Origin of the sequence: Pseudomonas sp. Sample_9 (assembly GCF_004307535.1) — a bacterium.
Classification (GTDB): domain Bacteria; phylum Pseudomonadota; class Gammaproteobacteria; order Pseudomonadales; family Pseudomonadaceae; genus Aquipseudomonas; species Aquipseudomonas mercuritolerans.
Genome location: NZ_RAZO01000164.1, coordinates 3,752 through 47,471, shown reverse-complemented (window position 1 = coordinate 47,471; position 43,720 = coordinate 3,752). Strand labels below are relative to the sequence as shown.

At 59.5% G+C, this 43,720-nt stretch carries 41 protein-coding genes; 18 read left to right on the top strand and 23 right to left on the bottom strand.

What is annotated here, in order from left to right; all coding sequences use genetic code 11:
• Window positions 1-52: 52 nt before the first annotated feature.
• From D6877_RS09050 to D6877_RS09005, 10 genes are all read right to left on the bottom strand, one after another.
• Complete coding sequence (locus D6877_RS09050; RefSeq protein WP_130910543.1) at window positions 53-2,269, bottom strand: hypothetical protein; 2,217 nt, start codon at window positions 2,267-2,269, stop codon at window positions 53-55.
• A 230-nt stretch (window positions 2,270-2,499) separates the two neighbouring features.
• Window positions 2,500-3,816 (bottom strand): hypothetical protein, encoded by a 1,317-nt coding sequence (locus tag D6877_RS09045; RefSeq protein WP_130910542.1) that lies wholly within the window; start codon window positions 3,814-3,816, stop codon window positions 2,500-2,502.
• A gap of 45 nt (window positions 3,817-3,861) precedes the next feature.
• Window positions 3,862-4,608, bottom strand: coding sequence for a hypothetical protein (locus D6877_RS09040; protein WP_130910541.1), 747 nt, complete (start codon window positions 4,606-4,608; stop codon window positions 3,862-3,864).
• 43 nt (window positions 4,609-4,651) lie between these two features.
• Complete coding sequence (locus tag D6877_RS09035; protein WP_130910540.1) at window positions 4,652-5,332, bottom strand: C39 family peptidase; 681 nt, start codon at window positions 5,330-5,332, stop codon at window positions 4,652-4,654.
• Between the two features lie 66 nt (window positions 5,333-5,398).
• The gene (locus tag D6877_RS09030; RefSeq protein ID WP_130910539.1) at window positions 5,399-6,400 is read right to left on the bottom strand and encodes a heme utilization protein; all 1,002 of its coding nucleotides are present in this window, start codon (window positions 6,398-6,400) and stop codon (window positions 5,399-5,401) included.
• 68 nt (window positions 6,401-6,468) lie between these two features.
• On the bottom strand, window positions 6,469-7,041 hold the full coding sequence (locus tag D6877_RS09025; RefSeq protein ID WP_130910538.1) for an adhesin: 573 nt from the start codon (window positions 7,039-7,041) through the stop codon (window positions 6,469-6,471).
• A gap of 1 nt (window position 7,042) precedes the next feature.
• Window positions 7,043-7,492, bottom strand: a complete 450-nt coding sequence (locus D6877_RS09020) for a hypothetical protein (RefSeq protein WP_024012918.1) — start codon at window positions 7,490-7,492, stop codon at window positions 7,043-7,045.
• Between the two features lie 332 nt (window positions 7,493-7,824).
• The gene (locus D6877_RS09015; protein ID WP_130910537.1) at window positions 7,825-8,349 is read right to left on the bottom strand and encodes an AAA family ATPase; all 525 of its coding nucleotides are present in this window, start codon (window positions 8,347-8,349) and stop codon (window positions 7,825-7,827) included.
• Entirely contained in the window at window positions 8,346-8,909 is a 564-nt protein-coding gene (gene pnuC, locus D6877_RS09010; RefSeq protein ID WP_130910536.1) for a nicotinamide riboside transporter PnuC, read from the bottom strand. Before pnuC ends, D6877_RS09015 begins: the two co-directional genes overlap by 4 nt.
• A 259-nt stretch (window positions 8,910-9,168) precedes the next feature.
• The gene (locus tag D6877_RS09005) at window positions 9,169-10,803 is read right to left on the bottom strand and encodes a methyl-accepting chemotaxis protein (RefSeq protein ID WP_130910535.1); all 1,635 of its coding nucleotides are present in this window, start codon (window positions 10,801-10,803) and stop codon (window positions 9,169-9,171) included.
• 306 nt (window positions 10,804-11,109) lie between these two features.
• On the opposite strand from D6877_RS09005, the gene D6877_RS09000 reads away from it, so the two are divergent.
• Both D6877_RS09000 and D6877_RS08995 read left to right on the top strand, forming a co-directional pair.
• A complete protein-coding gene (locus D6877_RS09000) occupies window positions 11,110-11,940 on the top strand; it encodes an undecaprenyl-diphosphate phosphatase (RefSeq protein WP_130910534.1) in 831 nt (276 codons plus the stop codon).
• A complete protein-coding gene (locus D6877_RS08995) occupies window positions 11,937-12,365 on the top strand; it encodes a DUF1294 domain-containing protein (RefSeq protein WP_130910533.1) in 429 nt (142 codons plus the stop codon). Before D6877_RS09000 ends, D6877_RS08995 begins: the two co-directional genes overlap by 4 nt.
• A 138-nt stretch (window positions 12,366-12,503) precedes the next feature.
• Here D6877_RS08995 and D6877_RS08990 read toward each other — a convergent pair whose 3' ends face one another.
• Together D6877_RS08990 and D6877_RS08985 are read right to left on the bottom strand one after the other, a co-directional pair.
• Complete coding sequence (locus D6877_RS08990; protein ID WP_130910532.1) at window positions 12,504-12,863, bottom strand: MmcQ/YjbR family DNA-binding protein; 360 nt, start codon at window positions 12,861-12,863, stop codon at window positions 12,504-12,506.
• Complete coding sequence (locus D6877_RS08985; RefSeq protein ID WP_130910531.1) at window positions 12,860-13,768, bottom strand: LysR substrate-binding domain-containing protein; 909 nt, start codon at window positions 13,766-13,768, stop codon at window positions 12,860-12,862. The genes D6877_RS08990 and D6877_RS08985 overlap by 4 nt, the downstream gene beginning before the upstream one ends.
• A gap of 126 nt (window positions 13,769-13,894) precedes the next feature.
• On the opposite strand from D6877_RS08985, the gene D6877_RS08980 reads away from it, so the two are divergent.
• On the top strand, window positions 13,895-14,506 hold the full coding sequence (locus D6877_RS08980; RefSeq protein WP_130910530.1) for an FMN-dependent NADH-azoreductase: 612 nt from the start codon (window positions 13,895-13,897) through the stop codon (window positions 14,504-14,506).
• Window positions 14,507-14,673: 167 nt separating this feature from the next.
• Entirely contained in the window at window positions 14,674-15,711 is a 1,038-nt protein-coding gene (locus tag D6877_RS08975) for a dienelactone hydrolase (RefSeq protein ID WP_130910529.1), read from the top strand.
• A gap of 123 nt (window positions 15,712-15,834) precedes the next feature.
• Here the strand turns inward: D6877_RS08975 and D6877_RS08970 are convergent, their stop codons facing one another.
• Window positions 15,835-17,022 (bottom strand): MFS transporter, encoded by a 1,188-nt coding sequence (locus D6877_RS08970; RefSeq protein WP_130910528.1) that lies wholly within the window; start codon window positions 17,020-17,022, stop codon window positions 15,835-15,837.
• 283 nt (window positions 17,023-17,305) lie between these two features.
• Complete coding sequence (locus D6877_RS08965; protein ID WP_016774693.1) at window positions 17,306-18,892, bottom strand: ABC-F family ATPase; 1,587 nt, start codon at window positions 18,890-18,892, stop codon at window positions 17,306-17,308.
• Window positions 18,893-19,268: 376 nt separating this feature from the next.
• Here D6877_RS08965 and D6877_RS08960 point away from each other — a divergent pair, with 376 nt between their 5' ends.
• The 4 genes from D6877_RS08960 to D6877_RS08945 all read left to right on the top strand — a co-directional run bounded on the left by D6877_RS08960 (window position 19,269) and on the right by D6877_RS08945 (window position 23,876).
• Window positions 19,269-20,495 carry a zinc-dependent alcohol dehydrogenase gene (locus D6877_RS08960; RefSeq protein WP_130910527.1) on the top strand — a complete coding sequence of 409 codons (1,227 nt, stop codon included), beginning with the start codon at window positions 19,269-19,271 and terminating at the stop codon, window positions 20,493-20,495.
• Between the two features lie 15 nt (window positions 20,496-20,510).
• Window positions 20,511-21,440, top strand: coding sequence for a ZIP family metal transporter (locus tag D6877_RS08955; protein ID WP_122698304.1), 930 nt, complete (start codon window positions 20,511-20,513; stop codon window positions 21,438-21,440).
• 109 nt (window positions 21,441-21,549) lie between these two features.
• Entirely contained in the window at window positions 21,550-22,917 is a 1,368-nt protein-coding gene (locus D6877_RS08950) for an iron-containing redox enzyme family protein (protein WP_130910526.1), read from the top strand.
• 14 nt (window positions 22,918-22,931) lie between these two features.
• Window positions 22,932-23,876 carry a class I SAM-dependent methyltransferase gene (locus D6877_RS08945; RefSeq protein ID WP_130910525.1) on the top strand — a complete coding sequence of 315 codons (945 nt, stop codon included), beginning with the start codon at window positions 22,932-22,934 and terminating at the stop codon, window positions 23,874-23,876.
• A 33-nt stretch (window positions 23,877-23,909) separates the two neighbouring features.
• Here D6877_RS08945 and D6877_RS08940 read toward each other — a convergent pair whose 3' ends face one another.
• A complete protein-coding gene (locus D6877_RS08940) occupies window positions 23,910-24,437 on the bottom strand; it encodes a short chain dehydrogenase (protein ID WP_347233405.1) in 528 nt (175 codons plus the stop codon).
• Window positions 24,438-24,655: 218 nt separating this feature from the next.
• Between D6877_RS08940 and lpxO the strand changes: the two genes are divergently transcribed.
• Entirely contained in the window at window positions 24,656-25,555 is a 900-nt protein-coding gene (lpxO, locus tag D6877_RS08935) for a lipid A hydroxylase LpxO (RefSeq protein ID WP_130910523.1), read from the top strand.
• A gap of 132 nt (window positions 25,556-25,687) precedes the next feature.
• Here lpxO and D6877_RS08930 read toward each other — a convergent pair whose 3' ends face one another.
• The gene (locus tag D6877_RS08930) at window positions 25,688-26,554 is read right to left on the bottom strand and encodes a Ku protein (RefSeq protein ID WP_039762960.1); all 867 of its coding nucleotides are present in this window, start codon (window positions 26,552-26,554) and stop codon (window positions 25,688-25,690) included.
• 189 nt (window positions 26,555-26,743) lie between these two features.
• Between D6877_RS08930 and D6877_RS08925 the strand changes: the two genes are divergently transcribed.
• The 4 genes from D6877_RS08925 to nudC all read left to right on the top strand — a co-directional run bounded on the left by D6877_RS08925 (window position 26,744) and on the right by nudC (window position 30,208).
• A complete protein-coding gene (locus D6877_RS08925) occupies window positions 26,744-27,064 on the top strand; it encodes a hypothetical protein (RefSeq protein ID WP_041480395.1) in 321 nt (106 codons plus the stop codon).
• 52 nt (window positions 27,065-27,116) lie between these two features.
• Complete coding sequence (locus tag D6877_RS08920) at window positions 27,117-28,262, top strand: PQQ-dependent sugar dehydrogenase (protein WP_130910522.1); 1,146 nt, start codon at window positions 27,117-27,119, stop codon at window positions 28,260-28,262.
• Window positions 28,263-28,558: 296 nt separating this feature from the next.
• Complete coding sequence (locus D6877_RS08915) at window positions 28,559-29,371, top strand: crotonase/enoyl-CoA hydratase family protein (protein WP_130910521.1); 813 nt, start codon at window positions 28,559-28,561, stop codon at window positions 29,369-29,371.
• A 6-nt stretch (window positions 29,372-29,377) separates the two neighbouring features.
• Window positions 29,378-30,208 carry an NAD(+) diphosphatase gene (nudC, locus tag D6877_RS08910; RefSeq protein ID WP_130910520.1) on the top strand — a complete coding sequence of 277 codons (831 nt, stop codon included), beginning with the start codon at window positions 29,378-29,380 and terminating at the stop codon, window positions 30,206-30,208.
• Here nudC and D6877_RS08905 read toward each other — a convergent pair.
• From D6877_RS08905 to D6877_RS08895, 3 genes are all read right to left on the bottom strand, one after another.
• On the bottom strand, window positions 30,176-30,955 hold the full coding sequence (locus D6877_RS08905; protein ID WP_016774706.1) for a TSUP family transporter: 780 nt from the start codon (window positions 30,953-30,955) through the stop codon (window positions 30,176-30,178). The two genes, nudC and D6877_RS08905, sit on opposite strands and share 33 nt — an antisense overlap.
• A gap of 246 nt (window positions 30,956-31,201) precedes the next feature.
• The gene (locus tag D6877_RS08900; RefSeq protein ID WP_130910519.1) at window positions 31,202-31,681 is read right to left on the bottom strand and encodes a nuclear transport factor 2 family protein; all 480 of its coding nucleotides are present in this window, start codon (window positions 31,679-31,681) and stop codon (window positions 31,202-31,204) included.
• 54 nt (window positions 31,682-31,735) lie between these two features.
• A complete protein-coding gene (locus D6877_RS08895) occupies window positions 31,736-32,299 on the bottom strand; it encodes a TetR family transcriptional regulator (protein WP_130910518.1) in 564 nt (187 codons plus the stop codon).
• 215 nt (window positions 32,300-32,514) lie between these two features.
• Between D6877_RS08895 and pssA the strand changes: the two genes are divergently transcribed.
• A complete protein-coding gene (gene pssA / locus D6877_RS08885; protein ID WP_130910516.1) occupies window positions 32,515-33,858 on the top strand; it encodes a CDP-diacylglycerol--serine O-phosphatidyltransferase in 1,344 nt (447 codons plus the stop codon).
• 105 nt (window positions 33,859-33,963) lie between these two features.
• On the opposite strand, the gene efeO (D6877_RS08875) is transcribed toward pssA, so the two are convergent.
• Genes efeO (D6877_RS08875) through efeU form a run of 4 tightly spaced genes read right to left on the bottom strand, consistent with a single transcriptional unit; the run spans window position 33,964 to window position 38,163 of the window.
• A complete protein-coding gene (efeO, locus tag D6877_RS08875; RefSeq protein ID WP_130910514.1) occupies window positions 33,964-34,788 on the bottom strand; it encodes an iron uptake system protein EfeO in 825 nt (274 codons plus the stop codon).
• Window positions 34,789-34,814: 26 nt separating this feature from the next.
• Window positions 34,815-36,113, bottom strand: coding sequence for an iron uptake transporter deferrochelatase/peroxidase subunit (gene efeB, locus D6877_RS08870; RefSeq protein ID WP_130910513.1), 1,299 nt, complete (start codon window positions 36,111-36,113; stop codon window positions 34,815-34,817).
• Window positions 36,114-36,130: 17 nt separating this feature from the next.
• A complete protein-coding gene (gene efeO / locus D6877_RS08865) occupies window positions 36,131-37,315 on the bottom strand; it encodes an iron uptake system protein EfeO (RefSeq protein WP_130910512.1) in 1,185 nt (394 codons plus the stop codon).
• 8 nt (window positions 37,316-37,323) lie between these two features.
• Window positions 37,324-38,163: an iron uptake transporter permease EfeU gene (efeU, locus tag D6877_RS08860; RefSeq protein ID WP_130910511.1), complete on the bottom strand. Its 840-nt coding sequence runs from the start codon at window positions 38,161-38,163 to the stop codon at window positions 37,324-37,326.
• Between the two features lie 272 nt (window positions 38,164-38,435).
• On the opposite strand from efeU, the gene D6877_RS08855 reads away from it, so the two are divergent.
• The 4 genes from D6877_RS08855 to D6877_RS08840 all read left to right on the top strand — a co-directional run bounded on the left by D6877_RS08855 (window position 38,436) and on the right by D6877_RS08840 (window position 43,401).
• Window positions 38,436-39,452 carry an AraC family transcriptional regulator gene (locus D6877_RS08855; protein WP_130910546.1) on the top strand — a complete coding sequence of 339 codons (1,017 nt, stop codon included), beginning with the start codon at window positions 38,436-38,438 and terminating at the stop codon, window positions 39,450-39,452.
• Window positions 39,453-39,750: 298 nt separating this feature from the next.
• On the top strand, window positions 39,751-41,415 hold the full coding sequence (locus tag D6877_RS08850) for an AMP-binding protein (protein WP_130910510.1): 1,665 nt from the start codon (window positions 39,751-39,753) through the stop codon (window positions 41,413-41,415).
• Window positions 41,416-41,433: 18 nt separating this feature from the next.
• Window positions 41,434-42,195, top strand: coding sequence for an SDR family NAD(P)-dependent oxidoreductase (locus D6877_RS08845; protein WP_122507340.1), 762 nt, complete (start codon window positions 41,434-41,436; stop codon window positions 42,193-42,195).
• 12 nt (window positions 42,196-42,207) lie between these two features.
• Window positions 42,208-43,401: an acetyl-CoA C-acyltransferase gene (locus D6877_RS08840; protein WP_130910509.1), complete on the top strand. Its 1,194-nt coding sequence runs from the start codon at window positions 42,208-42,210 to the stop codon at window positions 43,399-43,401.
• The last annotated feature ends 319 nt before the right edge of the window (window positions 43,402-43,720 follow it).

The following is a 43,720-nucleotide window of genomic DNA, read 5'->3' as shown; positions in this document are numbered from 1 at the left end:
GAGGTGTTTGGGAGAAAGCAATACTAGTCTTGGTCCTGACACCATGTTTATATTATTTATGTTTAATTCTTAGATTTTTCATATTTATAGTGTGGGGGGAGGTCGCGTGAAAAACTAACATTAGGGAGTTAGGTGTCGGGGACTCGCTTGCATAAAATGCTACGATTTTTTTTTGCCACAATCCACCCGAAGGTACATTGTCTTCTAATACAATTTCATTATTCTGCACGAGCATTAATCCGATACTGCTTGAGGAACGACAATCACAACTAAACTCAAGCGGGGTGCCCGTCTCAATGCCTTGAAAAGATTTGGAGATCCACACGTGGTAAATACTCGAACCTGTATTAGATAGCGATTCTAAAAAAAACTCATCTGAAGAATTAGAAATCTTAGATTGATAATCCCCAGAAGCGCTAATTGCCCAGTGATTCCAGTCATAGTTATCAAACGTAGTCAAATCATCCAACCCAGCCTTAACCACGTAACTCCTCACCCGACACCCAACTGCCTCACTCTCAACCGTCCCCGAATACAACCCCACCTTCAACACAACAACCAACTTCGAATCCGCCTTACACCCCCGCAACCACTCCACCTCAGCCAAATAACTCAGCCCCACTTCCTGATCATGCGCCGCCCCCACAAACTGCTCCTTAACCCGCTCCCCACCACCCGCAAACGTCTCCACATACTTCAACCAAATCGGACATCCTTTCGCGCACTGCAACGGCCAAGCCTCACACAACACCTTCGTATCATCCTTGATCAACCCAACATCCAGCACATCCCCATCAAACCCCTCAAGTTTCGGCATCGGCATGCTCGACTGCAGCAACTCGCCAATCTTCAATTCCACACTCTGAACCGGTGTTCCCTGTCCGCTGCTGATAACCGAGTATTTCAAAACCACTGGAAGTTGCAGGTTCGCTCCGGTAATCGAGTAAGGGATCTTGAATTCAGTTTTTGTTTGCCCAGCCACTATGACCTTCTTCTGGGGCGGCACCGAACCATCTCCAGGTCGCCCGACCACCTCCAGTTCAATTTCGTCATTGGCATTCAACTTCAAGTTATCGAACACCACTGTGAAGCCGTTTTGATGCACATTCGGATCAAGCACCAGATTCGGCGCTTCGGTGACAGTCGGTGGCTCCAACTGGCTGACTTCACCGGTCACCTTGATGTCGACTTCACGGGATTGACGGGCAGGCAAGTCGCCTCGGATCAAGTCATAGCTGACCTTGGCCGAACCATTGCGGATGAGCAGGATCGCAGCGTTCGGGATCGTAAGATCGAGGATATTGGGCAGGCTAAGAAGCTTCTTTTTCGCCGGTCCCACAATTACGGGCTGCCCCTGCGGCGGAATACCCGTCCAGGTCAGGCTCAGCTCGTCATTGATCTGGAAATGCTGGTCTGTGAAGAATGCGCGGGCAACGGCATCGTGCCTGCCCAATTGCTTTAGATCGATCGCCGAGACGATTTGTTCATCGACCATAACTAATGGCGCTGGCAAACGGTCGGTAAGGTCCACCGACACATTAGTGATTTTCGACCAAGGCGCCTCTGGATCCGGAAAATTGCCAACGCGGTCGACCACTTGAAAGGACACTTCGACAAGGGGTTTGCTGCCTTCTTTTTTGATGACTTCTTCAGTGAAGGTGACGATGATCGGATTGTTTGCCGGATCAGCGACTTGTGCTTCAGTCACCGGGTAGTACGAAACCAGTTCGTCACCCCAGCGACAAAACATCCGATCATGAGTGGCGATATTCTTGTAAGGCTTCACCAGCATTTTGATCCCACCCCTGGCCATATCGGCATCCACACCCTTCGAAGGGTCGGGATCAAGGGTGTAGAGAAGGCCGGAATGTCCCGGTTCGCTGTCGGTGTCAACGTCGCCAGGGCGGGTGAGTTTGACCCATAACAGCAAGCTATCCGACTCGACCGGACCCTGATTCAATCGGGTAACTATGTAGAAGGCGTTGGCGCTGCCATTGGTGATCTGGCCTGCCGGGATATCGAACGTGAGCTGTTTATTAATGTTGTTTTCATCGATCTCTATGGTACGAACCGGGAAAACCGGGTTATCAAAGTAAAAAGCACACTTGTCCTTCAGAGCCATGTTGAGCCAAGGATCAACGACCCCGGTCAGGTAGCCACTTTTCACTGCTTCCAACGATATGCCACCATGATATTCCTCCGGCGTTTCCAGCTCGGTAGCCAAGGGAATTCGAGGACGAAACAAGTCTGCGGCGCTAAGTACAGTCACGGCTAAATGCTCCTGAACATGCTGATCACGGCGACCAGACACTGCAAGTATCAGAAGTTAATTACGTGAAAAGCACACCTGTCATACCTGACAGGTGCGGGCATGTTTCCGATGAATGGTCGATGAGCAAAAAACCTGAGAATCAAAAGATCGCAGCCTTCGGCGGTTCCTACGTTTGGATTGCGTAATCCCTGTAGGAGCTGCCGGAGGCTGCGATCTTTTGCTTTTGCTTAGAAGTAATACGGGAATTTCAGGCTGAACGAAAAGTCCGGCGCGTCATCGGTCATGCCGATCGACAAGTTCGGCACGATCGTCAGGTTGTCGGTTGCCGCAATCGTCATGCCGACGTTGAAGTAACCGGCGTTGGCATCACTGGAAACCACCGATTCCCAATCGCCGCCGTCCTGTTTCAGCTTGCTCTTGCGTTGCACCAGGTCGGAGACCGAGAACGACATACTCATCTTCTCGTTCAGCGCGAAGGCGATACCGGCGCCGATCTGGAAGCTGTCGCCAATCTTCACCTTGCCCGGGGTTTTCTGGTTGACCGTGGAACTGATGTCGTCGAATGACTCCTCGAGGTTGTGGGTGTAGGAGAGGCTGCCGAACAGCACCGCCGGGTCGAACGTCTTGACCAGCGAGATACCCGGCGTGATCGACCAGACGCCGTTGCCGGTGGGCAGGGTGTCGGGGACGAACAGGTTGGAGTTGGCGTCGGTCTGGCGCAGTTTGATGCCGAACGGGTCTTTGCCGGTCGGCGCCTTGACGCGCAGGGTGACCACGGCGTCCGGGGTGTTGACCGACTCGTCGAGGAACTTGTAGGCGATCCCGAAGTTGACATCGCCAATGGTTGGATCCTTGGTCACGGTTTCTTCAGTCGTCACACCGGCCGCGCCCTGATTGCCGCCGCCGGACTGATATGTCGACTCGCGATACACCACCGGCACGTTCAGGTCGAACTGCCAGCGGTTGTCGAAGTTGTAGCGGCCGGTGAGGTCGAGGGTCCAGGTGTCGGCCTTGATCCGGTCGAGGTTGATGTTGCCGAGAAAGATCGAATCCAGCGCAAGGAAGCCGTTGAGGATCAACTGGCGGGTGTCGTAGCGCGAATAGGTCAGGCCGGTTTCGACGCTGAACTTGCCGCCGCCAAAGAAACCGCTGGCTTCGTCATACAGATTGGAAACGCTCTGTGCCGGTTGCGAATCATCGGCCAGTGATTGACCGTAGGAAGCGCCACTGCCCCCGGCGGCGCCTCCCGATGCAGCGGCCGCACCGGTGCCCGTGGCGGCTCCGGTAGCGACGCGATTGCCTTTCATGTCGGACGGCGATTTGGCCAGCCGTTTTGGCGCTGGGGCGGCGGGTGTTTCTTCTACCTGGCGGACCCGTTGTTCAAGTACCGCCAGCGCTTGTTGTTGTTGTTCGTATCGTTGTTTCAGTTCCAGAAGTTCCCGTTTCAGGGCTTCTACATCGGCGTCGGGTGCTGCTTGCAGCATTGCCGCCGGGAGAAGGGTACTCAAACACACTGCGGCGCGCAGTGATACTGATCGATACATGAATAAGCCGTCCCTTTAAGCCCAATGATCGAGACTCAGCGTAGTTCAATATCCGATATTGCGTAGGGCCCCGAGTTGGGTCAGGTTGCAATCCAGTGCACCGGCGCTTCTGCCGTTATTGTTAAGTACGACGTTGAGCTGTGTAAGGTTGTTGACCACGTTGGCACTGCCCAGCAAACGGGTGTTCTGCAGCAGCCCGCCCTGGGCGACCTGTTGCAGCGCGGTGCCCTGATTGCCGCTGGCCTGAATCGCCATTTGCACGCCACCACCATTGGCCGAAACCGCGACGCTGCCGGCGCCGTTGCTGCCGGTGATGGTCTGCCCGGCGACAAGGGCCTGGCCTTGCGAAGGCACCAGAGCCGGGGCCTGACTGGCCTCGCTGACGTTGATCGCGACGTTGTTGTTGGCGGTGTTGCCATCGCCGGCGGCGCGCACGCTTTGCGTCACGCCCTGGCTGCTGTTGAGGCCGGCGCCACCGATGACAGTGCCGGTACCCAATGTGGGAGCACTGCCATTGCCCGACTCCTTGATGGTCGAGACATAGAATTCCGGTTTGACCGTTGCGGCCTGGACCTGCATCGAGGTCGCAGCCCCGATCAAATCGCCGCTGGCGTTGCGCCAGGTGCTGCTCATGACAATGCCGAAGCTGATGATCCGCCCCGGCATGACGTAACGACCGCGCAGCTCGGCGAGCTCCTGGTCCTTGATTTCGATGGGTTTGAATCCGGCATGGGCTAAACCTGACGCACTCGCTGCCAGGCAGGCGGCGGCCAGCCAGTATGAGCTTTTCATCTGCTGCTCCCGGGACATCCAGTCCCATTTTCTAACTCGGCGATTAAAAGAAGTCGCTCTGAATGAACCCGAAATCCATCAGTTCCGCATCTTTGACCGGGTTGAAACTGTCCAGCGAGTTCTTCGCCGTCAGCGGCACGGGAGGGCTGCGCAAGGCGTTGGCCTTGTCGTAACCGGGGCCGACGATGGCAAAGACAATGCCGTTCCAACCTTTGACAAAGTCGTCGTGCTTGTAGCGCTTGTGGCCGAGAACCGGGTCACCGATGTAGACCCAATTCTTGTCCGAGCGCTGCAGGACGACGAAATGCTTGTAGCCACGAATGTCCATCAGGACCACCACCGGAATGGTCACCGCTTCGAGTTTCTCGGGCGGGATCCGGTAGCCACGGGCGCGCATGCCGATGCTTTCTACGTAGCGCTTCATGTCGAGCATGGAGAAACCCTGGGTTCGCACCAGGTCCTGGTCAGCGTTGACCAGCATGCCTTTGATGATGTGCTCCTCATCGACGTCGAGCCAATAGGCCTGGCGCAGGACCGTTGCCAGTGCGGCAGCGCCGCAGCTGAAATCGGTTTTCTGTTCGACGATGTCGGCAAACTTGCGCTCACGAATGCTTTGCACGTCCTTGTAGACCAGCACGCCACCCGGCAGGGCAGCCACGGGCATCTGCGCTGCCTGGGTCAGGCCGCACAGGCAAAGCAGAGCGAGGAGGGCAGGAGTCCGCATGATCGAATACGCCTTGTGGAACCTGGGAAAAAAGCCCCGTTGCCGGGGCTTTCGTTTCGATCGCGATTACATGCAGGCTTTGCAACCTGCGGCGATGGACAGCGAGTTGCTTTGTTGGTTGCCCACACCCGCCGAGACGTTGGCTCCGCCGTTGCCGGAGAAGTTGTTCATCGAGTTGGTCATGTTGGCGTTGTTGACGACTGGGGTTTTCCAGCCATCTTTGGTCAACACTTGTTGGGTGGTGACGCCAGCGAGGCCAAAAGTACCCACGGCTTCGAACTTGGCTTTCTGATCATCGTTGCCGCCATGGCCGCCGCCACGGTTGCCCCAACCGCCGTGGTTGTCGTCTTCGATGGTTGCGGTGCCTTTGGCTTTGAATGTGCCGGCAGCTGCATAAGTACCGGTGAGGGTGTCGGTTTTGTAAGCCTGCACGCCTTTGTTTTCCACGACCAGGCCAGTCGAGGACTGGTTGGCAGAGGCAGCAGCCTGCGCTACACGACCACCGGAAACGGCGATGGCGAGGTTGTTTTTCTGTTGGTTGAAGTTGCCCGAGCTCACGTTGATGCCGATGTTGCCGGAACCATTGTTGCCTGCATTGTTGAGCGTGGCGTTGTTGAAAGTGGACGAGTTTTTCACGTAGTTGTTGTTGTTCACCTGAGTCGCGCTCGAGGCTGCAACAGCGTTGCCGAAGATGAAGCTTTCGTCAGCGGTGGCCAGCGCAGCTGCGTTGTCCTGCTGGTTGCCGTCGCCGGCGGCAACGTTGGCGCCCATGTTGCCGTTGGAGCCGTTGAGCGAGTCGCTGGCATTGGCGTTGTTCAGGGTGCCCTGGTTTTTCACCACGTTGCCGTCGCTGTTTTGCGCGTCGAGTACAGCGGCGCCGGCGCCTGCGGTGATCTGCAACAGTTGTTCAAGATTTGGACCTTGTGGCTGGCCGTGACCGTTGCCGTGTCCATTGCCATGCCCGTTACCATGACCGTTGTTGTCATCACGGCCGCCTGCCTGTGCTGCGATTGCCATCACTGCTGCGAGTGCGAAAACCAGTGGTTTGAGAGCCATTGTAGGTTTCATGGTGTTTCTCCGTCGTGCTTATTAGTTGGGTTAAGTGTTGTTACTTTTCCAATTGCACTTTGTATGGGTCAGTCTGCGACCCGGATGCTCAGGGTGTTAGCCATTCGGTTCCCCACCCCGGCACTCTGGTTCACCTGGATTACCCCGCGGCTGCCGGTGAAGGCCTGATCACTTGTCGTGACCTGGCGACTGCCGATTGAGGTACCAGTTGCTCCTGAGCTCGGTAAAAACGCCACGTTCTGTTGCGAAAGGGCGCTGTCGTCAACGCTCTGCGGGCCGGCACTGATGCTGACGCGCGTCACGTTGGCCATTTGATTGTTGGCACCGGCGCCCTGGTTCACACCGAGGATGCCGTTGCCATTGCTGAAGGAGTTGCCGCCGATGTTGGCGCTCGCGTCGATGGCGCGGCTGGCGGGCGTGTCGATGGTCTGCCTGACGCTGGTGGTGGCATGGGCTTCGGTGCCGATGGCAATCGCCTTGGTGTTGGCTTGTTGCATCTGGTCACCGGCGGCCTGGTTGACGTTGAAGTTGCCGCGATACTGAGCGCCTGAATCCTGAATATCTGCCTTGTTGACTGAAGAAGAATCGGCCATGGCGCTGGTGCAGCCGAGCAGGGCGAGAAGCAGCAGGGTGCGATTCATGTCATTGGCCTCCGGCCATGCGAGTCAGCGGCGCCAGGCCGGTGCTCATCGCCCGGTTGACGGTGTTTGAGATGGAGGCGCCAGAACCCCCGCCGCTGCCAGTGCGCATACCGGGCAGGCCATTCTGGTTGGTCAGGGTGTTCATGCCGGGCAGGTTGGAGCTGGGCGTGGTCATGTTGCCGCGAATCGACGAGCCGCTGGCGACACTGGCGAAATCACCGTCAGTCAGTTCGGTACTGCTGAGGGTCTGGTTGATCCGCGCCGAAGGGTTGGCGTTGACCGTGGTCGGATACGGGTCTTTGCCGCCATTGCGGCCGATCGGGATGGGCTGAACGTCGCGGTTGAGGACGATCACCCCGTTGCCTTCGGCCTGGGCGCTGACGCTGATCAATGCGCTGGCAGCTGATCCGATCAGCAGGAGGCAGGTCAGGCTTTTATTGAAATTCCCCACGGCTGCAATTCCTTCTTCAGTGGGCTGGGATATTCAGCGTTGTGAAGGAGAGAGCGAAAGCTGTGCCGGTTTTGGATTGTCTTGTTATTTCAATGGTTTGGCGGATATGAGCGGACGGCTCTGGTCGTTACTGTTTCACCGTTGATACACGCGGGGAGCCGGTTGAGTGCCAACTGACGTTACAAAGCTCTGGAACAAGGGTTTGCGCCAATGTGTTTCATCGGCGTAACAGGTCGCGTGACGGAGAGATGAACAGCGTTTGGACGGGGGCTTTGCGCGGTCAGGAGTGTTTCAAAAACGGACAGTTTTGCCCGAAATGCCGCCGTCGCGGCTCAAGTGGACAGCAAACGCTCGACCGCCGCAAAGGCTTGCGTCTGGCGTTCGGCCCAATTGCCTTCGATGATTTGCACAGGCTGTTGATGCTGGATCAACCAGTCGCGGGTGGCTCCGTAGAAGGCCATGCGATCCGCGAGATCCGGTTGGCAGCGCTGGCCGTCTTCCGCCCAGTCGACCTGTTGCGGCGACAGCAGCAGGTGCAGGTCGTAATGGCGCGCAAGCAATTCCTTTTCCAGCCAGGCTGGGCAGTCGCCGAACAGGGTTTGGCTCCAGAGGATATTGCTCAGCAGATGGGTGTCGAGGATCAGCAGCGCGGGCTGTTTCGCCCGTGCCTGATCTTCCCATTGCAACTGGCCCCGGGCGATATCGGGAATATCCGCGAGGCAAGTGTCGCGTGGGTTTTCTTCGATGAAGCGGCGAACATATTCATCAACGCGCACGCCGCCGAAACGCTGCTCCAAGCCTGCCGCCAGCCAGCTTTTGCCGGTGGATTCCGGGCCGGTGAGGACAACGACTTTCATGTGCGCAACGCCGGATCGGCGCGCCATTCCCGCCAGCCTTGCATGGCGATCAGGGTAAACAGCGCGTAAAGGGCGGCGGTCAGGTACAGGCCTTTATAGATGAACAGGCCGACAAAAATCACATCGAGGACAGACCACAGCGCCCAGCATTGCAGGCGTTTCTGCGCCATCCACAGTTGCGCGACCAGACTGAAACCGGTGAGCGCCGCATCGAGCCACGGCTGTGCGGCATCGGTCCAGTGCGCCATCGCGGCGCCCAGCAAGATGCTGCCGATTGCGCCGATACCGAGGCCGAGCAGAATCGAGCGTGTATCGAGGCGGGTGACTTCGCGACCGTCATGCATGGTTCCGGCGCGAGTCCACTGCCACCAGCCGTAGATCTGCAGCGCGGCGTAGATCACTTGCAGCAACATGTCCGAATACAGCTTCACCTCAAAGAAGATCCAGCTGTAGAGCAACACCATGACCAGCCCGATCGGCCAGCACCATGGATTCTGCTTGACCGTCAGCCACACGGCGATGACCCCGAGGGCAGCGGCAAACAGTTCAAGCCCGGACATGAGGGATCCTTGGGGGAGTGAAAGAAGGGGGCGGATTGTACTGCATTAGTAAGATCAAAAGCCCCTCACCCTAACCCTCTCCCGGAGGGAGAGGGGACTGATTGGGGGACGCTTTGGAGCAGCGTCGGTTTGAACGATTTTCGTTGAATCCATAATCGACTCGATTGCTCAGGTCGATGTATGACGCCAGACCCCTCGGTCGGCTCCCTCTCCTCGGGGAGAGGGCTGGGGTGAGGGGTGGGCTCACCTCGGTGACCGGTCAGACCCGGAACTGGCGCAGCAACCCGTTGAGCTGTTCGCTCAGTTGTCCAAGTCGCAGACTGGCTGCACTGGATTGTTCAGCCGCCAAAGCAGTGCTGTGCGAAAGCCCGGCCGCCTGGGTCACGTTCTGGTTGATGTCCTCGACCACATGCGCCTGTTGCAACGTGGCGCTGGCGATCGACGCATTCAGCCCATTCAGATTACGCAACGCCTGGCCAATCGCATTGAGACTCGCCCCGGCCAATCCCGCCTGTTCAATGGTCAGTTGCGAGGCTTTGCTACTGTCGCCAATCACCTTCACCGCAGCCTCCGAATGATTCTGCAGGCGCTCGATCATCGACTGAATCTCCGCCGTCGATTTCTGCGTACGTTGCGCCAGCAAGCGCACCTCATCGGCTACCACGGCGAACCCACGACCTTGCTCACCCGCACGTGCTGCTTCAATCGCCGCATTGAGCGCCAGCAGATTGGTCTGCTCGGCGATCGAGCGAATCACCTCCAGCACGCTGCCAATCTGCGTGCTCTCCGCCGCCAGGGTGCGGATCACTTCCACCGCCTGATCGATCGTGCCCGAAAGCTTGTCGATCTGCTGCAAGCTGCCGTCGATGTTGATCTGGCCCTGTTGCGCCTGCGCTTCGGCATCACGCATTTCAGCGGCGGCGTGTTCGGCGTTTTTCGCCACGTCCTGCACGCCGTAGGTGACTTCGTTGATTGCCGTGGCCACCAGTTCCATCTGCTGCGATTGCTGCTGACTGCGCTGCTGCGCCTGCGATGCGTCGTTGCCCAGCTCGCTGGACGACTGACCCAAGGCACTGGCCGACACCTGCAACTCACCAATCACCCGACGCAACTTGGCGGTGAAGGCATTGAAGTGATGGGCCAGTTCGGTGACTTCATCCTTGCCATAAGTATCGAGGCTGCGGGTCAGGTCGCTTTCGCCGCTGGCGATGTTGGCCATCGCATTCACGGTTTCCTGCAACGGACGGACGATGCTGCGTGCGATCAGGATCACCAGCAGCGCCATGATCAGCGCAATCGCCAGGCCGATTGCCGACGCCTTGATCATTTGTCCCTGAAATTCCGCCTGCACGTCGTCGACATACACGCCGGAACCGATCACCCAGCCCCACGGCTCGAACAGCTTCACATAGGAAGTCTTCGCCACCGGATCCGTCGCCCCCGGTTTCGGCCAGCGATAATTGACCATGCCAGCGCCCTTGGCCTTGGCAATGGCGACCATTTCGTTGAACACCGCAAAGCCGTCCGGGTCGCGGATCGCCGAGAGGTTCTGGCCTTCGAGTTTGGGGTTGGTCGGGTGCATGACCATCACGGGGGTGAGGTCGTTGATCCAGAAGTAGTCGCTCTGGTCGTAGCGCAGGCCACGGATTGCGGTCAGCGCCTGTTTCTGCGCGGCATCCCTGGTCAAGGTGCCGGCGGTTTCCAGGCCGTGGTAGTAGGTGAGCAGGCCGCTGGCGGTCTGCACCACATGCTGGGTTTTCTGCGCCTTGGCGCTGTAGAGGTCGTCGTGGATCTGCTTGAGCATCAGCACGCCCAAGGTCAGCAACATGACCACCGCCACCACCAGGATGAGCCACAAGCGTCGGCTGATCGACACACTGCGCAAGCTGTTCATAACGCTGTCACTCCGGATTCTTGTTCTTGTAATAAACGATCGCCAGCATCCAGCCACAGCTGAGTGCTCGGGACTGCGCGATTCAAGCCTTTCAACGCGGGAAGCGCTATTAAGGCTTGTCTGTTAAGATTTCGGCCCCGCGCGTGAAAACCTGAATCCGGTTTTGAAATTTCACGGAATTTTTACCGTTTCGTGTGGATCCTGTGCGCGCGGAATCGGTACAGCTTCAACCAGCTACGCTGAACGCAGTGAACACTAGAAAATACTATCGGGGCATGCCGGTGTGCATCGCTCTCTGGGGGATTGATGGATCTTTGGACTGCCTTGCAGGCACTGATACTAGGCGTTGTAGAAGGGCTGACGGAGTTTTTGCCCATTTCGAGTACCGGACACCAGATCATCGTTGCCGACTTGCTGAACTTCGGCGGCGAACGGGCCATGGCGTTCAATATCATCATCCAGCTCGGCGCGATTCTCGCGGTAGTCTGGGAGTTTCGCCGCAAGATCCTCGACGTGGTGATCGGTCTGCCGACCCAGCCGAGTGCACGGCGTTTCACCGCCAACCTGTTGATCGCCTTCCTGCCAGCCGTAGTGCTCGGGGTGATTTTTGCCGATCTGATCCACGAATACCTGTTCAACCCGATTACCGTGGCCGCAGCGCTGGTCATCGGCGGAATCATCATGTTGTGGGCCGAACAGCGCCAGCATGAAGTGCATGCCGAAACCGTCGACGAGATCCGCTGGACTGACGCCTTGAAAATCGGCTTCGCGCAATGCCTGGCGATGATTCCAGGCACCTCGCGTTCCGGCTCGACAATTATTGGCGGCCTGCTGTTCGGCCTGTCACGCAAGACCGCCACCGAGTTCTCGTTCTTCCTCGCCATGCCAACCATGGTCGGTGCGGCGGTATATTCCGGCTACAAATACCGCGACCTGTTCGTGCCGGCGGATTTCCCGGTGTTCGCGGTTGGTTTCGTCACGGCGTTCATCTTCGCCATGATCGCTGTGCGCGGCCTGCTCAAGTTCATCGGCAGCCACAGCTATGCAGCCTTTGCCTGGTACCGGATTGCCTTCGGCCTGTTCATTCTGGCGACGTGGCAGTTCGGCTGGGTGGACTGGTCGGCAGCGAAGGCATGAATGATTCCCGCGCGCGCCGCCCGGAAGGCCGGCCTGAGGGCGGGCGCGTTCAGCATCTGAAGTTGAAACTGCTGGTGCTGTTGATCGTCTGCGCGCTGCCGTTATTCGGCTCGCTGTCGATGTGGCTCAGCGGCATCTCGCCGGTGCCGCTGGCGGCGTACGGGATTGTCAGTGTGCTGGCGTTCTTTGTGTACTGGGCCGACAAACGCAAAGCTCGCGCCGACGCCTGGCGCACCCCGGAAAACATCCTGCACGCGTTAGAACTGGCGGGCGGCTGGCCGGGCGCCTTGGTCGCGCAGCAGGTGTTCCGGCACAAGACCCGCAAGGTGTCGTTTCAGATTCTGTTCTGGGCGATCGTGTTGTTGCATCAGGTGTTCTGGATTGACCAGATGTTTCTCGGATCGAACTTGCTGTCGCTGATCTGAGGAAAACACATTCCTCTGTAGCTGCCGAAGGCTGCGATCTTTTGATTGATCGTTCCCACGCTCTGCGTGGGAATGCAGCCAGGGACGCTCTGCGTCCCAAAAGATCGCAGCCTTCGGCAGCTCCTACACGGGATCGGTTTACAGCTTCAGGCCGATTTGGGTTTTCCTAGGCAACCTGCTCACCACCAGTTGATGCGATCGCTGCAACAAACCCCGCAATTCCTCGGCACCCAGCGGGTAGGGCGGATGCATGATGATCCACTGCGCCCGCGCCAGATACGGCGCCGGATGAATCCCGGGGCGGTCGCAATGGCCGAGAAACAGATCCTTGTCGACCTTGAACGCCAGCGAATCCCCACGCAGCCCCTGCAAGGCAAACATCTTGTTGCCGGCAATCGAAAATACCCGCACGCCGCCCCATTTGTAGTCTTCCCGCGCGCCGGGCAGCGCCAGACAAAATTCGGCAACCTCGGCTTCGCTCATTCTTCCTTGTTTCATAGAAACCTGTCCCCGCAGGCATTGAACGATTCGACCAGGTGATCGATCCATGCGCGCACCGCTGGCATCACCCCGCGCCGGTGCGGATACACCGCTTGCAACCAGCCGCCGGGCAATGACCATTCCGGTAGCACTTGCACCAATGTGCCGTTACGCAATTCGGTTTCGCAGAACATCATCGGCAGCACAGTAAAGCCCTGACCGGCCAGGACGCAGGCCTTGCGCACCACGAAATCATCGATGCCCAGTCGCGCTTCCATGCTCAGATCGACGCTCTTGCCTTGCTGATCAAGCAGACGCACATGCACCATGCGATCGGCTTCCAGCGCGCCGAGCACCGGCAGATTCTTCAGGTCCTGCGGATGATTGATGGTTTTGCCTTGCATGAAGGCTGGGCTGGCGATCACCACTGCTTGGGCCTGACGCAAGCGCCGGGTGACCAGCAACGGATCTTCATCGCCGTGATCACGCACGCGCAAAGCGACATCGATGCCTTCAGTGACCAGATCCACCCGGCGATTGAGCAGTACGACCTCCAGCTGCACCTGAGGAAACTTGCCGAGAAAGTCGCTGATTACCGTCGGCAGCATTTCATGGGCAAGCCCGGTCGGGCACGACACCCGCAAGCGCCCGCGCGGCTCGCTGGACATGCTTGCTACCGCTTCATCGGCCATTTCCGCTTCCAGCAACATCGCCTGACAGTGGCGCAAATAGCGTTCACCGACGGCAGTGAGATTGAGTTGGCGGGTGGTGCGTTGCAGCAGACGTGCGCCGAGGCGCTCTTCCAGTTCGGCGATCCTTCTTGAAAGCCGTGACTTGGGAATGCCGAGCAGGCGCCCGGCGGCGGCAAATCCGCCGGCTTCGACCACCTTGGCGAAATAGTAGAGATCGTTGAGGTCCTGCATGCGCGTTTCCAGTCGTTCTATCAATGGGACGAACTATCGCATCGTCGGCGACTAATCAGCTATTGGTTTGTTGCGTAGGATTGTCTCCATTCCGTCGCCGCCGGCGATTCTTTCAGGAGAACCCATATGAAACTGTTGCACATCGATTCGAGCATTCTCGGCGACAACTCGGCTTCCCGTCAGTTGAGCCGTCAAGTCGTCGACGCCTGGCAAGCCACCGAGCCAAGCGCCGTAGTCACCTACCGCGACCTGGCCGCCGACGCGATCAGCCACTTCTCGTCGACCACACTGGTTGCCGCCGGCACCACCGCCGAACTGCGCGACGCTGCGCAACAGCACGAAGCCGAGCTGAGCGCTTCGACCCTGGCCGAATTCATCGCTGCCGACGCCGTGGTGATTGCCGCGCCGATGTACAACTTCACTGTTCCAACCCAGCTTAAAGCGTGGATCGACCGCGTTGCCGTCGCTGGCCAGACGTTCCGCTACACCGAAGCCGGCCCTGAAGGCCTCTGCGGCGGCAAGAAAGTGGTGATCGTGTCGACTTCCGGTGGCATCCACGCCGGTCAGGCCAGCGGCATCGCTCACGAAGAATATCTGAAGCTGGTACTGGGCTTCCTCGGCATCACCGATATCGAAATCGTCCGCGCTGAAGGTCTGGCCTATGGCGAAGAAGTGCGCAACAACGCCATGAGCGCTGCACAAGCGAAGATCAGCGAGCAACTGTTCGCCGCTGCGTAAGGCTTGCGTAAAGAACAGCCGATGTTCAGGTAATGCCCAAAAAACTCTGTATTCTGGTTACGCAAGGGCCGAATACGGAGTTTTTTGTTTCCGGCTGTTACATAATCTGGCCCGGGTTATGCAGTTTCAGCACATCCGACGATGTGGTCCGACAGGGTGGGGCATTCATGAGGCATCTTTGTGCAATGTTGCTGATTTTCCTGCTGGGCAGCCTGAATTCAGTGCAGGCCGCACCGGGACGCCACCCTGTCTGGAGCGTCGGTTATCACGAGATGACCTTTCTCGACCCGCTCGATCTGCAACCGATGCGCGCCATCGCTTTCTACCCCTCCAGTGACCGCGAGCACATGAGCTTGCTTGAGGGCTATTCCGTGGAGGCTGGTGAGGACACCAAGGTCGCGATCGGCCGCTTTCCCATGTTGATGCTCTCCCACGGCAATACCGGCACGCCGCTGGCCTTGCATGATCTGGCGACGTCGCTCGCGCGCAAGGGCTTTGTCGTGGTGGCGGTGATTCATCCCGGCGACAACTGGCGCGATCACAGCCGACTCGGCACGTTGAGCAATCTTTACGGGCGGCCAATCCAGATTTCCCAAGCGATCACCGCGACGCTCGGTGACAGCATGCTGGCGCCTTTCGTCAATGCTGACCAGGTTGGCGTCATTGGCTATTCGGCCGGTGGCGAGACCGCGTTGATTCTTTCCGGGGCGCAACCGGATCTGGATCGTCTGCGCCGCTATTGTCAGGAACGCCCGGACGATCACGATGCCTGCAACACCCAGGGTGAGTTGATTGTCGATCGCGATGACTTGCAGCCGGTGGCCGATCCACGGGTTCACGCCTTATTGCTCATGGCGCCGCTGAGCCTGAAGTTCGGCCGTCATACCCTCGCCGATGTGCACGTACCGGTGCTGCTCTACAGCGGCGACGGCGACAAACTGGTGGCCTTCGATAAAAACGCTGCGGCCCTGGCGCGCAAACTGCCCACCGCGCCGGACTTCAAACTGCTGGCCGGGGCAGGGCACTTCGTGTTCATGGCGCCGTGCACCGAAGAGCAGATCCGCGCCATGCCGGCGTTGTGCACCGATGCCGACGGTGTGGATCGCGAGGATATTCACCGCAACCTGATCTCCGAGGCCGGACGGTTTTTTGCTCATGCACTGGGCAAATCGAGCAGGGCGGGGATGCAGACGGCGGATCAATAACTTCATCACCCCCACCAATTCCTGTAGGAGCTGACGAGTGCAACGAGGCTGCTTTGATTATTCAAGATCAAGAGATCGCAGCCTCGTTGCACTCGTCAGCTCCTACAGGGGAACCGTGTGGTTTCAGGAGGTTGCGCGGCGCTTGAGAACGAGGGTCAGGCCCAACCCGGTCACCGACAACAATGCCGCGCTGAAGAAGATCCACGAATAGCCCAGATTCAACGCCACCGCGCCCATCAGCGGACCGGCGATCGCCAACGCCAGATCAAAGAACACCGCATAAGCTCCCAGCCCCGATCCGCGACTGGAACTCGGCACTTGTTTGATCGCCTCAACGCCCAGCGCCGGATATACCAGTGACAGCCCGAACCCGGCCAGCCCTGCGCCCATCAACGCATACGCAGTGGAGGGCGCCAGCCACAACATCACCAGGCCGACAGTTTCCACCGACATGCAAACGATGGCCGAGGCAAACCCGCCAAACCGGGCAATTGCCGAGATGAACAACAACCGCGAGAGAATGAAGCACACGCCAAACACGGTCAGGCAATAGGCCGCGCCGGTCCAGCCTCGGTTGAGGTAGTAAAGAGTGATGAAGGTGGTCAGCGTGCCGTAGCCGATCGAGGCGAGGGTCAGGCTGGTGCCGTACGGCGCAATCTTGCCGAACACCGCCCAGAATGACAGGCGCTCGCCACGAATCACCGGCACCGAAGGCTTGTTGCGAATCAACCACAGCGCACCTGCCGCCAACGCCGACAGCGCGAGGCCAAGGCTGACAAAACCATATTCGGCAACCATCACCACGCCCAGAGGCGCACCAATTGCGATCGCGCCGTAAGAGGCGATGCCGTTCCAGCCGATTGATTTTGCCGTGTGCTCGACACCGACCTGACCCATGCACCAACTGATGGTGCCGACGCCGATCAGGCCTTGGGCGATACCGAGCAACAAGCGCCCGGCAATCAGGATCAACAGACTGGTCAGCGGAAAGCTTTGCAGCAAGGTCGACAGCAGTGTCAGCGCGCCACTGAGGACAATCCCCCACAAGCCATAAATGATCGCCCGCTTGGTGCCAAGGGTATCCGACATGCGCCCGGCCATTGGCCGACTGAGCAGTGTGGCGAGGTACTGCGAACCGATCACCAGGCCGGCAATGATCGCGCTGAAACCGAGTTGCTCATGGACGTAACCGGGCAATACCGCAATCGGCAAACCGATACAGAGAAAGGCAATGAAGGTGTAGAAAACGATGGAGACGATCTGCAGGGTGATCGCCAGGGAGCTTTGCGGGGGCAGTGGCTGCGCAGACATGAGCACTCGTTCGCGGGCGGCGGTGGGAGAGTTGCCGACATCATGGCGCGGGGCTGGGATAAAAGAAAGCAGGCTAACTACTTTCCCTTGGGATTGATGGGGCTGCTGACGGCCCCTTCGCGAGCAGGCTCGCTCCCACATTTGAAATGCATTCCCCCTGTGGGAGCGAGCCTGCTCGCGAATATCTGCGCACCCACAATTCCCAACCGCCGAATGCAAAAAGCCCCGTCACACGGACAGGGCTTTTAACTTGCAGCTTGCCGCTGGAAACTCGCAGCTGCCCTTAAAAAACAACGCCCTGGCTACGCAGGTAGTCATCATAAGTGCCGCTGAAGTCGGTCACGCCGTTCGGGCTCAGCTCGATGATGCGCGTGGCCAGGGACGATACGAACTCACGGTCGTGGCTGACGAAAATCAGCGTGCCCGGGTAGTTTTCCAGCGCCAGGTTCAGCGCTTCGATCGATTCCATGTCCAGGTGGTTGGTCGGCTCGTCCATGATCAATACGTTCGGCTTTTGCAGGATCAGCTTGCCGAACAGCATGCGGCCTTGCTCACCACCGGAGATGACCTTGACCGACTTGAGGATCTCGTCGTTGGAGAACAGCATGCGGCCCAAAGTACCGCGAATCATCTGCTCGCCCTGGGTCCACTGACCCATCCAGTCGAACAGGGTGACGTCGTCTTCGAAGTCGTGAGCGTGATCCTGAGCGTAGTAGCCCAGCTCGGCGGCGTCGGTCCATTTCACGCTACCGGCATCCGGGGTCAGTTCGTTGACCAGGGTGCGCAGCAGGGTGGTCTTGCCGATACCGTTCGGGCCGATGATCGCAACGCGCTCGCCGGCTTCAACCTGGAAGCTGAAGTCCTTGAACAGTGGCTTGCCATCGAAACCCTTGGCCATTTTCTCGACCATGACCGCCTGACGATGCAGCTTTTTGTTCTGTTCGAATCGAATGAACGGGCTGACGCGGCTGGAAGGCTTGACCTCGGCCAGCTGGATCTTGTCGATCGCTTTGGCGCGGGAGGTGGCCTGCTTGGCTTTCGAGGCGTTGGCCGAGAAGCGGCTGACGAACGACTGCAGCTCGGAAATCTGCGCTTTCTTCTTGGCGTTGTCCGACAGCAGTTGCTCGCGGGACTGGGTCGCCACGGTCATGTATTCGTCGTAGTTGCCCGGGAACAGACGCAGCTCGCCGTAATCCAGGTCAGCCATGTGCGTGCACACGCTGTTCAGGAAGTGACGGTCGTGGGAGATGATGATCATCAGGCTGTTACGCTGAGTCAGGATGTTTTCCAGCCAGCGAATGGTGTTGATGTCCAGGTGGTTGGTCGGTTCGTCGAGCAACAGCACTTCCGGATCGGAGAACAGTGCCTGCGCCAGCAACACGCGCAGTTTCCAGCCTGGCGAAACTTCGCTCATCGGGCCGAAATGCTGTTCCAGCGGAATGCCCAGACCCAGCAACAGTTCGCCGGCGCGGGATTCGGCGGTGTAGCCGTCCATCTCGGCGAACTCGGTTTCCAGCTCGGCAACGGCCATGCCGTCTTCTTCGGACATTTCCGCCAGCGAGTAGATGCGATCGCGCTCGGCCTTGACCTTCCACAGCTCTTCGTGACCCATGATCACGGTGTCGATCACGGTGAATTCTTCGTAGGCGAACTGATCCTGGCGCAGCTTACCCAGACGCACGTTCGGCTCGAGCATGACCTGACCGCCGGACGGATCGAGATCGCCGCCGAGGATTTTCATGAAGGTCGACTTGCCGCAACCGTTGGCACCGATCAGGCCGTAGCGATTGCCTGCGCCGAATTTGACCGAAACGTTTTCGAACAGCGGCTTGGCGCCAAACTGCATCGTGATGTTAGCTGTGGAGATCAATTACCTTACCTATCAATGGGTTAGAGCTGGTCTGTGGTGCCTGGTACCGGACTTGAGTACCAATCTGGAGCTTTTCCAGCTCCCCCCAGTCTGTGCTTGAGTTGAGCCAACGCGCATAAGCCGTCCGCAACTGGGGCCGTTGAAGGCAAGCTGCTGAGCGACGAGTACGGGGTTCTTGTTGGACATTGGCGCGCATTGTCGCATAACTCAGACGGCAGTTATATGGCAGGCAAACGGACGTACACATCGGCTCGTCCGAGAAGCGATCGACATCCGCTGATCAAAATCTCGAAAACCCGAATGAACTCACTCGACCATTTTCACTTCGGAAAGTGGAGCAGTAGCCATTTTCGTTCAAACGAGTGAGGACCAAGCCATGCGAGCAATGACCTATCACGGCGCCCATGACGTGCGCGTCGAAACCGTACCGGACCCGAAACTTGAAGCCGCCGACGACATCATCCTGCGCGTCACCGCTACCGCCATCTGCGGATCGGACCTGCACCTGTATCGAGGCAAAATACCCACCGTCGAGCACGGCGATATCTTTGGCCATGAGTTCATGGGCATCGTCGAAGAAACCGGCCCAGCCGTCACCGCTGTGCAGCGCGGCGACCGTGTGGTGATTCCGTTCGTGATCGCCTGTGGCGATTGCTTTTTCTGTCAGCAAGAGCTTTACGCCGCCTGCGAGACCACTAATGAAGGCCCCGGCGCGGCGCTGAACAAGAAAATGATTCCGCCGCCAGCAGCGCTGTTTGGCTACAGCCGTCTGTATGGCGGAATTCCCGGTGGCCAGGCGGAGCTGGTGCGCGTACCGAAAGCCAACACCGGGCCGTTCAAGGTGCCGGGCACGCTGTCGGACGAGAAAGTGCTGTTTCTCTCTGACATCCTGCCGACTGCCTGGCAGGCGGTGATCAACGCCGGCGTCAAACAGGGTTCGAGTCTGGCGATTTATGGTGCCGGGCCGGTCGGTCTGCTCACCGCAGCCTGCGCCAGGATGCTCGGCGCTGAGCAGATCTTCATGGTCGACCATCACCAGTACCGCCTCGATTACGCCCAGCGCACCTACGGCGTGATTCCGATCAACTTCGATGAAGACGATGACCCGGCTGACACCATTACCAGCCAGACCCCGGGCCATCGCGGCGTCGATGCGGTGGTCGATGCCGTAGGCCTTGAAGCCAAGGGCAGCACCACCGAAACCGTCATGGCTACACTCAAGCTTGAAGGCAGCAGCGGCAAAGCCTTGCGCCAGTGCATCGCCGCAGTCCGGCGCGGTGGTGTGGTCAGCGTTCCGGGCGTATATGCCGGGTTCATCCATGGTTTTATGTTCGGCGATGCTTTTGACAAGGGCCTGACCTTCAAAATGGGCCAGACTCATGTTCAGCGTTTTCTGCCGGAACTGCTTGGCCACATCGAAACCGGCAAGTTGCAGCCCGAAGCGATCATCACCCACAGGCTGTCGCTGGAGCAGGCCGCCGAGGGCTACAAGATCTTCAATAAAAAACAGGAAGAATGCCGCAAGGTGATTCTTACCCCGGGTGGCAGCGATGTTCCGCTGGCGCAGTTGGATGAAACCACGCCGTTCGCACCGGCCACCTGAAACCGAGGAGTTTTCATGGCGCTACCGTCATCTTCATTCGCAGCTCCCGTACGCGCATGGTTCGTGAACCTTTCGCGTACGGGCTGGGGAGGGCGCATTTTCTGGCTGACCCTGGTCGGTGTAACCGTGTTGCTGTTGATCAGTGGCTACACCGGTTTGGTCAGTACAGGCCGCGACACCTTGCGCCTCGCCACACTTGGCGGACTGTCGGGTTTTGCCGCCACGGCAGTCGGTGCGTTATTGGCCCTGGCGTTGCGGGCGATTACTTCGCGAACCCAGGACACCATGCTCGGTTTCGCGGCGGGGATGATGCTGGCAGCCAGTTCCTTTTCACTGATCCTGCCGGGCATTGCGGCGGCGAAGGAGGCGGTGAGCAGTCCCATGCTCGCCGCTGCCGTCGTTGTGGCCGGCATGGCCTTGGGCGTGGCGTTGATGGTCGGCCTCGACCGTTTCGTTCCTCACGAACATGAAAAAAGCGGCCGGCGCGGCCCGGAAGCCAAGCGCTTCAATCGGGTCTGGCTGTTCGTGCTGGCGATCACCCTGCACAACCTGCCGGAAGGCATGGCGATCGGCGTCAGCTTCGCCACCGGCGACATGAAAATCGGCCTGCCGCTGACCACTGCGATCGCCATTCAGGACATCCCCGAAGGTCTGGCCGTGGCGTTGGCGCTGCGGGTGACCGGAATTTCCGCAGTGCGTGCAGCGTTGATCGCCGCCGCTTCAGGATTGATGGAACCGTTGGGCGCGATCATCGGTTTGGGCATCACCAACAGCTTCGCGCTGGGCTTCCCGGTGGCGATGGGCCTGGCCGCCGGCGCGATGATTTTCGTGGTGTCCCATGAAGTGATTCCGGAAACTCACCGCAACGGCCACGAAACGCCTGCCACGCTTGGGCTGATGCTTGGCTTCGGCGTAATGATGTTTCTCGACACGGCTTTGGGTTAGTCAACCATCCACACCACTGAGCGCATCGCCCCGCACAAAAAAGGAATTTTTTTCAGCGCCAATCACTCTTTCGTTTATAGGCAATGCCAATAACGCAGGGGAATGAGTCATGTCGCTGATCGAAATCCCGACCAGGAAGTCTTCGGGTAAAACATCCACGCCGGCGGATACCGAGCGCCGGCTCTATGACCGATTGTTGGCAGAAGACTCCACGGCTGACCGTGCGGCACTGGACTTTCTCCGTCGGCAACTGAGCAAGGCGGCTGCACTGTTTGACGATTTGCCGGCCAGCGCCGAAGAGCTGCTGCAATGGTCGGAAACCCGGTGCGCCAGAGTTGCTGCCGAATACGCTGAGTACCTCGAACAACGCCAGCAAGGTGCACCACGGCGCTATTTCCGCAACAAGTCACACGCGTTGTATTTCATCTTGCATGTGGCACCGACCAAAGAGGTCGATGGCGCTTGGCTGGCCGGGTTGCTGCCGCAGTGGCAGGACCCGCGTTTCGACGATTTGCTCGATACCTATCTGGAAGAGTTGGGCGAAGGTGTTCCTCGGCAGAATCACGTGGTGATCTACCGCAAATTGCTTGCCGAGCACGATTGCTCTGACCTCAGCGGCCTCGCTGACGAATACTTCCTGCAAGGCGCGGTGCAGTTGGCGCTGGGGCGCTTCGGCGGACAGTTTCTGCCGGAAGTCATTGGCTTCAACCTCGGCTACGAGCAACTGCCGCTGCACTTGTTGATCAGTGCTTATGAGCTGGCTGAACTGGGCATCGATCCGCACTATTTCCGCCTGCACGTGACCATCGACAACGCCAGCACCGGCCACGCGCGCAAGGCTGTGCAATCGATGCTTGAGCTGATGCCGCTGGGCGAAGAGCGCGATGAGTTCTATCGGCGCATGGCCATCGGTTATCGCCTGAATGACATCGGCAAGGGCACAACCGCCGTGATTACAGAGTTCGATCTGGACCACGAAGTCATCGCCATGCTTGAGCGCAAGGCTGTCTTTGGCCGGCACATGCATTCCGATTACTGCCGCATCGAAAACCGCACCATCAATCAATGGCTGGCCACGCCGGGGCAAATGGGCGAATTCCTTGCAGCTCTGGAGCGCAAGAGCTGGATCAAGCGCGGCGAGGCGGTGGAAGAAAGTCGCTTCTGGCGTTTGATCGACGGTAGCGATGCGGCGATGTTCGGGGTGTTCAACGGCTATGAGAAACAGCTGCTGCGCGACTGGATCACTCAGGATTGCCCGGCATCGCGACCTCGGCCTTACGTACGCCGCGAAGCTGCGGTAGAGGAAACCTTTGACGATGATGCCGATCTGCTCAATCTGGAAGCGGCACTGGCCGACAAACCTGCTGCCGAGCAAATGGCGTTGTTGACGCCGTGGCTGCAACCGCAGCGACACTGGCGCCCGGCCGGACTTTTTGCGACGCGTCGCTTCATCCAACTGCGCGCCCGCTTGCGTTGAAACAAGGAGGCTTCATGTCGGCACAAGAAACATCGGACAGAGCGCTGTTCGAGCTGGGCAAGCGCCTGCTCGACAGTGGTTATCACTTCATTACTCCAACGCCATTGACTCACGAACGATTTCTGCAGCGCTTTGCCACGCCGTTGGCCAAGGATCTGCGCGATGTGTTTGGTTGGTCGATGCCGTTTCCTTCAGAGCTATTTTGCGCAGAGGAACTGGCCACGCTGGAGCAGGCCGGCGTAGTCGAACGCGATGGCGCCGTGTGGCGCAGCCATGTGCGCTGGTCGACGCTGAATGACCGGTTGTTCGCCCATTCGGCGTTCCCGACGACGGCGAGTGACGCAGTGTTCTTCGGCCCCGACACTTATCGCTTCGCCCAGGCCATCGAAGCGCAATTGCAGCAACGTTTTTCGCCGATCAGACGCGCGGTGGACATCGGCTGCGGAAGCGGCGCCGGCGCGGTGGTCATGGCCAAGGCACGTCCTGATGCCGACGTGCTGGCGGTCGACATCAATCCGCGGGCGCTGCGCATGAGTGCGGTTAACGCCGAGCTGGCGGGCGCAAACAATGTGTCGGTGTATCACAGCGATCTGCTCGCCAGTGTCGAAGGGCAGTTCGATCTGATCATCGCCAATCCGCCGTACATGAACGACGAACAACAGCGCGCCTATCGCCACGGCGGCGGGGCGCTGGGTGAGGGTTTGTCGGTGCGGATCGTGCGTGAGGCTTTACCGCGTCTGGAAGTCGGCGGCACGTTGCTGGTGTACACCGGCGTGGCGATCGTCGCCGGGCACGATCCGTTCCGCGAGGCCGTGGCGCCTCTGCTCAAGGGCGAGCGTTTCGGCTGGACCTATCGCGAGCTTGATCCGGACGTTTTCAGCGAGGAATTGCTCAAGCCTGAATACGAGCGCGCCGAGCGAATCGCCGTGGTCGCACTGACGGTAACCCGCGAGCAGTGACCGATAGTTGGGCCACTGCTTGCGCGGTGGCCTTCAGCGATTTCTGATGCGCGAGATCGTCAGCAGGCAAACCCCTACCAGCATCGCAGCCCCGGCCACCAGAAGCGGTGAAGGGCGAATTGGCTGCCGCGAGATGCGCTCAATGCGCCCGGCGAGGGAAGCGCGCACTGGCGCAGCAGGTTCCGCCAGATAAGGCGCTTCTTCGATCTCCAGGCGTAAGCCGTCCGGCATTACCAGCGTCAGCCCTTCGATCGTGCCGGCAATTCTGCCCGGATACACCGGCTCACCGGTCGGGTCGAGCTGGTCGTAGAAGAATATTTGCCCTTCAAGCCAGCCGATGGCGGTCTGCAACTCGGGTCCCAGGTAATACTTTCCATCGAGAAAAAAGCCAGAGAATTGCGGCGCGCGTTCGACACTTTCAATGCGATAGCGCTGACCTGGTTTCATACCGGTTTGTGGGGCGATCATGAGGGTTCCTCCCATTGTTGATAAGCGATAGAGGAGTGCGTGCGAAGCGTGGTTCCATCGAAATGAGCAATGGCCGTTGCGCCTGTTTTTCATGTACCGCAGCTATTACACAAAAGATCTGCAAGACAGTTTTTCACACTTGAGAGTTCACTACCGGTTACAAAGTGTGGCTAAAATGCCACCCTTCACCGAGCGCCCGGAAACGGCGCGGGCCAAGGACGCGCCCTGTGCATCAAGACCGCTGCATAAGACGCTGGGCTCAAGGCCGCCACGCGCGCAGTTTGTTCACTTTTGACGTGTGACTCTTTTCCGTGAAACTCATCATTGCCGCTGTTTATGTCATTTCAATTGCCTACGTTCACCTGCGTGGACGCGTGCGCCACAAACTGGGCCGGCAATTGAGTGACCATTCGACGTTTCTCGCCCCGATCAATTGCTTTCTCTATCTGTTTTCGAAGATTCCCAACAAGCCCTATCTGAACCCGGCAGACTTTCCCGACCTGAGCCCATTGCAGGCGCACTGGCAAGAGATTCGCGAGGAAGGCCAGAGTCTGCTGCGTGCCGGCGAGATCAAGCGCTCGAATCAGTATGACGATGTCGGCTTCAACTCTTTCTTCAAGACTGGCTGGAAGCGCTTCTACCTCAAGTGGTACGGCGACAGTCACCCCTCGGCGATGAAGCTGTGCCCGCGCACCACCGAACTGGTGCAAAGCATCGGCTCGATCAAGGCGGCAATGTTTGCCGAGCTGCCACCGGGTTCGAAACTGGTGCGCCATCGCGATCCGTACGCGGGTTCCTACCGTTATCACCTGGGCCTGGATACGCCGAACGATCCTGGCTGCTACATCAACGTCGACGGCGAGAACTATCACTGGCGCGATGGCGAAGCGGTGATGTTCGACGAGACGTTTATTCATTACGCCGAAAACACCACGGATCAGAACCGGATCATTCTGTTCTGTGACATTGAGCGGCCGCTGAAATACCGCTGGGCCGCGGCGTTCAATCGCTGGTTCAGCCGCACGGTGATGTCAGCGGCAGGCGCGCCGAATGATGCGGGGGACAAGACCGGTGGGATCAACCGCTTGTTTACGAAGATCTACAAGATTCGTTTGCGCGGCAAAGATCTGAAGAAGCGCAACCGTACGCGTTACTACTTGGAAAAATGGGCGATTTTTGCCGCGTTGTTGGCGATCTTTATTCTGATCTGAAGATTTCCGGAGTCAGTACCGCCTCTTCGCGAGCAAGCTCGCTCCCACATTTTGGAATGCGTACCCCTGTGGGAGCGAGCCTGCTCGCGAAGGCGGCCTTCAGCTGCAAATCATTTAGATCTGATTCAACACTCACTCCCCGGACGCCTTCCGAGTCTTCTTCGCCGGCGCCGCCTTGCTGGTTGATTTGGCCTTGGGCTTGGCCGGTGCCTTGCCGCCGAGGCTGCGTTTAAGCAGCTCGGTCAAGTCGATAACATCGGCAGTCTTGCGCTCTTCCTCGCCAGTGGCGGTCTCGACGTCCTCGATCTTGCCTTCATGGGCTTTCTTCTCGACCAGCGCCATGATCTTGTCTTCGAACTCGTCCTTGTAGTCTTCCGGCGACCACTCCGAGGTCATGTCTTCAACCAGACGTTTGGCCATGTCCAGCTCACCCTTGGCCAACTGCGGCTTGGTCACTTCACTGCCCAGCGCCAGTTCATCAAGGCTGCGCACTTCCTGTGGCCAGCGCAGCTTCACCAGAACCAGCGCCGACTCCAGCGGCATCAACGCGGCCAGGTATTGGCGGGTATGCAGGACGACACGGGCGAGGGCGACCTTGTTGGTTTTGCTTAGCGTCTCGCGCAGCAACGCGTAAACCTTGCCACCGCGCTTGTCCGGCGCCAGGTAGTAGGGCGTATCGATGTTTTGCAGTGGAATCTGTTCGGCGTCGACGAAAGAAAAAATGTCGATGGTCTGCGTGGAAACGGGGTGCGCCGAGCGGATTTCTTCCTCGCTGAGCACCACGTATCGGCCCTTTTCGTAGGCCACGCCTTTGACGATGTTTTCTTTGGTGACTTCCTTGCCGGTGACCTTATTGATGCGTTTATAGCCCACCGGGTCCATGCTGCGGCTGTCGAGCCAATCGAAGTCCACGCCTTGGGACGACGTCGCTGAAACCAGCGCCACGGGGATGTGTACCAGTCCAAAACTGATTGCGCCTTTCCAGATTGCCCGAGCCATGACTTGTCCTCCGAGTGATGATCAGGTGACCCGTGGCGCGGTGAGAAAGTTTCCAGTGATTGCGCAGCGTCAAGCGGTACGGTCAAGCCGTGTTACATGTTGTTTAAGACGCGAGGGTTAACAAATCCGAACCCACGGCGTAGCGTGGGCTCCAAGGCTCTAGTCCACGCACATCGAGAGGTATTCCTCATGAACCGCTTTCTGATTGGCATCGCCGTCCTCGCCCTCAGTGGCGGTCTGGTGCATGCCGATGTCGTGCTGGCGCAAAGCCCCACCGGCAACAGCAATAACCCTTACAACAGCCCGATCCGCCGGGCCAACCCCAACAGCATGCAGGGCACCCAGCCCAGTGCTCCGCCCCTTCGCGGGCCGAACACCGTTCCCGTGCCACGTCAGCCAACCGTTGAAAATCGCGGTATCGGCAATGGCCAGCCCATTCGCTCGGTGCCGAGCAATCCGCCAACCTTCATTCCCAACCCGCCCCCACGGGGCACCGGCAGCAACCGTTGAACGGCGGGACTGAGGTCCTGTCAGCCTTTCACACGAACAAAAGGAATCGTGCATGTTGCGTAAAACCCTTATAGCCACCTGCTGCGCCGCCGCGCTGATAAGTGCCCCGGCCTTCGCCGCCGCGCCTAAAGAGCTGAAAAGCGAACAGGGCATTCTTGAAGTCACCACCATTGCCCAAGGCCTGGAACATCCGTGGGCGCTGGCGTTTCTGCCTGATCAGAAGGGCATGCTGGTGACCGAACGCCCGGGGCATCTGCGGGTCGTCAGCAAGGACGGCAAACTGTCGGAGCCGATCAGTGGCGTGCCGCAAGTCTGGGCCAAAGGGCAGGGCGGGTTGCTTGATGTGGCGCTGTCGCCAGACTTCAAGCAGGACCGTATGGTCTACCTGTCGTACGCAGAAGGCGGCGGTGAGGGCGGCAAGGCTGGTACGGCGGTAGGGCGCGGACGGCTTTCCGATGACCTGAAGACGCTGAAGGACTTCAATGTGATCTTCCGTCAGGAACCGAAACTATCGGTGAGCAACCACTTCGGTTCACGGCTGGTGTTCGATCGCGACGGGTATCTGTTCATCACCCTCGGCGAAAACAACGATCGGCCGACGGCGCAGGACCTCGACAAGTTGCAAGGCAAAGTCGTACGCATCTTCCCGGACGGCAAAGTGCCAGACGATAACCCTTTCGTTGGCCAATCCGGTGTCCGGCCTGAAATCTGGTCCTATGGCCTGCGCAACCCGCAGGGCGCGGCGCTCAATCCGTGGACCGGCACGCTGTGGGAGAACGAACACGGACCACGTGGCGGTGACGAAGTGAACATCATCGAGCGCGGCAAAAACTATGGCTGGCCGTTGGCGACCCATGGAATCAATTACTCGATGCAGCCGATTCCGGAAGCCCAAGGCAAGACTGCTGAAGGCACCGTGGCGCCGCACCATGTCTGGGAAAAATCCCCCGGGGTTACCGGCATGGCGTTTTACGATGCCGATCGCTTCACGCCGTGGCAGCACAACGCGTTTATCGGCGCACTGGTGACCCAGGAACTGATTCGCCTGCAATTTGATGGCGACAAAGTCGTGCATGAGGAGCGTTTGCTGGGTGAGTTGAACAAGCGGATACGCGATGTGCGCCAAGGGCCGGATGGCTATCTGTATGTGCTGACGGACGAAGAGAATGGTTCGCTGTACAGGCTGGGGCTGAAATGATTGCGTGCGGTGAATGATCCGACGCCTTCGCGAGCAGGCTCGCTCCCACATTGAAATGCAGTCTCCCTGTGGGAGCGAGCCTGCTCGCGAAGAGGCCCGCATATTCCGCAGACTTGATCGTTCCCACGCTCTGCGTGGGAATGCAGCCCGGGACGCTCTGCGTCCCAAAAGATCGCAGCCTTCGGCAGCTCCTACATATGGGGCGCGCCAGTCAGTCCCGCATTTGGCCGAACCGCCGCCCCGTTGCCTTGTTATAGTTCGGGCCTTATTTCCCAGCCCGGTAAAGGATCACTGCCATGACTCAATACTCCGCCTTCAGCGTCGAACTGGCCGATAAAATCGCGCATGTGCAGATCAATCGCCCGGAAAAGATCAACGCAATGAACGCGGCGTTCTGGAGCGAGATTGTCGAGATCTTTCAATGGATCGACGATACCGACGAAGTCCGCGTGGTAGTCCTCAGCGGTAATGGCAAACATTTTTCTTCCGGCATCGACCTGATGATGCTTGCGGGTGTCGCCAATGAACTGGGCAAGGACGTGGGCCGCAATGCGCGCCTGTTGCGGCGCAAGATCCTCAATCTGCAAGCCTCGTTCAACGCCGTCGACAACTGCCGCAAACCGGTGCTTGCTGCGATTCAGGGCTATTGCCTGGGCGGGGCGATTGATCTGATCTCAGCCTGCGACATGCGCTACGCCGCCGAGGACGCGCAGTTCTCGATCAAGGAAATCGATATCGGCATGGCCGCTGACGTTGGCACATTGCAACGGTTGCCGCGAATCATCGGAGACGGCATGCTGCGTGAACTGGCTTACACCGGTCGCACCTTTGGCGCCGCGGAAGCACGCAGCATGGGCCTGGTCAACCGGGTCTACAGCGACAAGGACACGCTGCTCGAAGGCGTGTTCGACATCGCCCGGGACATCGCTGCCAAGTCGCCGATTGCCGTGACCGGCACCAAGGAAATGATCAGCTACATGCGCGACCATCGCATCGACGATGGTCTCGAATACGTTGCCACCTGGAACGCCGCCATGCTGCAATCCACCGATCTGCGCGTGGCCATGGCCGCCCATATGAGCAAACAGAAACCCGAATTTCTGGATTGAGTAAACATGACCTCTCGCTGGACCACTGCAGTACTCGACACCGATCAACCCGGCGGCTGGGCCGTAGCGCGCAGCCCGGAAGGCTTCCTGTTCGATGACAACGGCGCACTGTTCCCGCGCGAGTGGCTCAAGCGCCAGGATCTCTCGGTACTTGCTGAGCACGGTATTGGTCATCTCGATGGCGAGCCGGTGTATCTGCTCGAGTTGCGCAGCGTCAGCGAAGTGCCCGGTTGCGGCTGGAAAGGCTTGCGGGCGTTCATGCTAGAGAGCGATCACACCCTGTACAAAGTGCTCGGTTACGCCGCACAGATCGGCACCTGGGCGCGCGAGCATCGCTTCTGCGGCAACTGTGGCCAGCCGATGACGCAAGTACCGCGCGAACGAGCGATGTATTGCCAGCCGTGCGATCTGCGCAGCTATCCGCGCATCTCACCGAGCATGATCGTGCTGATCACCCGTGGCGACGAAATTCTTCTGGCACGCTCGCCGCGTTTCGTCACCGGGGTTTACAGCACGCTGGCCGGCTTCGCCGAGCCGGGGGAATCAGCCGAGGATTGCCTGATTCGTGAAGTTCGCGAGGAAGTGCAGATCGAAGTGAAGAACATCCAGTACATCGGCAGCCAGTGCTGGCCGTTCCCGCATTCGATGATGCTCGGCTTCCATGCCGAATATGCCGGTGGCGAGATTGTCTGTCAGGAAGACGAGATCGAAGACGCCCAGTGGTTCAACGTGCACGAGTTGCCGCCGTTGCCAGCGTCGCGTTCGATTGCCCGTTACCTGATCGACGTCTATGTGGCGCGGCGCTTAGGCCACGCTGAACCAGTGTTGCCAGGCTAGGCGCACGGTCAGGCCGAGCACTACGGTGATGAATACCGGACGAATGAATTTGGCGCCGCCGCTGATCGCGGTGCGCGCGCCGAAGAAAGCCCCGACCATCACCGACAGGCCCATGCACAGGCCGATGATCCAGTCGACTTGTCCGGAGAAGATGAACACCGACAGCGCCGCGATGTTGCTGACGAAGTTCATGCTCCGCGCCACGCCGCTGGCCTTGACCAGATCGATCGGGTACAGCAGCAGACTGCTCACCGTCCAGAACGCCCCCGTGCCGGGTCCCGCCACGCCATCATAGAAGCCGAGGCTGAAGCCTTGGGTCGATTGCCATTTCTTTTTGATCGGCGCGTCGCTGTCCAGCGGCGCTTTCGGCGTGCCGCCAAACAGCAAATACAGGCCACAGGCGAAGACGATCACCGGCAGCATTTTGTTCAGCCACTCGGCCGGCAGGTAATGCGCAACCACCGCGCCAGTGAGCGCACCGACCAGTGTGCCGACAATCGCGTGGGTCCACTGGCGTGGGTGGAACAGTTTGCGCTTGTAGAAGGTGAAGCTGGCGGTCGCCGAACCGAAGGTCGAGCTCAGCTTGTTGGTGCCTAGCACCAGATGCGGCGGCAGGCCCGCCGTCAGCAGCGCCGGCGTGGTCAACAGACCGCCACCGCCAGCGATGGCATCGATGAAACCGGCAAGGAAGGCAACAGCAGCCAGAATGGCCAGGGTGGTGAGGTCAACGCTGAGTTCGAAAGGCATGGAGTCGGCTTATTCGGCAAGGCGCAGAACATGGGCTGCGGGGAGGGCGGCTATGTTACCTGTATCGAACTGTTGCGGCGAGCCAGAGCATGCCATTGCCGATTGCATTTGGAATGCGTTCCCGTGCAGGAGCTGCCGAAGGCTGCGATCTCCTGGGGCGCAGAGCGTCCCGGTTGTTGCGCGTGGGAGCGATCAAATCAAGATCAAAAGATCGCAGCCTTCGGCAGCTCCTACACGGGGTAGCCTTTAAAGACCGAGTTCACTTAGCCCCGGATGATCATCCGGCCGGCGGCCCAGCGGCCAGTGGAATTTGCGTTCGCTTTCCTTGATCGGCATGTCATTGATGCAGGCATAGCGCTGGAACATCAGGCCGTTTTCGTCGAACTCCCAGTTCTCGTTACCGTACGAGCGGAACCAGTTGCCCGAATCGTCGTGCCATTCATAGGCATAACGCACCGCGATACGCGTATCGGAGTAGGCCCAGAGTTCTTTGATCAAACGATAATCCAGTTCCTTCGCCCATTTGCGCGTCAGAAACGCCTTGGCCTCTTCGCGGTTGTTGGCGAACTCGGCGCGATTGCGCCATTTGGTGTCGAGGGTGTAAGCGAGCGAAACCTTTTCCGGATCGCGGCTGTTCCAGCCATCCTCGGCCAGACGCACTTTCTCGATGGCTGAAGCATGGTTGAACGGGGGCAATGGCGGACGTATCTGGGCTGCAGTCGACATGTTCAATCTCCTGATTCATTTAATGTTTGAACAACAAGTCCGGCTTGCTAAGAGTTACAGGCCCAATAACTTTCGCGCCATGCATTGCGCATTATCGGCGGCACTGTGATCACCCATCACAAGCGCTACGGTAATGGCGCCTTCAATCAGGATCAGCAACTGTCTGGCCAGCAGTTGCGGATCCTCGGCGCCATATTCGGTACATAGCTCGCACACGTAGTCGAGCAGCTTCTGTTTGTGTTCTTTGGCCACCAGTCGCACTGGATCCTGTGGATCACCGGTTTCGCCGCTGGTGTTGATGAAGGCGCAGCCGCGAAAGCCTTCCGAGTCGAACCAGCCCTTGAGCACGGTAAACAGGTTGAGCAGGCGATCGGCCGGGGTTTCGGCCTGGTGGACAGCACTTGTGAACCAGTGCATCCAGCGAATATCGCGTCGCTGAAGGGCTGCGACAACCAGTGCGTCCTTGTCGGCAAAGTAACGGTAGATGCTTTTTCTGGAGACGCCGGCGGTCTTCACCAGAAGATCCATGCTGGTGGCAGCGATGCCACTTTTGTAGATCAACTTTTCGGTGACATCCAGAATGATGTCGCGTGTGTCATTGCTGATTGATTCGTTCATGTGGCGAACAGTAGAACGACTGTTCTCCTTGGTCAAGCGAATTTCTTCAGCGTGTGTGAAAACGCTTTCGCGAGCACGCTCGCTCCCACAGGGGAATGCATTTCAACGGTGGGAGCGAGCCTGCTCGCGAAGGGGCCATTACGGACACTGACAAGACCCGGCGCAGACGATGGTGTAAGCTCTCAAACTCTTCGGAATCGAACCTTGCGAGCCTTATGCCGTTGCTTTTCAAACGTTCTCTGCTGCCCAAACTGCGCAGCTTCGCGCTGACCGCCGAGGCGGTGAGCATTCTGTCCAGTGCTGCCGAATTCCGACGCTGCCTGCTCGAGCAAATCGCCGCAGCGACCCAGCGCATCTACATCGTCGCGCTGTATTTGCAGCAGGACGAAGCCGGCCAGGAAATCCTCGATGCCCTGCACGCGGCCAAGCTCAAGCGTCCCGAGCTGGAAATCGCCGTGGTGGTTGACTGGTTGCGCGCCCAGCGCGGTCTGATTGGCGCGGGCAAGCAGCCGGGCAACGCCGCCTGGTATCAGGACATGACCCGCACACATCAGAGCGAAGTGCCGATCTACGGCGTGCCGGTGCAGACCCGCGAGCTGTTCGGCGTGCTGCACCTCAAAGGCTTCGTGATTGACGACAAGGTGGTCTACAGCGGCGCGAGCCTCAACAACGTTTACTTGCACAAACTCGACAAGTACCGTTTCGACCGTTACCACGTGCTGCACAGTCGCGAGCTGGCGGATTCGATGCATCACCTGGTCAAGCATGGCCTGATCGAATCGAAAGCCGTGCACCGCCTCGACCTGCCCAACCTGCCGACTACCCGCAGCCTGCGCAACGACATCGGTGACCTGCGCAGCCGTCTCAAATACGCGACTTATGACACCGGCGCCGGCAGCACCAGCCGGGAAGGGCTGTCGGTCACGCCACTGCTCGGCGTCGGCAAGAACAACCCGCTGAACCGGGCGATTCTCGAGCTGATCGCCAGCGCGCAAAAGCAGCTGACTATCTGCACTCCGTACTTCAACCTGCCCCTGGGCGTGATCCGTGAGATCAATCGAGCGCTGGCCCGTGGCGTGAAGATCGATATCGTGGTCGGCGACAAGACCGCCAACGATTTCTACATTCCGCCGAGCGAGCCGTTCAAGGTGATCGCTGCGCTGCCTTATCTGTACGAGATCAGCCTGCGCCGCTTCGCCAAACGCCACCAGCACAGCATCGACAGCGGCCAGTTGAACCTGCACCTGTGGCGCGACGGTGACAACACCTATCACCTCAAAGGCATGTGGATCGATCAGCGCTACACCTTGCTGACCGGCAACAACCTCAATCCGCGCGCGTTCCGCCTCGATCTGGAAAACGCGCTGCTGATCGACGATCCGAAAGGCGAATGGCTGGAGCCACGGGCGAAAGAGCTGGAAAATATTTTCTGCCATACCACGCGGATCGACAGTTTCCAGACCCTGGAGACGCTGCCGGATTACCCGGCAGGGGTGGCGAAGTTTCTCAAGCGGGTGAGTCGGGTGAGGATTGAGCGGTTGCTCTACAGGATTCTCTAGAGCGTCCGGAATTGCTTTCGCGAGCAGGCTCGCTCCCACAGGGAAATGCATTCCAACTGTGGGAGCGAGCCTGCTCGCGAAGGGGCCAGACCAGAGGCTAAAAAATCAATTCAGACCCAACTTCCCGCGCATCATCGAAAGATCCTCCGCCAGCGTATTCACCGGCCCGACCAGCGCCTTGCGGTCGTTGTCCTTGACCTTGTCGTAGGTATCAAACCCGCCATCCGCCGTCTTGTACTTGGCCAGAATCCTGTCGACCGTGGCGAAGTTCTTGTCGACTTTCGCTACGAACGTCTTGTCCTGCTGTTCGATCTGCGGGCGGAACAGATCGACGATCTTCTTGGCGCCGTCGATATTGCCCTGGAAGTCATACAGATCGGTGTGGCTGTAGCGGTCTTCCTCGCCGGAAATCTTCGTCGCCGCCACTTCTTCCAACAGTGCGGCAGCGCCGCCAACGACTTTCTCCGGCGGGAAGGTCAGACCGGCCACACGGGTTTGCAGATCCTGCACGTCTTTGTTCAAACCGTCGGCCAATGCGTCCAGGCCTTTGGTGGATTTCTCCGCGAACAACGAATATTCGATCCGGTGAAATCCAGTGAAGTCTTCAGCCTTTACGCCTTTTTCGTGATCGTCGACGCGAGAATCGATGGACGCATCGAGATCGCTGAACAGCTCGGCAATTGGCTCGATCGACTCGTAATACACCCGCGTCGGCGCGTAGAGCTTCTGCGCCGTTGCCAGATCGCCTTTCTTCACCGCGTCAGTGAACTGCTGGGTGTGGCTGGCCAGGTCATCGAGCTTTTCGGTGACGTAAATCTTGTAGTCCGACACCGGCCCCACCAGATCCAGCGGCGCGGTCGCGGCGAACGCCGACAGCGGGGTGTTGAGCAAACCAAGGGTCAGCAATAACGCGAGTGGCGTCTTTTTCATGGGGCGGCTCCAGTGTCGGTTGGGTGTCATGCGGTTTTGTTTTGGGAGGTGGCAGCGAGTAACGAGCGACCGATGAAGTCGTCATCGCCGGTAGCGCCGGGCAGGGTGAAGAAGTAACCGCCGCCGACCGGTTTGAGGTATTCCTCGAGCGGTTCACCGTTGAGGCGGGTTTGCACGGTGATAAAGCCTTTTTCCAGATCGGCCTGGTAGCAGATGAACAGCAGGCCCATGTCGAGCTGGCCGTTCTTGTTGACGCCGTTGGAATAGTTGAACGGCCGGCGCAGGATCAGATTGGCCTGGGTCGCGGCGGTGCGCGGGTTGGCCAGACGAATGTGCGCATCGAGCCTGGTCAGCTTGCCGGCCGGATCCTTGCTGTAATCCGGCACTTCGCTTTCCTTGTGGCCGCCGATGGGCGCGCCGCTGCTCTTGACCCGGCCGAGAATGCTTTCCTGCTCCTGCAACGGCGTGCGATCCCAGCGCTCGACGAAGTTGCGGATGATGCGCACCGCTTGATAACTGCCGTGGGCAGCCCAGGCCGGTTCGTCACTGTCCGGTTGTACCCAGACAATCCGCTCCATGGCCTTGGCGTCGTTGGAATCAGGGTTGGCCGAGCCATCGCGAAAACCGAGAAAGTTGCGCGCCGACTGCGCCGGTACACCGGGTTTGGCCGGGGCTTGCGGCGGGACGCTGCCTTCCTGTTTCCAGCGCACCAGCAACAGATCAGGAAGATTCTTGACGATGTCGCGCAGGGCGTGAATGTTGGTGTCGGCGGTGTTGGCGCAGAACTGCAGGCTCAGATCGCCATGGCAGCAATCAGCGTCCAGCGCATCATTGGGAAAGCCGACCATGCGTTGCAGGCGCTTGGGCTTCACCGCTGCCAGACCGAAGCGTTCGTCGAACAGCGAGTCGCCGACGGAAACGGTGATGGTCAGGTTGTCCGGGGTGACCACCGGGCCGAGGATGCCGGAGTCCGGCGGCGGCAGTTTCGGGTCGATCTGCGCGACCGGGCCGCCCTTCATCAAAAACGCGATGCGTTCGTTGAGGGTGCGGAACAGCCGCTCGAGGTCTTCGCGATCGCTGGCCAGCACATCGAACGCCACCAGCATCCCGGAGGCCGGGCGCGGGGTGACGATGCCGGCCTGGTGCACACCGTGAAAATCGTGGCGGTCTTCGGTCTTGTCGCTGCTCGGCGCTTCGGTGACTTGCGCAGGCAGCGCGGCCATGGCCGGGCAGCTCAGCGCCGATCCGGCAAGGGCGACGCCGGCGGCGCCCATGCCCATCAGCACGCGACGTCGTTGCAGGTTGAGAGGTTCTGAATCGTTCATCTGTCGTGGTCTTCTGCTTACAGGCCGGAAAGGCCGAGGGCGGGGTCGATGCCATCCATTGCCGTCGCCAGAGCCTTGGCTTTGGCGGCGATCTGCTGGCGTTGCGCGGCGGTCACGGCGTCGTAACTGACGTAGCCATCGGCGGATTTGTACGCGTTGAGCTGGTTGTCGAAGTCACTCATGGCCTGGTCGATATTCCCCAACACGTCAGCGGAGGATTTGCTCAGCATCGGGCGCAACAGGTCGACGACCTTGCGCGCGGTCTGCGCGTTGGCGGCGAAACCGTTGAGATCGCTGTGGCTGTAGCGTTCTTCCTCGCCGCTGCCGGCGCGCACATCGGCGAGGCTGTTGAGGTTGCGCACGAGGATGCTGACCAGTTGCTCCGGCGGCAGCGACTGCGCGAGCAACTGTTGCTTGAGGGTGGTGACATCAGCGAGCAAGCGCTGGGCAATCGGCGCGACATCGTCGAGTTTGCGTTGCTCGAACAGCGCATATTCGAGGCGATGGAAACCGACAAAGGCCGGATCCTGCTCGCGCTTTTCGAAATAATCGGCACGGGCATTGATGTGGTTGTCCAGCTCGGCCAGGCGCTGCGCCGCCGGCGCCAGACGCTGATAAGCGGCACGCGCCGGCAGGTACAGCGCTTGCGCCTGTTCCAGATCACCACTGGCGATCGCCTGATTCAGCGCCGTCGCCGCTTTGATCAACGCGCTGCCCTGAACGGCCAGATACACGCGAAACTCCGACAGCGGCCCGACGAAAGCCACCATCGACGGCTTGGCCTTGGCGGCGGCATCGGAAGCGGCCGTCGGTGTGACGTGCAAAGTGCCGCGCGGGTTGCTGAGCAAGCCGCAGGTGATCGCATAGTCGCCCGGTTGCAGATTGGCGTTGATCACCTGGCTCAGGCCCGGCGCGATGTTTTCCCGCTCTTCGACCACCAGCACGCCGTCGAGAATTTCCCACTCGACCGCACGCTCGGAGCGGTTGACGATGCGGAAACTGGCGCGGCCGGCGGGCACGGTCAGTGCGTTCGGCTCGCAACTGTGCGGGTGGATGTTAACGACGATTTCGTCGTGGTTGTGCTGACGCTTGGCGGCGGCCATGTTCGAGGCGTACCAGAACAGCCCGCCGGCGGCGATCATCAGCAGCACCGAGCCGGCCAGCGCCCAACGCAGGGCCGGAGGGGTTTGGATAGTAGACATGAAGGGCCTTATTGGCTGGAAACGGAAGTGGTTGGCGTCGCCTGGCGAGGCGCGGGCATGAAGAACATCACCAGTGCCAGCAGCAGATAAATCAGGTACGCGCCCAAGGTGCTGACGGTCGGCGCATCCTGATAACCGAACATGCCGGCCAGCACCGAGCCCAGCGGGCCGTCCATCGGCAGCGTCGCGCTGAAGTCGAACAGCACCGTTTGCAGGTGATTCCACAGCCCCGCTTCATGCAGCGCCTGCACCGAGTTGGCGAGAATCCCGGCAGCGACCACGAGGATGAACAATCCGGTCCACTTGAAGAACGCCGAAAGATTGAGGCGCATGCTGCCGCTGTAGATCAGGAAACCGACGATCACCGCCAGGATCAGGCCGAGCAGGGCACCGATCGGCGCGCCCGGGCCTTCGCTCTGCTGGAACACCGCGAGCAGGAAGAACACCGTCTCCAGACCTTCGCGAGCAACAGCGAAGAAGACCATGCCAATCAATGCAATCACCTGATGCCTGGATTGCGTCAGCGCCTGATCCAGCGAGGCTTGCAGCGAGTGCTTGATCGACCGCGCGACCTTGCGCATCCAGAACACCATCGAACTGAGAATGCCCACGGCGACCAGACCGACCACGCCTTCGAACAGCTCCTGCTGCTTTTGCGGGAATTCAGCGCTCACCAGCTCCAGGCCACCACCGACCAGCAGGGCAAGGGCGGCGGCGAGGAAGACGCCGATCCATACCACTGGCATCCATTGGCCGCGGCCGGTCTGTTGCAGGTAACTGGCAATGATGCCGACGATGAGCGCGGCCTCGATGCCTTCGCGCAACATGATCAAAAAGGGAACGAGCATTGGCGAGCCACAGCGATTTAGATAGGAGGCTAAGTTGTAACATAATGACACTCATTCCCAAATGGCATTCATTGACATTTAGCTGAACCTTAGCTGAACAACTGTGATTCCTGTGGGAGCGAGCCTGCTCGCGAATGCGGTATGCCTGTGACATTTCTTTATCTGACACACCGCGTTCGCGAGCAGGCTCGCTCCCACATTGGCCCTGCGGTGACTTCCGCAGCTGGGTTAAGATGCCCACCACCGAAAAACAACAAGGCTCACCTCGCTCCATGGCGGAAAAAGACACCATTGCCATTCAACTGGTGCGCGAAGCGCTGCTGCAAAGTTGCGCCCCGGGCGCGGCGACGGATGAGGCGTTGAGCAAGGTCGGCATCGAACCGGCTTTGTTAGCGGCCGATGAAGGCAGGGTGCCGGCCTCGCAATACGCCAGACTCTGGCGCCTGCTGGCACGACGCGGTGATGACGAGTTCTTCGGCATGGACCCACGCCCGCTCAAGTCCGGCAGCCTGGCATTTTTGTGTCGCAGCGCCATGGCGCAACCGACGCTGGCGGCGGCGCTGGATACCGGCTTGACGTTCCTGTCGCTGATGCTGGAAAAACTGCCGGCGCAACTGGTGCATCAGCAGAGCCTTGCGGAAATCGTCCTGCTCGAAGATGACGCCGAACCGCGCCGCGCCTTCACCTATTTCACTTACTGGATGATCGTGCACGGCGTGGCCTGCTGGCTGGCCGGGCGGCGGATTCCGATTCTCGCCATTGAACTGCGCTGCGCGGAGCCGGATTTCACTGACGACTACCGGGTGATGTTTTCGGAAAACCTGCGCTTCGAACGTCCGCGCACACGAATGATCTTTTCCGCTGATTGCCTCGATCTGCCGATCAAGCGCAGTGCCGAAGAACTCAAGCGCTTCCTGGCCCAGGCGCCGGCGAACATTCTGGTCAAGTACCGCGACCCCGACAGCCTCGCCAGCCGGATCAAGCACGATCTGCGGCAAGTGCCCGCCGAGCATTGGCCGGAAACCGAGGCGCTGGCCCAGCAACTGTGCATGTCCGCGTCGACCCTTCGCCGGCGACTGGCGGAGGAAGGGCAGACCTATCAGGGCCTCAAGGACAGTGTGCGCAAGGAGCTCGCAATCACCTGGCTGGCAGAGCCGTCGATCAGTTTCGTCGAGATTGCTGCACGGCTGGGTTTTGCGGATGCCAGTTCGTTCTACAAGGCGTTTCGCAAATGGTCCGGGTCGAACCCGGGGCATTACCGCACACTGATCCTCAATGAGGTGGTCTGACCCGACGCCTTCGCGAGCAGGCTCGCTCCCACACTTTGAAATGCATTCCGCTGTAGGAGCTGACGAGTGCAACGAGGCTGCGATCTTTTGATTTTGGTTTTCACAATCCAGATCAAGATCAAAAGATCGCAGCCTCGTTGCACTCGTCAGCTCCTACAGGGGACGCGGCCCCAACCTCTTGGCCAAACCAGTCAGCCACTTTGATAACTTTGACCATTGCCCCAAGCCCCGCGCGGCGCGACTATCCCTGTGTTGTTTACGGTTCCCAGCCTAATAAAAACACCGAGGGATTCTGGCAATGCGCGATTACTTGTCTGCTACCGAACAGTTCGATTATCAGCACACCGTCGACGCGGCACTCAGCGGCACGCTTGCGGCACTCAACGCCTGCGTCGAATGTTGCGACCGCCATGCCTTGCCCGGGCGCATTGCGTTGTTCTGGGAAGGTCGCGACGGTTCAAGTGCGACTTACACCTTCACTGATCTGCTAGACAAAGCCGCGCGTTTCGCCAATTACCTCCTCGCCCAAGGCGTGCAAAAGGGCGACAAGGTCGCCGGCCTGCTGCCGCGCAACGTCGAATTACTCATCACCGTGCTCGCCACTTGGCGCATCGGCGCGGTGTACCAACCGCTATTCACCGCGTTCGGCCCCAAAGCCCTCGAACATCGCCTGAACAGTTCCGGGGCGAAAGTCGTGGTCACCGACGCGGTCAATCGGCCCAAGCTCAATGAAGTCAGCGCATGCCCGACCATCGTCACCGTTGGTGGCGCCAAAGGTCAGGGCATCGTTCGTGGTGATTTCAGTTTCTGGGCTGAGCTGGCCAACTATTCCAATGTCTGCGAACCGGTATTGCTGACCGGCGAAGACCCGTTCCTGCTGATGTTCACTTCGGGCACCACGGGGCCGGCGAAAGCGCTGTCAGTGCCGCTCAAAGCCATCGTCGCCTTTCAGAGCTACACCCGTGATGCGGTGGACCTGCGCCCTGAAGATGCGTTCTGGAATGTTGCCGATCCGGGCTGGGCGTACGGGATTTATTTCGGTGTGACCGGGCCGTTGGCGCTGGGTCACCCGATCACCTTCTACGATGGCCCGTTTACCCTCGAAAGCACCTGCCGGGTGATCAACAAATACGCCATTACCAATCTCACCGGCTCGCCCACGGCCTATCGTTTGCTGATTGCCGGTGGCGAGGATTTCGCCACATCGATCAAGGGCAAACTGCGCATCGTCAGCAGCGCCGGTGAGCCGCTGAACCCGGAAGTGATCCGCTGGTTCGCCGACAACCTCGACGTGGTCATTCACGACCATTACGGCCAGACCGAACTGGGCATGGTGCTGTGCAACCACCACGGCCTCGAGCACCCGGTGCATGTCGGCGCCGCCGGTTTCGCTTCGCCGGGCCATCGCATCGTCGTGCTCGATGAGCAATACAACGAACTCGGCGTCGGTCAGCCGGGCATTCTCGCCATCGACCGCCCGCAGTCGCCGATGTGCTGGTTCGGCGGCTACGAAGGCGCGCCGACCAAGGCCTTCGTCGGCGACTACTACCTGAGCGGCGACACCGTGGAGTGGAACCCGGACCGCAGCATCAGCTTCGTCGGCCGCAGTGATGATGTGATCACTACTTCCGGCTACCGCGTCGGCCCGTTCGACGTGGAAAGCGCCCTGATCGAACACCCGGCCGTGGTCGAGGCGGCGGTCGTCGGCAAACCCGACCCGGAACGCACCGAACTGGTCAAAGCCTTCGTCGTGCTGAGCGCGCAGTACCGCGCCGCGCCGGAGCTGGCCGAAGAACTGCGCCAACACGTACGCAAGCGTCTGGCCGCGCATTCGTACCCGCGTGAAATCGAATTTGTCAGCGAATTGCCTAAGACCCCGAGTGGCAAATTGCAGCGCTTTATCTTGCGCAACCAGGAAATCGCCAAGGCTCAAGAGGCCGCGGCGCACAACGTTTCAGCTTGAATCCAAGGAAACACCGTCATGCAGATCGAGAACAAGGTTTTTATCGTCACCGGCGGCGCATCAGGCCTCGGTGCCGCCAGCGCTGAATTGCTGGTCAGTGCCGGCGCCAAAGTCATGCTGGTCGACATGAACGCCGAAGCCGTCGCCGCTCAGGCTCAGCGCCTGGGTGCGCAAAGCGTGGTTGCCGACATCAGCAATGAAGCCGCCGCCGAAGCCGCTGTGCAGGCGACCGTTGCCGCGTTTGGCAGCGTCAATGGCCTGGTCAATTGCGCCGGCATCGTCCGTGGCGAAAAAATCCTCGGCAAGAACGGCCCGCACGCACTCAGCAGTTTCGCGCAAGTGATCAACGTCAACCTGATCGGCAGTTTCAACATGCTGCGCCTGGCCGCTGCGGCGATCGCCGAGAGCGAAGCCAATGCTGACGGCGAGCGTGGCGTGATCATCAACACCGCCTCGGTCGCAGCGTTTGACGGCCAGATTGGCCAGGCTGCGTACTCGGCATCCAAAGGCGCGATCGCCAGCCTGACCCTGCCGGCCGCCCGCGAACTGGCGCGCTTCGGCATCCGCGTGATGACCATCGCACCGGGCATTTTCGAAACGCCGATGATGGCCGGCATGACCCCGGAAGTGCGCGACTCGCTGGCCGCCGGCGTGCCATTCCCGCCGCGTCTGGGCAAGCCCGCCGAATACGCCGCGCTGGTGCGCCACATCATCGAAAACAGCATGCTCAACGGTGAGGTGATCCGTCTCGACGGCGCCTTGCGCATGGCCGCCAAGTAAGGAGGATTTGTCATGACTATGTCCAATGATCCGATTGTTATCGTCAGCGCCGTCCGCACACCGATGGGCGGTTTTCAGGGCGAGCTGAAAAGCCTTACCGCACCGCAACTCGGCGCGGCGGCGATCAAGGCTGCGGTCGAACGCGCCGGTGTAGCCAGCGACGCGGTTGATGAAGTGCTGTTCGGCTGCGTACTGCCTGCCGGCCTCGGCCAGGCGCCGGCACGTCAGGCCGCACTCGGCGCCGGGCTGGATAAATCGACGCGCTGCACCACGGTCAACAAGATGTGTGGCTCGGGCATGCAGACCACCATCATGGCCCACGATATGCTGCTTGCCGGCAGTGCCGACGTGGTGATTGCCGGCGGCATGGAAAGCATGTCCAACTCGCCGTACCTGCTCGATCGCGCCCGCGCCGGCTATCGCATGGGCCATGGCCGCGTGCTCGATTCGATGTTCCTCGACGGCCTCGAAGACGCCTACGACAAGGGCCGCCTGATGGGCACCTTCGCCGAGGATTGCGCCGAGGCCAACGGCTTCAGCCGCGAGGCGCAGGACGCTTTCGCCATTGCCTCGACCACCCGCGCACAACAGGCGATCAAGGACGGCAGCTTCCACGACGAAATCGTCCCGCTGACGGTGACCGTGGGCAAAGAGCAGGTAGTGATCAGCAACGATGAACAGCCGCCAAAAGCCAAACTCGACAAGGTTGCCTCGCTGAAACCGGCGTTCCGCGAGGGCGGCACGGTCACCGCAGCCAACTCCAGTTCGATCTCCGACGGCGCGGCGGCGCTGGTGCTGATGCGCCAGTCCCACGCGCAGCAATTGGGCCTCAAGCCACTGGCGGTGATTCATGGCCATGCTGCGTTCGCTGATACCCCAGGCCTGTTTCCCACCGCACCGATTGGCGCGATCAAGAAACTGGTGAAGAAGACCGGTTGGGCGCTGGATCAGGTTGATCTGTTTGAAGTGAACGAGGCGTTCGCGGTGGTCGGCATGGCGGCGATGACGCACCTGGAGATTCCCCACGACAAGCTCAACGTGCACGGCGGCGCCTGCGCGCTGGGCCATCCGATCGGTGCGTCGGGGGCGCGGATTCTGGTGACGTTGCTCGCGGCGCTGCGGCAGAAACAACTCAAACGCGGCATTGCAGCGATCTGCATTGGCGGCGGCGAAGCCACGGCCATGGCGGTGGAATGCCTCTACTGACCCACCCAAATCCCTGTAGGAGCTGACGAGTGCAACGAGGCTGCGATCTCTTGATCCTGCTTTCAAGATCAAGATCAAGATCAAAAGATCGCAGCCTTCGGCAGCTCCTACAGGGAAGGCGGTGTGACTGGAATTGAATGCCTCTACTGGCCCACATAAATCCCATGTAGGAGCTGACGAGTGCAACGAGGCTGCGATCTCTTGATCTTGCTTTCAAGATCAAGATCAACATCAAAAGATCGCAGCCTTCGGCAGCTCTTACACTCAAGGAATCACCATGATCCCCAACGAAGACCAAACCCAGATCCGCGACATGGCC

What these genes read in the sequence shown, in the direction of transcription:
- D6877_RS09045 (WP_130910542.1), bottom strand. Translation starts at nt 3,816, where the DNA reads ATGTATCGATCAGTATCACTGCGCGCCGCAGTGTGTTTGAGTACCCTT.
- D6877_RS09040 (WP_130910541.1), bottom strand. Translation starts at nt 4,608, where the DNA reads ATGAAAAGCTCATACTGGCTGGCCGCCGCCTGCCTGGCAGCGAGTGCG.
- D6877_RS09035 (WP_130910540.1), bottom strand. Translation starts at nt 5,332, where the DNA reads ATGCGGACTCCTGCCCTCCTCGCTCTGCTTTGCCTGTGCGGCCTGACC.
- D6877_RS09030 (WP_130910539.1), bottom strand. Translation starts at nt 6,400, where the DNA reads ATGAAACCTACAATGGCTCTCAAACCACTGGTTTTCGCACTCGCAGCA.
- D6877_RS09025 (WP_130910538.1), bottom strand. Translation starts at nt 7,041, where the DNA reads ATGAATCGCACCCTGCTGCTTCTCGCCCTGCTCGGCTGCACCAGCGCC.
- D6877_RS09015 (WP_130910537.1), bottom strand. Translation starts at nt 8,349, where the DNA reads ATGAAAGTCGTTGTCCTCACCGGCCCGGAATCCACCGGCAAAAGCTGG.
- pnuC (WP_130910536.1), bottom strand. Translation starts at nt 8,909, where the DNA reads ATGTCCGGGCTTGAACTGTTTGCCGCTGCCCTCGGGGTCATCGCCGTG.
- D6877_RS09005 (WP_130910535.1), bottom strand. Translation starts at nt 10,803, where the DNA reads ATGAACAGCTTGCGCAGTGTGTCGATCAGCCGACGCTTGTGGCTCATC.
- D6877_RS09000 (WP_130910534.1), top strand. Translation starts at nt 11,110, where the DNA reads ATGGATCTTTGGACTGCCTTGCAGGCACTGATACTAGGCGTTGTAGAA.
- D6877_RS08995 (WP_130910533.1), top strand. Translation starts at nt 11,937, where the DNA reads ATGAATGATTCCCGCGCGCGCCGCCCGGAAGGCCGGCCTGAGGGCGGG.
- D6877_RS08990 (WP_130910532.1), bottom strand. Translation starts at nt 12,863, where the DNA reads ATGAAACAAGGAAGAATGAGCGAAGCCGAGGTTGCCGAATTTTGTCTG.
- D6877_RS08985 (WP_130910531.1), bottom strand. Translation starts at nt 13,768, where the DNA reads ATGCAGGACCTCAACGATCTCTACTATTTCGCCAAGGTGGTCGAAGCC.
- D6877_RS08980 (WP_130910530.1), top strand. Translation starts at nt 13,895, where the DNA reads ATGAAACTGTTGCACATCGATTCGAGCATTCTCGGCGACAACTCGGCT.
- D6877_RS08975 (WP_130910529.1), top strand. Translation starts at nt 14,674, where the DNA reads ATGAGGCATCTTTGTGCAATGTTGCTGATTTTCCTGCTGGGCAGCCTG.
- D6877_RS08970 (WP_130910528.1), bottom strand. Translation starts at nt 17,022, where the DNA reads ATGTCTGCGCAGCCACTGCCCCCGCAAAGCTCCCTGGCGATCACCCTG.
- D6877_RS08960 (WP_130910527.1), top strand. Translation starts at nt 19,269, where the DNA reads ATGCGAGCAATGACCTATCACGGCGCCCATGACGTGCGCGTCGAAACC.
- D6877_RS08955 (WP_122698304.1), top strand. Translation starts at nt 20,511, where the DNA reads ATGGCGCTACCGTCATCTTCATTCGCAGCTCCCGTACGCGCATGGTTC.
- D6877_RS08950 (WP_130910526.1), top strand. Translation starts at nt 21,550, where the DNA reads ATGTCGCTGATCGAAATCCCGACCAGGAAGTCTTCGGGTAAAACATCC.
- D6877_RS08945 (WP_130910525.1), top strand. Translation starts at nt 22,932, where the DNA reads ATGTCGGCACAAGAAACATCGGACAGAGCGCTGTTCGAGCTGGGCAAG.
- D6877_RS08940 (WP_347233405.1), bottom strand. Translation starts at nt 24,437, where the DNA reads ATGAAAAACAGGCGCAACGGCCATTGCTCATTTCGATGGAACCACGCT.
- D6877_RS08930 (WP_039762960.1), bottom strand. Translation starts at nt 26,554, where the DNA reads ATGGCTCGGGCAATCTGGAAAGGCGCAATCAGTTTTGGACTGGTACAC.
- D6877_RS08925 (WP_041480395.1), top strand. Translation starts at nt 26,744, where the DNA reads ATGAACCGCTTTCTGATTGGCATCGCCGTCCTCGCCCTCAGTGGCGGT.
- D6877_RS08920 (WP_130910522.1), top strand. Translation starts at nt 27,117, where the DNA reads ATGTTGCGTAAAACCCTTATAGCCACCTGCTGCGCCGCCGCGCTGATA.
- D6877_RS08915 (WP_130910521.1), top strand. Translation starts at nt 28,559, where the DNA reads ATGACTCAATACTCCGCCTTCAGCGTCGAACTGGCCGATAAAATCGCG.
- nudC (WP_130910520.1), top strand. Translation starts at nt 29,378, where the DNA reads ATGACCTCTCGCTGGACCACTGCAGTACTCGACACCGATCAACCCGGC.
- D6877_RS08905 (WP_016774706.1), bottom strand. Translation starts at nt 30,955, where the DNA reads ATGCCTTTCGAACTCAGCGTTGACCTCACCACCCTGGCCATTCTGGCT.
- D6877_RS08900 (WP_130910519.1), bottom strand. Translation starts at nt 31,681, where the DNA reads ATGTCGACTGCAGCCCAGATACGTCCGCCATTGCCCCCGTTCAACCAT.
- D6877_RS08895 (WP_130910518.1), bottom strand. Translation starts at nt 32,299, where the DNA reads ATGAACGAATCAATCAGCAATGACACACGCGACATCATTCTGGATGTC.
- pssA (WP_130910516.1), top strand. Translation starts at nt 32,515, where the DNA reads ATGCCGTTGCTTTTCAAACGTTCTCTGCTGCCCAAACTGCGCAGCTTC.
- efeO (WP_130910514.1), bottom strand. Translation starts at nt 34,788, where the DNA reads ATGAAAAAGACGCCACTCGCGTTATTGCTGACCCTTGGTTTGCTCAAC.
- efeB (WP_130910513.1), bottom strand. Translation starts at nt 36,113, where the DNA reads ATGAACGATTCAGAACCTCTCAACCTGCAACGACGTCGCGTGCTGATG.
- efeO (WP_130910512.1), bottom strand. Translation starts at nt 37,315, where the DNA reads ATGTCTACTATCCAAACCCCTCCGGCCCTGCGTTGGGCGCTGGCCGGC.
- efeU (WP_130910511.1), bottom strand. Translation starts at nt 38,163, where the DNA reads ATGCTCGTTCCCTTTTTGATCATGTTGCGCGAAGGCATCGAGGCCGCG.
- D6877_RS08855 (WP_130910546.1), top strand. Translation starts at nt 38,436, where the DNA reads ATGGCGGAAAAAGACACCATTGCCATTCAACTGGTGCGCGAAGCGCTG.
- D6877_RS08850 (WP_130910510.1), top strand. Translation starts at nt 39,751, where the DNA reads ATGCGCGATTACTTGTCTGCTACCGAACAGTTCGATTATCAGCACACC.
- D6877_RS08845 (WP_122507340.1), top strand. Translation starts at nt 41,434, where the DNA reads ATGCAGATCGAGAACAAGGTTTTTATCGTCACCGGCGGCGCATCAGGC.
- D6877_RS08840 (WP_130910509.1), top strand. Translation starts at nt 42,208, where the DNA reads ATGACTATGTCCAATGATCCGATTGTTATCGTCAGCGCCGTCCGCACA.